This is a genomic window from Klebsiella sp. 28 (assembly GCF_018223905.1).
Lineage (GTDB): Bacteria > Pseudomonadota > Gammaproteobacteria > Enterobacterales > Enterobacteriaceae > Klebsiella > Klebsiella pneumoniae.
This window is the reverse complement of record NZ_JAGRQY010000105.1, coordinates 57,672-110,301: the sequence shown is the minus strand read 5'-3', so window position 1 is coordinate 110,301 and position 52,630 is coordinate 57,672. Positions and strand designations below refer to the sequence as shown.

General features: G+C 59.1%; 46 protein-coding genes and 2 pseudogenes (1 of these 48 running past the window's edge). 32 read left to right on the top strand and 16 right to left on the bottom strand.

The annotated features are described in order from the left end of the window. Window positions 1-165: 165 nt before the first annotated feature. Window positions 166-3,465, bottom strand: a complete 3,300-nt coding sequence (gene pulA, locus KHQ28_RS18495) for a pullulanase-type alpha-1,6-glucosidase (protein WP_032419385.1) — start codon at window positions 3,463-3,465, stop codon at window positions 166-168. 184 nt (window positions 3,466-3,649) lie between these two features. On the opposite strand from pulA, the gene KHQ28_RS18490 reads away from it, so the two are divergent. The 14 genes and pseudogenes from KHQ28_RS18490 to KHQ28_RS18425 all read left to right on the top strand — a co-directional run bounded on the left by KHQ28_RS18490 (window position 3,650) and on the right by KHQ28_RS18425 (window position 15,389). Next, on the top strand, window positions 3,650-3,787 hold the full coding sequence (locus KHQ28_RS18490) for a hypothetical protein (RefSeq protein WP_004219434.1): 138 nt from the start codon (window positions 3,650-3,652) through the stop codon (window positions 3,785-3,787). Next, entirely contained in the window at window positions 3,772-4,614 is an 843-nt protein-coding gene (gene gspC, locus KHQ28_RS18485) for a type II secretion system protein GspC (protein WP_004177377.1), read from the top strand. The genes KHQ28_RS18490 and gspC overlap by 16 nt, the downstream gene beginning before the upstream one ends. Window positions 4,615-4,623: 9 nt before the next feature. Beyond that, a complete protein-coding gene (pulD, locus tag KHQ28_RS18480) occupies window positions 4,624-6,597 on the top strand; it encodes a GspD family T2SS secretin variant PulD (RefSeq protein WP_032419386.1) in 1,974 nt (657 codons plus the stop codon). After that, window positions 6,594-8,087 carry a type II secretion system ATPase GspE gene (gene gspE, locus KHQ28_RS18475; RefSeq protein ID WP_004145888.1) on the top strand — a complete coding sequence of 498 codons (1,494 nt, stop codon included), beginning with the start codon at window positions 6,594-6,596 and terminating at the stop codon, window positions 8,085-8,087. The genes pulD and gspE overlap by 4 nt, the downstream gene beginning before the upstream one ends. Window position 8,088: 1 nt before the next feature. Further along, the gene (gspF, locus tag KHQ28_RS18470) at window positions 8,089-9,303 is read left to right on the top strand and encodes a type II secretion system inner membrane protein GspF (RefSeq protein ID WP_004177382.1); all 1,215 of its coding nucleotides are present in this window, start codon (window positions 8,089-8,091) and stop codon (window positions 9,301-9,303) included. 20 nt (window positions 9,304-9,323) lie between these two features. After that, window positions 9,324-9,746, top strand: coding sequence for a type II secretion system major pseudopilin GspG (gene gspG, locus KHQ28_RS18465; protein WP_002889054.1), 423 nt, complete (start codon window positions 9,324-9,326; stop codon window positions 9,744-9,746). Then, entirely contained in the window at window positions 9,746-10,261 is a 516-nt protein-coding gene (gene gspH / locus KHQ28_RS18460; RefSeq protein ID WP_211777645.1) for a type II secretion system minor pseudopilin GspH, read from the top strand. Before gspG ends, gspH begins: the two co-directional genes overlap by 1 nt. Further along, a complete protein-coding gene (gene gspI / locus KHQ28_RS18455; protein ID WP_002889025.1) occupies window positions 10,258-10,623 on the top strand; it encodes a type II secretion system minor pseudopilin GspI in 366 nt (121 codons plus the stop codon). Before gspH ends, gspI begins: the two co-directional genes overlap by 4 nt. After that, window positions 10,620-11,216, top strand: a complete 597-nt coding sequence (gene gspJ, locus KHQ28_RS18450; protein ID WP_032419387.1) for a type II secretion system minor pseudopilin GspJ — start codon at window positions 10,620-10,622, stop codon at window positions 11,214-11,216. Before gspI ends, gspJ begins: the two co-directional genes overlap by 4 nt. Next, window positions 11,213-12,199 carry a type II secretion system minor pseudopilin GspK gene (gspK, locus tag KHQ28_RS18445; RefSeq protein WP_077259564.1) on the top strand — a complete coding sequence of 329 codons (987 nt, stop codon included), beginning with the start codon at window positions 11,213-11,215 and terminating at the stop codon, window positions 12,197-12,199. The genes gspJ and gspK overlap by 4 nt, the downstream gene beginning before the upstream one ends. Continuing rightward, a pseudogene (gene gspL, locus KHQ28_RS18440) lies at window positions 12,186-13,374 on the top strand (type II secretion system protein GspL). Before gspK ends, gspL begins: the two are co-directional and overlap by 14 nt. Continuing rightward, window positions 13,367-13,852 (top strand): type II secretion system protein M, encoded by a 486-nt coding sequence (locus KHQ28_RS18435; RefSeq protein ID WP_004145896.1) that lies wholly within the window; start codon window positions 13,367-13,369, stop codon window positions 13,850-13,852. The pseudogene gspL and the gene KHQ28_RS18435 overlap by 8 nt, the downstream one beginning before the upstream one ends. Then, window positions 13,842-14,592, top strand: a pseudogene (locus KHQ28_RS18430) (type II secretion system protein N). The gene KHQ28_RS18435 and the pseudogene KHQ28_RS18430 overlap by 11 nt, the downstream one beginning before the upstream one ends. Further along, window positions 14,589-15,389, top strand: a complete 801-nt coding sequence (locus KHQ28_RS18425; protein WP_032419388.1) for an A24 family peptidase — start codon at window positions 14,589-14,591, stop codon at window positions 15,387-15,389. Before KHQ28_RS18430 ends, KHQ28_RS18425 begins: the two are co-directional and overlap by 4 nt. Before the next feature lie 47 nt (window positions 15,390-15,436). Here the strand turns inward: KHQ28_RS18425 and hrpB are convergent, their stop codons facing one another. Continuing rightward, entirely contained in the window at window positions 15,437-17,866 is a 2,430-nt protein-coding gene (hrpB, locus tag KHQ28_RS18420; RefSeq protein WP_032419389.1) for an ATP-dependent helicase HrpB, read from the bottom strand. A gap of 72 nt (window positions 17,867-17,938) precedes the next feature. On the opposite strand from hrpB, the gene thpR reads away from it, so the two are divergent. From thpR to panD, 9 genes are all read left to right on the top strand, one after another. Continuing rightward, window positions 17,939-18,475 (top strand): RNA 2',3'-cyclic phosphodiesterase, encoded by a 537-nt coding sequence (gene thpR / locus KHQ28_RS18415; protein ID WP_004177389.1) that lies wholly within the window; start codon window positions 17,939-17,941, stop codon window positions 18,473-18,475. Continuing rightward, window positions 18,475-19,191 carry a DNA/RNA nuclease SfsA gene (sfsA, locus tag KHQ28_RS18410; RefSeq protein ID WP_004177390.1) on the top strand — a complete coding sequence of 239 codons (717 nt, stop codon included), beginning with the start codon at window positions 18,475-18,477 and terminating at the stop codon, window positions 19,189-19,191. The genes thpR and sfsA overlap by 1 nt, the downstream gene beginning before the upstream one ends. Window positions 19,192-19,353: 162 nt before the next feature. Then, window positions 19,354-19,809, top strand: coding sequence for an RNA polymerase-binding protein DksA (gene dksA, locus KHQ28_RS18405; RefSeq protein ID WP_002888845.1), 456 nt, complete (start codon window positions 19,354-19,356; stop codon window positions 19,807-19,809). Window positions 19,810-19,868: 59 nt separating this feature from the next. Further along, entirely contained in the window at window positions 19,869-20,750 is an 882-nt protein-coding gene (gluQRS, locus tag KHQ28_RS18400; RefSeq protein WP_004145903.1) for a tRNA glutamyl-Q(34) synthetase GluQRS, read from the top strand. Window positions 20,751-20,812: 62 nt separating this feature from the next. Then, window positions 20,813-22,207, top strand: a complete 1,395-nt coding sequence (pcnB, locus tag KHQ28_RS18395; protein ID WP_074181955.1) for a polynucleotide adenylyltransferase PcnB — start codon at window positions 20,813-20,815, stop codon at window positions 22,205-22,207. Beyond that, on the top strand, window positions 22,204-22,683 hold the full coding sequence (folK, locus tag KHQ28_RS18390; RefSeq protein WP_012737407.1) for a 2-amino-4-hydroxy-6-hydroxymethyldihydropteridine diphosphokinase: 480 nt from the start codon (window positions 22,204-22,206) through the stop codon (window positions 22,681-22,683). The genes pcnB and folK overlap by 4 nt, the downstream gene beginning before the upstream one ends. Window positions 22,684-22,803: 120 nt before the next feature. Further along, a complete protein-coding gene (gene panB / locus KHQ28_RS18385) occupies window positions 22,804-23,595 on the top strand; it encodes a 3-methyl-2-oxobutanoate hydroxymethyltransferase (protein WP_002888841.1) in 792 nt (263 codons plus the stop codon). 11 nt (window positions 23,596-23,606) lie between these two features. After that, a complete protein-coding gene (panC, locus tag KHQ28_RS18380; RefSeq protein WP_002888835.1) occupies window positions 23,607-24,461 on the top strand; it encodes a pantoate--beta-alanine ligase in 855 nt (284 codons plus the stop codon). Between the two features lie 92 nt (window positions 24,462-24,553). Next, window positions 24,554-24,934 carry an aspartate 1-decarboxylase gene (gene panD, locus KHQ28_RS18375; RefSeq protein WP_002888834.1) on the top strand — a complete coding sequence of 127 codons (381 nt, stop codon included), beginning with the start codon at window positions 24,554-24,556 and terminating at the stop codon, window positions 24,932-24,934. Window positions 24,935-24,969: 35 nt separating this feature from the next. Here the strand turns inward: panD and KHQ28_RS18370 are convergent, their stop codons facing one another. The 4 genes from KHQ28_RS18370 to KHQ28_RS18355 all read right to left on the bottom strand — a co-directional run bounded on the left by KHQ28_RS18370 (window position 24,970) and on the right by KHQ28_RS18355 (window position 28,538). Then, window positions 24,970-26,223, bottom strand: a complete 1,254-nt coding sequence (locus KHQ28_RS18370; RefSeq protein WP_004145907.1) for a polysaccharide deacetylase family protein — start codon at window positions 26,221-26,223, stop codon at window positions 24,970-24,972. Window positions 26,224-26,281: 58 nt separating this feature from the next. Beyond that, a complete protein-coding gene (locus KHQ28_RS18365; RefSeq protein ID WP_004177394.1) occupies window positions 26,282-26,722 on the bottom strand; it encodes a PTS sugar transporter subunit IIA in 441 nt (146 codons plus the stop codon). 122 nt (window positions 26,723-26,844) lie between these two features. Then, on the bottom strand, window positions 26,845-27,615 hold the full coding sequence (locus tag KHQ28_RS18360; protein WP_002888827.1) for an ABC transporter permease: 771 nt from the start codon (window positions 27,613-27,615) through the stop codon (window positions 26,845-26,847). After that, window positions 27,612-28,538 (bottom strand): ABC transporter ATP-binding protein, encoded by a 927-nt coding sequence (locus KHQ28_RS18355; protein WP_002888823.1) that lies wholly within the window; start codon window positions 28,536-28,538, stop codon window positions 27,612-27,614. The genes KHQ28_RS18360 and KHQ28_RS18355 overlap by 4 nt, the downstream gene beginning before the upstream one ends. 184 nt (window positions 28,539-28,722) lie before the next feature. On the opposite strand from KHQ28_RS18355, the gene can reads away from it, so the two are divergent. Then, window positions 28,723-29,385, top strand: coding sequence for a carbonate dehydratase (gene can / locus KHQ28_RS18350; protein WP_002888821.1), 663 nt, complete (start codon window positions 28,723-28,725; stop codon window positions 29,383-29,385). 59 nt (window positions 29,386-29,444) lie between these two features. On the opposite strand, the gene hpt is transcribed toward can, so the two are convergent. Together hpt and KHQ28_RS18340 are read right to left on the bottom strand one after the other, a co-directional pair. Next, on the bottom strand, window positions 29,445-29,981 hold the full coding sequence (hpt, locus tag KHQ28_RS18345; protein WP_002888819.1) for a hypoxanthine phosphoribosyltransferase: 537 nt from the start codon (window positions 29,979-29,981) through the stop codon (window positions 29,445-29,447). A 4-nt stretch (window positions 29,982-29,985) separates the two neighbouring features. Beyond that, a complete protein-coding gene (locus tag KHQ28_RS18340; RefSeq protein ID WP_012542835.1) occupies window positions 29,986-30,105 on the bottom strand; it encodes a hypothetical protein in 120 nt (39 codons plus the stop codon). Between the two features lie 80 nt (window positions 30,106-30,185). On the opposite strand from KHQ28_RS18340, the gene KHQ28_RS18335 reads away from it, so the two are divergent. Further along, window positions 30,186-32,576: a glucose/quinate/shikimate family membrane-bound PQQ-dependent dehydrogenase gene (locus tag KHQ28_RS18335; RefSeq protein ID WP_032419390.1), complete on the top strand. Its 2,391-nt coding sequence runs from the start codon at window positions 30,186-30,188 to the stop codon at window positions 32,574-32,576. A gap of 83 nt (window positions 32,577-32,659) precedes the next feature. Here the strand turns inward: KHQ28_RS18335 and cueO are convergent, their stop codons facing one another. Continuing rightward, window positions 32,660-34,258: a multicopper oxidase CueO gene (cueO, locus tag KHQ28_RS18330; protein ID WP_032419391.1), complete on the bottom strand. Its 1,599-nt coding sequence runs from the start codon at window positions 34,256-34,258 to the stop codon at window positions 32,660-32,662. 145 nt (window positions 34,259-34,403) lie between these two features. Here cueO and KHQ28_RS18325 point away from each other — a divergent pair, with 145 nt between their 5' ends. The 5 genes from KHQ28_RS18325 (at window position 34,404) to speD (ending at window position 39,009) form a co-directional block, all read left to right on the top strand. Continuing rightward, the gene (locus KHQ28_RS18325; protein WP_002888808.1) at window positions 34,404-34,751 is read left to right on the top strand and encodes a YacC family pilotin-like protein; all 348 of its coding nucleotides are present in this window, start codon (window positions 34,404-34,406) and stop codon (window positions 34,749-34,751) included. A 246-nt stretch (window positions 34,752-34,997) separates the two neighbouring features. After that, complete coding sequence (locus KHQ28_RS18320; RefSeq protein WP_002888804.1) at window positions 34,998-35,408, top strand: hypothetical protein; 411 nt, start codon at window positions 34,998-35,000, stop codon at window positions 35,406-35,408. A gap of 581 nt (window positions 35,409-35,989) precedes the next feature. Continuing rightward, on the top strand, window positions 35,990-37,180 hold the full coding sequence (locus KHQ28_RS18315; RefSeq protein WP_154236284.1) for an FKBP-type peptidyl-prolyl cis-trans isomerase: 1,191 nt from the start codon (window positions 35,990-35,992) through the stop codon (window positions 37,178-37,180). A 149-nt stretch (window positions 37,181-37,329) separates the two neighbouring features. Next, the gene (gene speE, locus KHQ28_RS18310) at window positions 37,330-38,190 is read left to right on the top strand and encodes a polyamine aminopropyltransferase (protein WP_002888741.1); all 861 of its coding nucleotides are present in this window, start codon (window positions 37,330-37,332) and stop codon (window positions 38,188-38,190) included. A gap of 24 nt (window positions 38,191-38,214) precedes the next feature. Beyond that, on the top strand, window positions 38,215-39,009 hold the full coding sequence (gene speD, locus KHQ28_RS18305) for an adenosylmethionine decarboxylase (protein ID WP_002888739.1): 795 nt from the start codon (window positions 38,215-38,217) through the stop codon (window positions 39,007-39,009). Window positions 39,010-39,081: 72 nt separating this feature from the next. On the opposite strand, the gene yacL is transcribed toward speD, so the two are convergent. Together yacL and acnB are read right to left on the bottom strand one after the other, a co-directional pair. Next, on the bottom strand, window positions 39,082-39,444 hold the full coding sequence (gene yacL, locus KHQ28_RS18300; protein ID WP_002888737.1) for a protein YacL: 363 nt from the start codon (window positions 39,442-39,444) through the stop codon (window positions 39,082-39,084). Between the two features lie 186 nt (window positions 39,445-39,630). Continuing rightward, a complete protein-coding gene (gene acnB / locus KHQ28_RS18295; RefSeq protein WP_032419393.1) occupies window positions 39,631-42,228 on the bottom strand; it encodes a bifunctional aconitate hydratase 2/2-methylisocitrate dehydratase in 2,598 nt (865 codons plus the stop codon). A 431-nt stretch (window positions 42,229-42,659) separates the two neighbouring features. Between acnB and KHQ28_RS18290 the strand changes: the two genes are divergently transcribed. Both KHQ28_RS18290 and KHQ28_RS18285 read left to right on the top strand, forming a co-directional pair. After that, a complete protein-coding gene (locus KHQ28_RS18290; protein WP_032419394.1) occupies window positions 42,660-44,267 on the top strand; it encodes a DUF3300 domain-containing protein in 1,608 nt (535 codons plus the stop codon). 11 nt (window positions 44,268-44,278) lie between these two features. Then, window positions 44,279-45,085, top strand: a complete 807-nt coding sequence (locus KHQ28_RS18285; RefSeq protein WP_032419395.1) for a DUF2950 family protein — start codon at window positions 44,279-44,281, stop codon at window positions 45,083-45,085. A gap of 45 nt (window positions 45,086-45,130) precedes the next feature. Here KHQ28_RS18285 and KHQ28_RS18280 read toward each other — a convergent pair whose 3' ends face one another. From KHQ28_RS18280 to pdhR, 5 genes are all read right to left on the bottom strand, one after another. Further along, window positions 45,131-45,415 carry a hypothetical protein gene (locus KHQ28_RS18280; RefSeq protein WP_002888732.1) on the bottom strand — a complete coding sequence of 95 codons (285 nt, stop codon included), beginning with the start codon at window positions 45,413-45,415 and terminating at the stop codon, window positions 45,131-45,133. A 164-nt stretch (window positions 45,416-45,579) separates the two neighbouring features. Beyond that, entirely contained in the window at window positions 45,580-47,004 is a 1,425-nt protein-coding gene (gene lpdA, locus KHQ28_RS18275; RefSeq protein WP_002888731.1) for a dihydrolipoyl dehydrogenase, read from the bottom strand. A gap of 206 nt (window positions 47,005-47,210) precedes the next feature. Further along, window positions 47,211-49,109: a pyruvate dehydrogenase complex dihydrolipoyllysine-residue acetyltransferase gene (aceF, locus tag KHQ28_RS18270; RefSeq protein ID WP_004147092.1), complete on the bottom strand. Its 1,899-nt coding sequence runs from the start codon at window positions 49,107-49,109 to the stop codon at window positions 47,211-47,213. A gap of 14 nt (window positions 49,110-49,123) precedes the next feature. Beyond that, window positions 49,124-51,787, bottom strand: coding sequence for a pyruvate dehydrogenase (acetyl-transferring), homodimeric type (gene aceE / locus KHQ28_RS18265; RefSeq protein ID WP_002888700.1), 2,664 nt, complete (start codon window positions 51,785-51,787; stop codon window positions 49,124-49,126). A 136-nt stretch (window positions 51,788-51,923) separates the two neighbouring features. Further along, window positions 51,924-52,630 carry the 3' portion of a pyruvate dehydrogenase complex transcriptional repressor PdhR gene (pdhR, locus tag KHQ28_RS18260; RefSeq protein ID WP_002888699.1) on the bottom strand. The gene runs 73 nt beyond the window's last position, so 707 of the gene's 780 nt are visible here — the last part of the coding sequence; its start codon lies beyond the right edge, outside the window; the stop codon is at window positions 51,924-51,926.

Below are 52,630 nucleotides of genomic sequence, written 5' to 3'. Positions count from 1 at the left end.
GGCGCTACGCTTGCGCGGGCCTACAGATAACTGCATAACTGTTTGAAATTGCAATCTTTCGTAGGCCGGGTAAGGCGAAAGCCGCCACCCGACAGAAAGGCGAGCACAATAACGAAACAGGTTTGTCATCAGCCAGAGGCGCCCTTACGGGCGCCCTACGTTATGTTATTTACTGCTCACCGGCAGGCCAGCGCCCTGCGACTCGCCCTGCGGCAACTCGAGAACGGCAACCGACCAGGCCGGCAGCGTGACCGAACCGTCAGCGGCAACCTGCACGCCGCTCGCCAGCGACCGGTCGCCCGCCGCCTGCTGAATAGCGCTCAGCTGGAGCGATGTGCCGGCGAAGTCCTGCAGCGTCCGGCTTTCCGGCGCGGCGTTGATCGCCACCACGATGCCGTCGACACGGCTGTCCAGACTGGCGCCAGCCTGCATCCCGTCATCGATGGTCATCACCAGCAGACCCGTCTGCTGATCGGCGCCAGTATTGCGGAAGTCCACGCGCTTCATCACCGTCGCGCCGTCGCCGAGGGTAAACAGCGGAGACGATTTACGCAGCGCGGTCAGCTCCTGATAAAACGCGGTCATCTGCTTGAGCTCCGTTTCACCCGGAGTAGCCACCGCGTCTTTCACCCGGGCGATAATGTCATAATTGCTGCCATCATCGCTGCTGCGCGGCATACCGACGTTGTAGTTGTTGTCCTGCAGGGAGTAGTCCACGCGGTTAAACCAGTCGCCGGAATCATACGAATCGCGGGTAAAGGATTTAGAGCGCAGCAGCTCCGAGCCCTGCTGGTCAAAGGCGATCCCCTGGCCGAGCATCACCGTCGCCAGCGACACCGCCTGCATCCGGACGCGGGTATCGAGATCCGCCTCCTGAGCGGCTTTATAGCTGATCATGTCCCACAGCGTCTGGTTATCGTGTTTTGACACATAGTTCACGACTTCCGTCGGATCAGCCGCATAGCCGCCTGGCGCGCCGTTATAATCAATCTCGCTGCCTCTCTTCACCGCGCCGTCTTTGTCGATCAGCACAAAGTCCGCAAGGTTACCGGCCATGCCGAGACGGGTCAGATCGGCGAGGTGACGCGCCTGATCGTCGCTCAGGGTGGTCAGCTCATTCGGCAGAACGCCAGCCCCGCTGCCCACGCCCTGGTTCTGGCGTAATGCGTCACCGGAGTCGAACGGCCCGCCGCCGCGCACGGCGTCGCGCAGACGATCGGAGAACGTGCCGATCCCGGTGCCTTTGAGATTGATTTGCGAGGCAATTTCAAAGCGATCGCTCTGGTTGGAATCCCAGCCTTCGCCAAAGAAGTAGATATCCGGGTTCAGCGCTTTAATGCGTTCCCAGGCCGAGAGGATCTGCGCTTTCGGGTGGTAGCCCATCAGGTCGAAGCGGAAGCCATCGATCTTATAATCGGTGGTCCATACCGCCAGTGAATCGGCGATAAGCTTGGCGAACATCCGGTGCTCTGGCGCCGAGTCGGAGCAACAGGTAGCCGATTCCACGCTGCCGGTGGTTTCGTTCAGACGCTGGTAGTACCAGGGGACGATCTTATCCAGTACCGAGGTGCGATCGGTCGGGCCGGCGGCGTTGGTGTGGTTGTACACCACGTCCATAATGACGTTCATTCCCAGATCCTGCTTGATCGCCTGAATCATGGTGCGGAACTCTTTAATACGCGCTGTGCCTTCCGGATCGGTGGCGTAGGATCCTTCCGGTACCGTGTAGTGGAACGGATCGTAGCCCCAGTTATAGGAGTCGGTCTGCGCCACCAGCGTATTCAACGCCTGCACCTGCGGGTTATCCTTGCTGTCGTTCTGCTTCAGCTGAGTCAGCACCTCTTCAACCGTCGAACCGCTGTCGCAATAGCCCGCAAACTCGCTGCTCTTCACCGCGCTATTGACCTCGCACAGGCGGCTGAACGGCTGCTGAATATCGGCGACCTTGTCGCTGAACTCATTGACCGTCGCCAGATCGAAGACCGGCAGCAGCTCAATATGGGTCACGCCCGAGGCCGACAGCTGTTTCAGATGCTGGACCATATTGCTTTCCTGGGCGGTGAGCGCCAGATACTTACCGCGCAGCTCCGCAGGAACGGTTTGATCCCAGGCGGAGAGATCGCGAATATGCGATTCGTGAATCGTCATTTTCGCCAGATCGGCTTTGGTTTTCTGCGCGTGCGGCATCGTCAGCCCGTCCCAGCCTTCCGGCTTCAGCGCGCTGTCGTTGAGATCGACCACCTGGCTGTACTCCGAGTTGGTCGACAAACTGTGGGCGTAGGGATCGGTCACTTCGTACTGCTCGACTTTACGCGACTGCGGGTGGTAGACCGTCATCGCGTAGCGGTAGAAGGCGCCCTTCAGGTCGCTTCCCCCCTGCCAGGACCAGGCGCCGGAGGCGCTGTCGCGGGTCATCGGGTGACTGGCTATCACTTTCTTGTCCGCGCTATAGATCACCAGCTCAACCTGCTGCGCCGTGGGCGCCCAGACGCGGAAGGTCACGCCGCTATCGGTTAGCTGGGCGCCATAGCTCAGCGCCTCGGCGGCGGCGGCATAGGTATCGTCCAGCACGCCGGCGGTCTGCACCTGGGTGGCTGAGCTCAGGATCCCATCGCTTTCCGCGGCTATCGCCACCGTCTCGCCCTGCAGCAATTCATCGACGTTAACATCATCGGGCAGTTTAAAGGCTGGATAGCTGGCGAGATGCGGGAAGCGCATGCTTACCTGCTGGTTGACGGTGGTGGGGGTCAGCTTGACATATTTATCGCTAAATTCGCCGTTACTGTCGGCGGCCACCTTACTGCTGTGGCTGTAATAGAGGCGCACAATGGGTTTATTTTCCCCACCCGGCCACAGCAGAGTAGTCTTATCGACCCAGTGCGCATCGGCCAGCGCCACGCCAAAGGCGGCGCGGAAGGCGTCGGCGCGGGAGTCATAGACCGCGCTGTTGCCGGCGATGACCGATACCGTCCGATCGGTGAAATCACTGAAAGAGACGCGCAGGTCGCTGTCGATAAGCTTATTGGTGCCATCGCGGACGATAACGTTGATGCATCCGCTCTCTTTAGTCAGCGGGATCACCCAGTAAGGGCCATATTTGTCGCTGCCGGTCGGCGTGGTGCTGACATCATTCCAGTCCGCCACCGGCGCGCTCAGCGCGTCACAGGTTTCGTTGTTCCATAAATAGAGGTTTTTCGTCGCATAGTCGGCCGGCGTGCTGCTGGTGATGCCGGCGATATCGACGAGATGAATGACAGCCTGCCTGGCGGAAGCCTGCACCGCTTCGCCTGGGACGGCAACGTCCGGTAAGCGGACGACGACATCCTGCGGGTCGGGCGTGCCGGGAGTGCCAGGATTGCCTGGTGAACCCGGTGAGCCAGAGGTAGAAGAGGAAGAGCTGTTATCACAGCCACTCAATAATACTAACGATCCAAGAAATAGGGCATGACAGGTATATCTGAGCATTCGATAGTCCCTAATATGCTTATTAAATTATAAAAGGTAAGAAAGGATGAATATCTTTACAGCGCGCTAATTAGATATTTTTGCTTTCCCAGGCGCAATCATCCCCCACAAATGAGCGGGGGGCGTAGGAAGCCGGGGGAGTAAATCAATAAAGGGAATGACGACCCGAAACCGCAAACTGATTATGATTCGCCACGCTTATCGCCACTCTCCGGCAATAAATAATTCAAAAGCCAATAATCACCTACCTGTTTCGGTAGGGTATTACGCCAACGTGCAGAAAAATAAATTAGCAAAGGAATTAAAATGCCAGTTTCTGTGATGAGGTTAACAAATATAAATAAAGGGATAATTAAATTATTACCACAAATTGTGACGCTCATCATATTAATAACCGCTATCCCACAGCTGGCGAAATTAACCTGGCGCGTGGTATTCCCTGTGAGTCCTGAGGATATTTCCGCCCTACCGTTAACCATGCCTCCGGCGGCAGATCCGGAATTAAAAAATGTGCGGCCCGCATTTACCCTGTTTGGCCTGGCGGTGAAAAATAGCCCCACGCCAACGGATGCTGCCAGTCTCAATCAGGTGCCGGTTTCCAGCCTGAAGCTACGCCTGGCCGGGCTACTCGCCAGCAGCAACCCGGCGCGCTCCATCGCTATTATCGAAAAGGGAAATCAGCAGGTTAGCCTTAGCACGGGCGATCCCCTCCCAGGGTATGATGCGCGGATCGCCGCCATTCTGCCTGACCGGATCATCGTCAACTATCAGGGGCGCAAAGAGGCCATTTTATTATTTAACGACAGCCGCGCGCCGTCGCCGCCGCCCACCGCCGCGGGCAACCCGCCCCTCGTGAAGCGACTCCGCGAACAGCCGCAAAATATCCTCACTTATTTATCTATTTCGCCGGTACTCAGCGGCGACAAACTGCTGGGTTATCGACTAAACCCAGGCAAAGACGCCTCGCTGTTTCGCCAGTCCGGCCTGCAGGCAAATGATTTGGCGATTGCCTTAAATGGCATCGATTTACGCGACCAGGAGCAAGCGCAACAGGCGCTGCAGAATCTGGCCGACATGACCGAAATAACGCTAACCGTTGAGCGGGAAGGCCAACGACACGATATTGCTTTCGCGCTGGGGGATGAATAATTGCCAACCATGAAACGCCTGCGAAAAATGCTGCCTGCGCTGCTGATATTAACCCCGCTGCTATTTTCTCCGGCCGCCGCGGAGGAATTTTCCGCCAGTTTTAAAGGCACCGATATCCAGGAATTTATCAATACCGTCAGCAAAAACCTGAATAAAACGGTGATTATCGATCCCAGCGTACGCGGCACTATCACCGTGCGCAGTTACGATATGCTCAATGAAGAACAATATTATCAATTCTTCCTCAGCGTGCTGGATGTATATGGCTTCGCCGTGATCAATATGAATAACGGCGTGCTAAAAGTGGTCCGCGCCAAAGACGCCAAGACCTCGGCCGTGCCGGTCGCCAGCGCGGCCGCACCGGGCGAAGGCGATGAAGTGGTCACCCGGGTGGTGCCCCTGACCAACGTCGCCGCCCGCGATCTCGCCCCGCTGCTCCGCCAGCTGAACGATAACGCTGGCGCCGGCAGCGTGGTCCATTATGAGCCCTCCAACGTACTGCTGATGACCGGCCGCGCGGCGGTTATCAAACGCCTGCTGACCATTGTCGAGCGCGTCGACAACGCCGGGGATCGCAGCGTGGTGACCGTGCCCCTCTCCTGGGCCTCCGCCGCGGAAGTGGTCAAACTGGTTACCGAGCTTAATAAAGATACCAGCAAGTCGGCGCTGCCGGGCTCGATGGTGGCGAACGTGGTGGCCGATGAGCGCACCAACGCGGTACTGGTGAGCGGCGAACCAAACTCGCGCCAGCGCATCATCGCCATGATCAAACAGCTCGACCGCCAGCAGGCGGTACAGGGTAACACCAAAGTGATCTACCTGAAGTACGCCAAAGCCGCCGATCTGGTGGAGGTTCTGACCGGGATCAGCAGCTCGCTGCAGAGCGACAAGCAAAGCGCCAGGCCAGTGGCCGCGATCGACAAAAATATTATTATCAAAGCCCACGGCCAGACCAACGCCCTGATCGTCACCGCGGCGCCGGACGTGATGAACGATCTTGAGCGGGTGATCGCCCAGCTCGATATCCGCCGCCCGCAGGTGCTGGTGGAGGCGATTATTGCCGAAGTGCAGGATGCCGATGGCCTTAATCTCGGTATCCAGTGGGCAAACAAGAACGCCGGCATGACGCAGTTCACCAACAGCGGTTTGCCGATATCGACGGCTATCGCCGGCGCCAACCAGTACAACAAAGACGGTACCATCAGCAGCTCGCTGGCCAGCGCCCTCGGCTCGTTTAATGGTATCGCCGCCGGCTTCTATCAGGGGAACTGGGCGATGCTGCTCACCGCCCTCTCCAGCAGTACCAAGAACGATATTCTGGCCACCCCCAGCATCGTCACCCTCGATAACATGCAAGCCACCTTTAACGTCGGCCAGGAAGTTCCGGTATTAACCGGCTCGCAAACCACCTCCGGCGACAACATCTTCAATACCGTCGAGCGCAAAACCGTCGGCATTAAACTGAAGGTGAAACCGCAGATTAACGAAGGCGATGCGGTGCTGCTGGAGATTGAGCAGGAGGTATCGAGCGTTGCCGACTCGGCCTCCAGCACCAGCAGCGATCTCGGGGCGACCTTCAATACCCGGACGGTGAATAACGCCGTGCTGGTCGGCAGCGGCGAAACGGTAGTGGTTGGCGGGTTGCTGGATAAAAGCGTCACCGATACCGCCGACAAAGTGCCGCTGCTCGGCGACATCCCGCTGATCGGCGCCCTGTTCCGCTCCGACAGCAAGAAAGTGTCGAAACGCAACCTGATGCTGTTTATCCGCCCGACCATCATTCGCGATCGCGATGAGTACCGCCAGGCTTCTTCCGGCCAGTACACCGCCTTCAACAATGCGCAAACTAAACAGCGGGGTAAAGAAAGCAGCGAAGCGTCGCTCAGCAACGACCTGCTGCATATCTATCCGCAGCAGGAGACCCAGGCCTTCCGCCAGGTCAGCGCCGCCATTGACGCCTTCAATCTCGGAGGCCGCCCATGACGCCAGCCGCCGAACGCCGTCCGCTGTTGCCCTTCGCCTGGGCCCGCGCGCACCATCTTGTGCTGCTCAGCGACGGTGAACGCTGCGAAGCGCTGTGCCGCCCCGATACCGCCGCCCGGGCGCTGCTGGAAGCGCGCCGCCTGGCGGACGGGCCGATGCGCGTCAGCCGTCTGGCGCCGGACGCGTTCGAGAAAGTGCTGGTGCTCAGCTATCAGCGTGATTCGGCGGAGGCGCACCGCATGATGGCCGACATCGGCAATGAGCTCGACCTCTATACCCTCGCCGAAGAGCTGCCGGACACCGACGATCTGCTCGACAGCGAGGACGACGCGCCGATCATCCGCCTGATCAACGCCATGCTCACCGAGGCCATCAAAGAGAAAGCCTCGGATATTCATATCGAAACCTACGAGCGCCATCTGCAGATCCGCTTTCGCGTCGACGGCGTGCTGCGCGAAATTCTGCGCCCGCAGCGGCGGCTGGCCGCCCTGTTAATTTCGCGCATCAAGGTGATGGCCAGCCTGGACATTGCCGAAAAGCGGGTCCCTCAGGATGGCCGCATGGCGCTGCGCATCGGCGGGCGAGCAATCGACGTGCGCGTCTCCACCCTGCCCTCCAGCCACGGCGAACGCGTCGTCCTGCGTCTTCTGGACAAAAACAGCGTCAACCTGGATCTGCTGACGCTGGGCATGCCGCCCGCCCTGCTCGATCGGGTCGATGCGCTGATCGCCCGCCCGCACGGCATCATCCTGGTCACCGGTCCGACCGGCTCCGGGAAAAGCACGACGCTCTACGCCGCCCTCAGCCGCCTCGACGCCCGGGAGCGCAACATCATGACCATTGAAGATCCGGTGGAGTATGAGCTGGAGGGCATAGGCCAGACCCAGGTCAACGCCAAAGTCGAGATGACCTTCGCCCGCGGCCTGCGCGCCATCCTGCGCCAGGATCCGGACGTAGTGCTGGTGGGCGAAATCCGCGATGGCGAAACCGCCCAGATCGCCGTTCAGGCCTCGCTGACCGGGCACCTGGTGCTGTCGACCCTGCACACCAACAGCGCGCTGGGCGCCATTTCCCGTCTACAGGATATGGGCGTGGAGCCTTTTTTACTCTCTACCTCGCTGCTGGCGGTGATGTCGCAGCGGCTGGTGCGCCAACTGTGCCCGCACTGCCGTCAGCCCTGGCAGGCGGATGCCAACACCGCCCGGCAGATGGCGGTCCCGGTCGGCGCGCGGCTGTGGCAGCCCAAAGGCTGTCCGGAGTGTAATTTCATCGGCTATCGTGGGCGTACCGGGATCCATGAACTGCTGCTAATCGACGATCGCGTGCGCGCCGCCATCCACCGCGGCGAGAACGAGATCACCCTGATCCAGCAGCTGGGGCCAGCCTGGCAAACCCTGCGCCATGCCGGACGCGACAAAGCGCTGGCGGGGATCACCAGCTGGGAGGAGGTGATGCGGGTCACCGAACAGCAAACGACGGAAAGCGTCTAAGATGGCCCTGTTTCGCTATCAGGCGCTGGACGCGCAGGGCAAAACCCGCCGCGGCCTTCAGCAGGCCGACTCCGCCCGCCACGCCCGCCAGCTGCTGCGGGACAAGGGCTGGCTGGCGCTGGAAGTGACAACTGCCGACCCGGCGCGCCGACTGTGGGCCGGCGGATCCCTTACCCGGCGCACCAGCGCCGGTGATTTAGCCCTGCTCACCCGCCAGCTGGCGACTCTGGTTGCCGCCGGGATCCCGCTGGAAAAGGCGCTCGATGCCGTCGCCCAGCAGTGCGAAAAGCCGTCGCTAAGAACGTTAATGGCCGGGGTGCGCAGCAAAGTGCTCGAAGGCCACTCGCTGGCGGAGGCGATGCGCGGCTATCCCGCCTGCTTCGACGGGCTGTTCTGCGCCATGGTGGCGGCCGGCGAAACCTCCGGCCATCTCGACGGCGTACTGAACCGGCTGGCGGACTATACCGAGCAGCGCCAGCAGCTCCGCGCCCGCCTGCTGCAGGCGATGATCTACCCCATCGTACTGACGCTGGTCGCTATCAGCGTGATCGCCATTCTGCTCTCCACCGTGGTGCCGAAAGTCGTTGAGCAGTTTGTCCATCTTAAACAGGCCCTGCCCTTCTCTACCCGGCTGCTAATGAGCCTGAGCGACATCGTGCGCAGCGCGGGCCCCTGGCTGGCGCTGCTGTCGTTACTGGCGCTGCTGGCGCTGCGCTATCTGCTGCGCCAGCCCGCCCGGCGGCTCGCCTGGGACCGGGCGCTGCTGCGCCTGCCGGTCATCGGCCGCGTGGCCCGCAGCGTCAACAGCGCGCGCTACGCCCGCACCTTAAGCATTCTCAATGCCAGCGCGGTGCCGCTGCTGCTGTCGATGCGCATCAGCGCCGACGTCCTCAGCAACGCCTGGGCGCGCAGCCAGCTGGCGGCGGCCAGCGAATCGGTACGCGAAGGCGTCAGTCTGCATCGGGCGCTGGAATCCACCGCCCTGTTTCCGCCGATGATGCGCTACATGATCGCCAGCGGCGAACAGAGCGGAGAACTGACCGCCATGCTGGAGCGCGCGGCGGAGAACCAGGACCGGGAGCTGAGCGCGCAGATCCAGATGGCCCTCAGCCTGTTTGAGCCTCTGCTGGTGGTCACCATGGCCGGCATGGTGCTGTTTATCGTGCTGGCCATCCTGCAGCCGATCCTGCAACTGAACACACTTATGAGTATGTAACTGTATTAATGGAGAAAACTATGCAACGGCAACGCGGTTTCACGTTACTGGAAATTATGGTGGTGATCGTCATTCTCGGCATTCTCGCCAGCCTGGTGGTGCCTAACCTGATGGGCAACAAGGAGAAAGCGGACCGCCAGAAGGTGGTCAGCGATCTGGTGGCGCTCGAGGGAGCGCTGGACATGTATAAACTCGACAATAGCCGCTACCCCAACACCGAACAAGGACTGCAGGCGCTGGTGACCGCTCCGGCCGCCGAGCCGCATGCCCGCAACTACCCGGAAGGCGGCTATATCCGCCGTCTGCCGCAGGACCCGTGGGGGAATGAGTATCAGCTGTTAAGCCCGGGTCAGCATGGCGCCATCGACGTCTTCAGCGTCGGCCCGGACGGGATGCCCGACACCAATGACGATATCGGCAACTGGACCCTCGGGAAGAAATAGTGTCTCAGCGCGGTTTCACCCTCCTGGAGATGATGCTGGTCCTGCTGCTGATCGGCGTCAGCGCCAGCATGGTGCTGCTGGCGTTTCCCTCCGCCCGCACCCAGGAGGCCACACAGATCCTGGCGCGCTTTCAGGCGCAACTGGATTTTGTCCGCGAGCGCGGGCAGCAAACCGGTCAGCTCTTCGGCATTATCATCCACCCTGAGCGCTGGCAGTTTATGCGCCTGCAGCCTGCCGACGATAGCGCCCCGGCGGCGGCTGACGACCGGTGGGGCAACGCGCAGTGGCTGCCGCTGCAGGCCGGACGCGTCACCACGGCGGAAACCCTCCCGCGGGCCAGGCTGACGCTGCGCTTTCCCGACGGCCAGGCGTGGACGCCGGGCGAGCAGCCCGACGAGCTTATTTTTCCCGGCGGTGAAGTCACGCCGTTTCAGCTGCGGATTGACGCCGCGACGGGCATCAACGTCGACGCCCAGGGCGACAGCCAGCCGCTGGCTGCGCGGGAGCAGCCATGAAGCGTGAAGCCGGAATGACGCTTATCGAAGTGATGGTCGCGCTGGTGATTTTCGCCCTCGCTGGCCTGGCGGTGATGCAGTCCACCCTGCAGCAGACGCGCCAGCTCGGGCGTATGGAAGAGAAAATCCTCGCCAGCTGGCTGGCGGATAACCAGCTGGTGCAGCTGCGGCTGGAGAAACGCTGGCCTGCCCTCAGCTGGTCTGAAACCACCGTGGAGGCCGCCGGGACGCGCTGGTTCGTTCGCTGGCAGGGAGTGGAAACCGCGCTGCCGCAGCTGCGGGCGCTGGACGTGGAGGTCCGGCGGCAAAAAAGCGATCCCGCGCCGCTGGCCACCCTGCGCACCTGGGTGACGCCGCCATGATAACGAAAATGCGCGGTTTCACTCTGATCGAAACGCTGCTGGCGCTGGCTATCCTCGCCGTCCTCAGCGCCGCCGCCGTGATGGTGCTGCAGAACGTCATCCGCGCCGATGGCCTGACCCGCGAGAAAAGCCAGCAGATCGCGGCCCTCCAGCGCGCCTTTCGCCAGATAGCCGACGATGTCACCCACATCATTCCCCGTCGCGCCAGAAACAGCGACACGTTTTTCTTCGCCGGACGTTTCCAGTTGCAGAGCGACGACTGGGGACTGGCCTTCAGCCGCAGCGGCTGGCCAAACCCGCTGGGGATCCTCCCGCGCTCGGAGATCCAGAACGTCAGCTACCGTCTGCGCCAGCAGCAGCTTGAGCGTCTGAGCTTCGATCAGCAGGATCCGCTGACCGGCAGCCAGCCGACGGTCCGGGTGCTGCTGCGCGAGGTCACGGCGTTTCGCCTGCGGTTTTACGCCGACGGGCGCTGGCAGGAAACCTGGGACCGCCCGCAGACGCTGCCGCAGGGGCTGGAGATCACCCTGACGCTGGCGAACAGCGGGGAGATAACCCGCCTGTTTTTACTCACCCCGGGAGGCGGCCAGTGATAAATCGGCAACGCGGCGTCGCGCTCCTGATGGTGCTTTTCATCCTCGCCCTGATGATGATCCTCGCCAGCGCCATGACCGAGCGCACCGCGGTCATGTATCAGCATACCGCCGTGACCCTCGATAATTTGCAGGCCAGATGGTACGCCCTGGCGGCGGAAAACATGGCCGCCGCGCTGCTGCAACGCGATGCGCTGGACTCGCCCAGTCAAACGAACCTGGCGCAAACCTGGGCGCAGGAGGGGCGCCGCTTTACCCTCGACGATGGCGAAATCCGCGCCACGATCCGCGACGGGCACGCCTGCTTTAACCTCAATGCCATCAACCATCGCACGGATGAGGCTGGCGACGGAACGCCCTACCCGACCGACGTCTTCGTTCGGCTGCTGGCGCTGCTCGGCGAGCCGCCGCTGCGCGCCAGCCAGATCGCCGCCGCCCTTGGCGACTGGATGGACAGCGACGGCCAGCCGCGGCTGAACGGGGCGGAGGACGAGGTCTATATGGCGCAAACCCCGGGCTATCTCGCCGCCAACCAGCCGATGCAGGATGTCAGCGAGTTGCGCCTGCTGGTCGGGATGGACGCCGCGCTCTATCAGCGCCTGCTCCCCTTCGTCTGCGTCCAGCCGGATGACGCGCTGCAGGTCAATGTCAACACCCTGCGCCCCTCCCAGGCCGCCCTGCTGGTGGCCCTCTTTCCCGGCGATCTGACGCTGCAGGAGGCGCAACAGCTGCTGCACAACCGCCCGCGAACCGGGTGGAGCAGCGTCGCCGCCTTTCTCGCGCAGCCGACGCTGCAGAAAACCGATACCACGCTTGCCCGTCCCTGGCTGACGGTGCACAGCGCACGCTTTATCGCCGCTTTTACCGTGGTGACTGGCAATCTCCGCTTTCAGCTGCACAGCGTCCTGCAACAATCGGGGCGCACGTTTACCGTCGTCCAGCGGCGATATGGACTCTCTATGGTGGTCGATGAACAAGATTAATGCTTCTCCCCAGGCCATGCTGATCGTGCGCCTCGCCGCCGCGCAGGCGCCGCTGCACTGGCAACTCTTCGCCCCCGGCGAGCCGCACCACGAGGCCAGCGGCCGGTGGCCGACTGACGACGCCAGCCCTTTCCCGGCGCTGGCTGAGCAGTACCCGGCCTGGGTGCTGATCCCGGCCAGCGACTGCGCGTTTCACTCGCTCACCCTACCGGCNNCGTAAACCGCCGCTGCAGGTGGCCCCGTTTCTGCTGGAAGAGCAGCTGGCAGACGATGTGGAAGCCACCCATTTTGCTCTGCTCCACCGCCAGCAGGCCCAGTGCGAGATCGTCGCCGTACAGCGGCAAAAAATGCGCGACTGGCTGGCGCGCTGCGAATCGCTCTCCTTACAGCCCCTGGCGTTGACGCCCGACGTGCTGGCCCTGCCCTGGCAACCGCCGGCGTGGAGCGCGGTGCAGGTGGACGAGCAGTGGCTGATCCGCCACCAGCCGTGGGGCGGCATGGCGGCGGAAAACGTCTGGCTGACGGAGCTGCTGCAGAGCGAGGCGGAAGAGCACGTCATCGACAGCTATTCGCCGCCGCCCGCGGCGCCGGGCGTCTGGCGGGAGCAGCCTGCGCAGACATTGCTGACACTTGCCGCACGCCATCCGGCAGCGCAGAAACTCAGTCTGCTGCAGGGGGAGTTCGCCGTCCGGCGGCGGTCTGCGCAGGCGAGCTGGCGTCCGGCGCGGTATGCCGCGCTGGCTCTGGCGTTACTGGCAGGGGCAAACAGCGTGCTGGACCATCGCGATCTGGCGCGTCAGGCCGAGGCGGCGCAACAGGCCAGCCGGGCCTTCTATCACCGCTGGTTTCCGACGGAGAAAAAGGTGATTAACCCGCGACTGCAGATGCAGCAGCACCTGCAAACCCTCACCCGTCAGGCGCAGCATGCCCCCCTCGTCGACCGCCTCAGCGCCTTGCAAAACATCCTCAGCGAAACGCCGGGGATCCGTCTGCGAGCGCTGAGCTGGGATGCCGCGGGCAATCGTCTGCAGCTGGATATCGCCGCGGTCTCTTCCCGGGCGCTGGAGCAGTTTACCCAGCGGGCGCAGCCGCGGTTTCGCGTCCGGCCGGGCGACATGATCACGAAACCGGATGGCATTGAGGGACAACTGACGCTGGAGGAAAACGATGGCTAATCTGCTTATCTGGTGGCGGCAGCGCACGCCGTCGGAGCAGCGCCTGTTGCTTGGTCTGACAGGGCTGCTGGCGGCATGCGCCTTCTGGTATGGGCTGTGGCAGCCCTGGCGAGCCCGCGAGGCGCAGTGGCGGCAAACCCTGGTGAAAGAGCAGGCCAGCCTGCGCTGGATGACGGAGCAGGCTCCGCGCCTGCAGCAGCTCAGCCAGCAGCCCGCGCCGGCGGCAAAAGAGGCGCTCACCGCGCTGGTGATGCGCGAGGCGGCGAGCCACGGACTGACGGTCGTCCGCCTGCAGCCGCAGGGAAAACGTCTGCAGATCACCCTTCAGCCCTGCGCTTTCCAGGCGCTGATCGACTGGCTGGACGCTCCGGCGATGCGCGGCGTCAACGCGATCTCGCTGTCCGTGACCGGGCAGCCGTCGCGGCCCGGCTGGGTCACGGTCAACCATCTGCTGCTGGAGCGCGACGATGAAGGCTAACTGGATCGCGGGCGGACTGCTGCTGGTCCTCTATCTGTTGTGGCTCACCGCCACCGCTCCGGCGCGCCTGCTGGCCCCCATGCTGCCGCCCGGCGTACAGGTGGGGCAGTTTAGCGGCAGCGTCTGGCGCGGCGCGGCGCAACCGGTCTACTGGCATGGGGAACGGCTTGAACGACTGGCGTGGTCGCTGACCCTGGCGGGCTGGCAGGTCTCTCTCAGCGATCCCCGCGGCGTGATGGGTCAGGCCCGGCTGTGGGGCCTTCGCGATCTGCGCCTACAGGAGGGGCGGCTCACCGCCCCCCCCCGCCAGCCTGCTCAGCCGCTGGTTGATGTCGACTATGCCCGTCAAGGCCGCGGGGGAGGTCACCTTCAGCCTGACCGAAGGGCGGTTCAGCGACGGACGCTGCCGGCATATCATCGCCGGAGGCGCGCAGTGGCGGCAGGCCCGATTGCACTCCCCGGTCGGCAGCCTGGAGCTGGCCCAGGTTAATGGCACCTTCCGCTGTACGGTGGACGGCGCCGTGGCGCTGACTCTCCGTCAGGACTCTCATCAGCTGAGCCTCAGCGGCCAGGGGACTCTGTCGCCCGATGGCCGCTATCTGTTTCGCGGCACGCTACAGCCCCGGCAGGGGATGCCGCCGCTGCTGGCGCTGCTGGTCACGCGCCCGACAGCGAATAACGCCCCGGGCCCGACGCCGTGGCAGCTGCAGGGAAAATGGTTACCACAGGAGCAAAAATGACGACACTAGCCGCGTTATCGCTGCACTTTCCCTTTGTCTGGTATGGCTTTCTACTGCTGTTCGGCCTGGCGCTGGGCAGCTTTTACAATGTGGTGATCTATCGTCTGCCGCGCATGTTGACCCAGACCGAGGACGACGAGCGGATAACCCTCAGCACCCCGGGCTCTTCCTGCCCGCAGTGCCGCCAGCCGATCGCCTGGCGGGACAATATCCCGCTGCTCAGTTTCCTCTGGCTGGGCCGTCGCGCCCGCTGCTGTCAGGCGCCCATCGCGTGGAGCTATCCGCTGACCGAGCTGGCCACCGGCCTGCTGTTTATCCTCGCCGGAGCTTTGCTGACGCCGGGCCTGCCGCTGGCGGGCGGCCTGGTGCTGCTCTCGTTCCTGCTGATACTGGCGCGGATTGACGCCCGGACCCAGCTGCTGCCCGATCGCCTGACTCTGCCCCTGCTGTGGGCCGGGCTGCTGTTCAATCTTAACGAGGTGTACATTGCCCTGCCGGATGCGGTCGCCGGGGCGATGGCCGGTTATCTGGCGCTGTGGTCGGTCTACTGGCTGTTCCGCCTGCTGACCGGGAAAGAGGCGCTGGGCTATGGCGATTTTAAGCTGCTGGCGGCGCTGGGCGCCTGGTGCGGCTGGCAGGTTCTGCCGCAGGTGCTGTTGCTCGCTTCGGCCAGCGGGCTGGTGTGGACCCTACTGCAACGCCTGTGGACCCGGCAGTCGCTGCAGCAGCCGCTGGCCTTCGGCCCCTGGCTGGCGCTGGCCGGCGGGGGTATTTTTCTCTGGCAGCAGATGGTCTAGCGTTTGCGAACCGACTGGCCGGGCAGGATGCCGCCCGGCAGCGGCGGCTACGAGTATTTTTTGCTGCGGCGGGTCGGGGCGGCGTTGGCCGGATCGTCCGGCCAGACGTGCTTCGGATAGCGTCCCTTCATCTCTTTCTGCACCTCGCGGTAGCTCCCTTGCCAGAAGGCGCTCAGATCGCGGGTGATCTGCAGCGGACGCTGGGCAGGCGACAGCAGCTCCAGCACCAGCGGCACCCGCCCCTCGGCGATCACCGGCGTCGTGGCCTCGCCGAACATCTCCTGCATACGCACCGCCAGCGCTGGCGGGTTCTCCGCATGGTATCGGATCGCCAGGCGGCTGCCGGTCGGCACGGTATAGTGCGTCGGCAGCTCGCGATCCAGCTTCTGGCGCAGCGGCCATGGCAGCCAGTCCTGTAGCGCCTGACGCAGATCCAGCGCCTTCAGCGCCCGCAGGGAATGAACGCCGTTCATCTGCGGCAGCAGCCATGCCTCCAGCGAGGCCAGCAGCGAAGCGTCATCCACTGCGGGCCATGCCTCTTCCGGCAGCCACTGCGCCGCACAGTGCAGCCGCAGGCGCAGCTGCTCAGCCTCTGGCGTCCAGTTGAGCACCCCGAGGCCTTTCTCACGAATACCGTTGAGCATCGCCTGATGCAGCTCTGCCTCAGAGGGCTTCGCCAGCGGCTGGGTCTTGATCACCAACTGGCCGATCACCGTCCGCCGCCAGGCTTTCAGCGTCCCCTGCGCTTCATCCCACTCCACCGTGTCGGAACTTTTCGCCAGTTCAGGGCGGGCGGCGATCAGCTCGCCGATATCCACTGGCAGAGCCAACAGCATGCGGGCATCCGGCGAAGCGCTACCCTGCAGCAGCAGCGGAGCGATAAGCCATTCATGACGGCCCAGCGCGTCGTCGGCGTCCAGCATCGCGCCCATGCCGTTCGCCAGCTGGTAGCGCCCCTCCTGACCGCGGCGGCGGGCGATGCGATCGGCGAAGGCCGACGCCAGCAGCCCCGCCATTAGCCCGGCATCGGGCTGGCCGCCGCGGCGGGCCAGGCGCTTCATCAGCTGCTGCGCTCGCTGCTGCCAGTTGGCCTGCTGACGGGAAAAGACGGCCCCCAAATCCACCAGTCCGCCGCGCGGCGGCTCCTCGAGGAGCGCCGCCAGCTTTGCCGCTGTCGCCGCCTCGTCATCGGTCTGCGCGGCGGCCAGCATCGCCGCCAGCCGCGGCTCGTTGCCAAGCGCTGCCATTTTGCGGCCAAACGCCGACAGCCGCTCGCCGTCCAGCGCCGACAGCGCCTCCAGCAGGCGGCGCGCGGCGGCCAGATTGCCCGCGGGCGGCTGATCCAGCCAGGCCAGCGCGGCCGGATCGTGGCAGCCCCACTGCAGCAGCTCCAGCAACAGCGCCGACAGATCGCTGTGCAGGATCTCCGGCTCGCTCTGCGCCGCCGCCCGTTCCGCCTGTTCTTTGCCGAGCAAATGCAGGCAGATCCCCGGGGAGAGACGACCGGCGCGTCCGGCACGCTGCGTCATCGATGCCTGGCTGATGCGCTGCGTCACCAGCCGGGTCAGGCCGGTGCGCGGGTCAAAGCGGGCGACCCGCTCCTGGGCGCTGTCGACCACCAGGCGGATCCCCTCGATGGTCAAACTGGTCTCGGCAATATTGGTGGCCAGCACCACTTTGCGCTTCCCGGCCGGCGCCGGGAGGATCGCTTTGCGCTGTTCGCTTAAGGGCAACGCGCCATACAGCGGGCAGAGAATGACATCCTCCGCCACGCGCTCCGTCAGCTGTTCCAGAACGCGCTGGATCTCGCCGACGCCGGGCAGAAACAGCAGCATCGATCCCTGTTCATGCCGCAGGAGCTCCGCCGCCGCTACCGCCACCGCCTCATCAAAACGCTGGTGCGCGGAGAGCGGGCTGAAGCGACGCTCCACCGGATAAGCGCGCCCCTCCGAGACCACCACCGGCGCCTCCGGCAGCAGACGCTGCAGGCGATCGTTATCGAGGGTCGCCGACATGATCAGCAGCTTGAGATCGTCACGTAACCCCTGCTGGACGTCGAGCAGCAGGGCCAGGGCCAGATCCGCCTGCAGGCTGCGCTCGTGAAACTCATCGAGGATCACCAGCCCCACGCCCGTCAGCTCCGGATCGCGCTGGATCATGCGCGTCAGGATCCCCTCCGTAACCACCTCCAGGCGGGTCTGCGGTCCGACGCAGGTTTCGGCGCGCATGCGGAAACCCACGGTCTCCCCCGGCTTTTCGCCAAGCAGTTCAGCCAGCCGCTGCGCGACATTACGCGCCGCCAGGCGCCTCGGCTCGAGCAGGATAATGCGTCCCGCGATGTTGCCCTCGGCGAGGATCTGCAGCGGCAGCCAGGTCGACTTCCCGGCGCCGGTCGGCGCGTTGAGCAAAACCTGCGGCGCATGCTGCAGGGCGGATAACAGTTCTGGAAGGACAGCGGCAACCGGCAATGAGGACACAAAAGGCTCCGGGGGTTAACATTCAGGGGTTCGCATTGTAGCATCCCCCTAATTCATTACCGAGTCTCTATCATGTCTGAGCCGAAAAGGCTGTTTTTTGCGCTTGAACTGCCGTCTGCCGTCCAGAAGCAAATTGTCCAGTGGCGGGCAACGCACTTCCCCGAAGATGCCGGCAGGCCCGTCGCGGCGGATAATCTTCATCTGACGCTGGCGTTTCTCGGCGAGGTGAGCGCGGAAAAACAGCGGGCGCTGGCCGCTCTCGCTGGTCGCCTGCGCCAGCCGGGCTTTACCCTGACGCTGGACGATGCCGGACAGTGGCTACGTTCGCGAGTGGTGTGGCTCGGAACCCGCCAGCCGCCGCGCGGCCTGCTGCAGCTCGCCAGCATGTTGCGCGCTCAGGCGGCGCGCAGCGGCTGCTATCAGAGCCCGCAGCCGTTTCACCCGCATATTACCCTGTGGCGCGATGCTCGCCAGGCGGTGCCGATCCCGGCCCCCGGCTTTCGCTGGACGTTTCCGGTGAACGAGTTCGTGCTCTATGAGTCCAGCTTTAGCCGGGGGCGCACGCGCTACACGGCGCTGGAACGTTATCCGTTTGATAAGGAAAGTTGATGCAGTTTGATCCGCCGTTGCAGCCCGCCATTTTGCTTAAACGTTACAAACGATTTCTTGCTGACGTGGTCACCCCCGATGGCCGCGAGCTGACGCTCCACTGCCCGAATACCGGGGCGATGACCGGCTGCGCCGTCCCGGGCGACACCGTCTGGTATTCCACCTCGGACAATGCGAAGCGCAAATATGCCCACACTTGGGAATTAACTGAAACCCAGCAGGGCGCAGTTATTTGCGTCAATACGCTGCGCGCGAATTCTTTGGCGAAAGAGGCGATTTCCGCCGGAATAATTCCTGAACTTTCAGGCTATAACCAGCTGAAAAGCGAAGTGAAATATGGCGAAGAGAATAGCCGTATCGATATTATGTTACAGGCAGATGACCGACAAAACTGCTATATTGAAGTGAAATCGGTTACGTTGGCGGAGAAAGAATACGGTTATTTTCCCGATGCGGTGACCACGCGCGGTCAGAAGCATCTGCGGGAACTGATGGCCGTCGCGGCAAATGGCGACCGCGCGGTGATTTTATTTGCCGTCCTGCATTCGGCAATTGACCGTTTTTCTCCCGCGCATCATATTGATGCCAGATACGCACAGCTGTTAACAGAAGCCCAGGACAAGGGGGTGGAAATTCTCGCCTGGAAAGCGGAACTTTCTACGACGAGGATGACTCTGAATAAGCCGATCGCCGTGGTGTTAAACCCCGGTAAATAAGTGGCTAAATAGTGTTCGGGTCGCAAGCGCGAATACGCTTTTCTTCACAGGGTTGTCAAGTGTAACGTTTAGATAATTGCTATCCGGAAAAGCATCTGCTATTTATAGCGGCCTGATTTTCCCCCACATGGGGATCGATAGTGCGTGTTAAGGAGAAGCAACATGCAAGAAGGGCAAAACCGTAAAACATCGTCCCTGAGTATTCTCGCCATCGCTGGGGTGGAGCCGTACCAAGAGAAACCGGGCGAAGAGTATATGAACGAAGCCCAGCTGGCGCACTTCAAGCGTATTCTTGAAGCATGGCGTAATCAACTCAGGGATGAAGTGGATCGCACCGTATCGCACATGCAGGATGAAGCAGCTAACTTCCCGGACCCGGTAGACCGTGCCGCCCAGGAAGAAGAGTTCAGCCTGGAGCTGCGTAACCGCGACCGCGAACGTAAACTGATCAAAAAGATCGAGAAAACGCTGAAAAAAGTTGAAGACGAAGACTTCGGCTACTGCGAATCCTGCGGCGTGGAGATCGGCATTCGCCGTCTGGAAGCGCGTCCGACAGCGGATCTGTGCATTGACTGCAAAACCCTGGCGGAAATTCGCGAAAAACAGATGGCGGGCTAATCCCCTGCTGCCTCACTCTCTGGCGGGAGTCTCTCCCGCCTGGTTCTGTTGTCCGTACCATGACTGACTCACGCTATATAGGGCGCTTCGCCCCCTCCCCCTCCGGCGAACTCCACTTCGGCTCTCTGATCGCCGCGCTCGGCAGCTACCTGCAAGCCCGCGCGAACCAGGGTATCTGGCGTGTTCGTATTGAAGATATCGACCCGCCGCGCGAAGTCCCCGGTGCCGCCGATACCATCCTGCGCCAGCTTGACCACTACGGTCTGCACTGGGATGGCGACGTGCTGTGGCAGTCGCAACGGCACGAAGCCTACCGCGAGGCGCTGACGTGGCTGGGCGAGCAAGGGCTGAGCTATTACTGCACTTGCACCCGCGCGCGGATCCACGCCGTGGGCGGGATCTACGACGGCCACTGCCGCGATCTCGGGCTGGGGGCGGAAAACGCCGCGCTGCGCCTGCGCCAAACCCGTCCGGTGCTGCAGTTTAGCGACCGTCTGCGCGGCACGCTCATCGCCAATGAGCCGCTGGCGCGTGAGGATTTTATTATCCACCGTCGCGACGGGCTGTTCGCCTACAACCTGGCGGTGGTGGTCGACGACCACTTTCAGGGGATCACCGAGATTGTCCGCGGCGCAGACCTGATTGAGCCGACGGTGCGGCAGATTTCGCTGTATCAGCATTTTGGCTGGCAGGCGCCGGATTACCTCCATCTGCCGCTGGCTCTCAATGGCGACGGCAATAAACTCTCTAAACAAAACCACGCGCCGGCGCTGCCGGAAGGCGATCCGCGCCCCGAAATCGTCCGGGCGCTCCGCTTTCTGAATCAGGCGATCCCCGAGGAGTGGCAGGCCCTGAGCATCGATGATTTACTCGCCCAGGCCGTCGCCAACTGGCAGCCGGCGAAAATCGAGCATTCTCAAATGGCTCCCGCTGAGCTATGATTAGCCGCTATTTTTACACTGTACAGTTGATCTGAAGTCCGTCTGACACTACGAGGTGCACCATTTTTACCCGAGTCGCTAATTTTTGCCGTAAGGTGCTAAGCCGTGAGGAGCGCGAGGCAGAAGCCGCCGTCGAACCAACGCCTATGACGGTGATCCCGCGTGAGCAGCATGCTATTTCCCGCAAAGATATCAGTGAAAACGCCCTCAAGGTCATGTACCGCCTCAACAAGGCGGGCTACGAATCCTGGCTGGTCGGCGGCGGCGTCCGCGACCTGCTGCTTGGCAAAAAGCCAAAAGATTTTGACGTTACCACCAACGCCACGCCGGATCAGGTACGCAAGCTGTTCCGCAACTGCCGTCTGGTTGGGCGACGTTTCCGCCTGGCGCATGTGATGTTCGGGCCGGAAATCATTGAGGTCGCCACCTTCCGTGGCCATCACGAAGGGCATACCGCCGATCGCGTCACCTCCCAGCGGGGCCAGAACGGCATGCTGCTGCGCGATAACATCTTCGGCTCGATCGAGGAGGATGCCCAGCGTCGCGACTTCACTATCAACAGCCTCTATTACAGCGTGGCGGACTTTACCGTTCGCGACTACGTCGGCGGCATGAAGGATCTGCAGGACGGCGTGATCCGTCTGATCGGCAACCCGGAAACCCGCTATCGCGAGGATCCAGTGCGCATGCTGCGCGCGGTGCGCTTTGCCGCCAAGCTCAATATGACCATCAGCCCGGAAACGGCTGAACCGCTGCCGCGCCTGGCCGCCCTGCTCCACGATGTGCCGCCGGCGCGTCTGTTCGAAGAAGTGCTTAAGCTGCTGCAGGCCGGGTATGGCTACCAGACCTACATGCTGCTGCGGGAATACAGCCTGTTCCAGCCGCTGTTCCCGACCATCACCCGCTACTTTACCGAGCGCGGCGACAGCCCGATGGAGCGGATCATCAGCCAGGTGCTGAAGAATACCGATACCCGCATTCATAACGATATGCGCGTCAATCCGGCCTTCCTCTTCGCGGTGATGTTCTGGTATCCGCTGCTGGAGACGGCGCAAAAAATCGCTCAGGAGAGCGGCCTGGCGTACTACGACGCCTTCGCCCTGGCGATGAACGATGTGCTGGACGAAGCCTGCCGTACGCTGGCGATCCCTAAGCGCATCACCACCCTTATTCGTGATATCTGGCAGCTGCAGCTGCGCATGTCCCGTCGTCAGGGCAAACGCGCCTGGAAGCTGATGGAGCATCCGAAATTCCGCGCCGCCTATGACCTGCTGGAGCTACGCGCCGGCGCCGAGAACAACCACGAACTGCAGCGCCTGACCAAATGGTGGGGCGAATTCCAGGTCGCCGCGCCGCCGGCGCAAAAAGATATGCTCAACGACCTCGGGGACGATCCGGCGCCGCGCCGTCGTCACCGTCGTCCGCGCAAGCGCGCGCCGCGCCAGGGTAGCGCATGACTCTGGTCTATATCGCTCTTGGCAGCAACCTTGCTTCTCCACTGGAGCAGGCGCAGGCGGCTATCCGCGCCCTGGGCGAAATTCCGCACAGCCGCGTGGTCGCCGTCTCTTCGTTCTACCGCACGCCGCCGCTGGGCCCGCAGGATCAGCCGGACTATCTCAACGCCGCCGTTGCGCTGGAAACCGCCCTGCCCCCCGAGACGCTGCTCGATCATACTCAGCGCATCGAACTGCAGCAGGGGCGAGTGCGCAAAGCCGAACGCTGGGGGCCGCGCACGCTGGACCTCGATATCATGCTGTTTGGCGATGCTGTCATTAACAGCGAGCGCCTGACCGTTCCGCACTACGATATGAAAAACCGCGGCTTTATGCTCTGGCCGCTGTTCGAGATCGCCCCGGACCTTCACTTTCCTGACGGCCTGGCGCTGCGCGCCGTGCTGGATAATCTCGGCGCGGAAAAGCCCGCCAGCTGGTAATCCCCTCTCCCTTTTTTAGCATTTGCGGCGATCGTCGTAATCGGTTGCCCAAAATCATTGCCCCTCTGAATGCTGCTGTTAGAATGCCGGTTAATATGACTTTCATCATCAGGAAATGTTATGAAACCGACCACCATTGCCCTGCTGCAGAAATGCAAACAGGAAAAGAAGCGCTTTGCCACCATTACCGCCTACGATCACAGCTTCGCGAAGCTGTTCGCCGATGAAGGCATAAATGTGCTGCTGGTAGGCGACTCGCTGGGAATGACGGTGCAGGGTCACGACTCCACCCTGCCGGTTACCGTGGAAGATATCGCCTATCACACCCGCGCCGTCCGCCGCGGCGCGCCAAACAGCCTGCTGCTTGCCGACCTGCCGTTCATGGCCTATGCCACCCCCGAGCAGACCTTTGCAAATGCCGCCATCGTGATGCGCGCTGGCGCCAATATGGTCAAACTCGAGGGCGGCGCCTGGCTGGCCGACACCGTGAGGATGCTGGCGGAGCGCGCGGTGCCGGTTTGCGGCCATCTTGGCCTGACGCCGCAGTCGGTGAACGTATTCGGTGGGTATAAAGTGCAGGGTCGCGGCGATGCGGCGCAGACCCTGTTTGAAGACGCGTTAGCGCTGGAGGCGGCGGGTGCGCAGCTGTTGGTCCTGGAGTGCGTGCCGGTTGAACTGGCGAAGCGCATCACCGACGCTCTGACCATTCCAGTGATCGGCATCGGCGCGGGCAATGTCACCGACGGGCAAATCCTCGTGATGCATGACGCTTTCGGCATTACCGGCGGCCACATTCCTAAATTTGCCAAGAATTTCCTTGCCGAAGCGGGCGACATCCGCGCCGCGGTGCGGCAGTATATTGCCGAAGTCGAATCCGGAGTCTATCCGGGCGAAGAACACAGTTTCCATTAAGGAGTCTTGTTGTGCTGATTATTGAATCCGTACTGCTGCTGCGGCAGCATATCCGCCGTCTGCGTCAGGAAGGTAAGCGTATCGCGTTGGTCCCGACGATGGGCAACCTGCATGATGGTCATATGAAGCTGGTTGATGAAGCCAAAGCCAGTGCGGACGTGGTGGTGGTCAGTATTTTCGTCAATCCGATGCAGTTTGACCGCGTCGACGACCTGGCGCGCTACCCGCGCACCTTACAGGATGATTGCGAAAAGCTGAACAAACGTCATGTCGACTTTGTCTTCGCGCCGACGCCGGCGGAAGTGTACCCCCAGGGTACTGAAGGCCAGACCTACGTCGACGTTCCGGGATTATCCACCATGCTCGAAGGCGCCAGCCGCCCGGGCCATTTCCGCGGCGTGTCGACCATCGTCAGTAAGCTGTTCAACCTTGTTCAACCAGACGTCGCCTGCTTCGGCGAGAAAGACTTCCAGCAGTTGGCGCTGATCCGCAAGATGGTCGCCGATATGGGCTACGACATTGAGATCATCGGCGTGCCGATCGTCCGCGCGAAAGATGGCCTGGCGCTGAGTTCGCGTAACGGCTACCTGACCGCCGACCAGCGCAAAATCGCGCCTGGTCTGTATAAAGTGCTGAGCGCGGTGGCGGAAAAGCTGGCCGCCGGCGATCGGCAGCTCGATGAGATCATCGCTATCGCTGAACAGGAGCTGAATGAGAAAGGCTTCCGCGCCGACGACATTCAGATCCGCGATGCCGACACCCTGCTTGAGCTGACCGATGCCAGCCAGCGCGCGGTGATCCTGATGGCCGCCTGGCTGGGGCAGGCTCGCCTGATCGACAACCGGATCGTCACGCTCGCTCAGTAGACAGCGGGTAAAAATCGGGCAATACTGCCCGGGCTTTTCTCAGGGCGGGCGCCGTGTCCGCTCTGCTACATTAAGGTTGAAGGGTAGAAGTTATGATGCGTAATATGCTGCAGGGCAAGCTCCACCGCGTAAAAGTCACGCAGGCGGACCTGCACTATGAAGGTTCTTGCGCCATTGACCAGGACTTCCTGGATGCGGCCGGTATTCTGGAGAATGAAACTATTCACCTCTGGAACGTCACCAACGGCAACCGTTTCTCCACCTACGCCATTGCCGCCGAGCGGGGCTCCCGGATCATCTCCGTTAACGGCGCCGCCGCGCACTGCGCCAGCGTCGGCGATATTTTGATCATCGCCAGCTTCGTTACCATGTCGGACGAAGAGGCGCGCAGCTGGCAGCCTAACATCGCCTACTTCGAAGGCGACAACGAAATGAAGCGCCAGGCGAAAGCTATTCCGGTACAGGTCGCCTGATGGCCGCGACGCTGCGCTCAGGCGCAGCGTCGGTATTACCCCTGCGGCTGGTTACTGATCAGCCGCGACATCGTCTCCAGCGAATCCGTGCGTAAGATATATAACCGCTTTAACAGAAACGGATTGTCCCCCGGCTTCACCTTCCCACGCACCGTCGTTACCGCCATATGAAACCCGGCGTCATTCGCCGCCTGCACCGCCGTAGCGTTATAGCCGCCGAAGGGATAGGAAAGGTAGAGAACGTGCGGATTAAACTGGCTCAGCGCCCGGCGCGAGCGGGCGAAATCAAACAGAATATTATGGTAATTGCGACTGAATAAAATCGGCCGCCGGCCGGCGTCAACCCGATGCAGGAAGTGAGTATGCGACTGAATATCAAAGACGTCCTGGATCTGGCGTAGCTCGGAAATGCTCATAAACTGCAGGGATTTCGGATCCCACTTCTGCGGATGGCGCTTAATACGCGAGGAGATAATAAACGCGGTGGCATGGAAACCGTACTGTTTCAGCACCGGATAGGCGTAGCGGTTCACCGATTTCAAGCCATCATCGAAAGTGATCGCCACCGCCCGCGCCGGGAGATTGATTTTATTACGCACATAGCCTTCCAGCTGATACAGGGTCAGCGTGGTATAGCCCTGATCGCGCAGCCAGGTCATCTGATTCGTGAAGGCGCGAACCGAGGTGGTGGTCGACGTATGACGAAAACGGGTGTTCTCTTCATCGCGCAGAATATGGTGATAGGTCAGCACGGGAATACCGTGATCCTCCTGCGCGTCCAGACTACTGACCCACGCCAGCCGGTCGCCAATGCGGATCTGAAACCAGGTCTGATTGAGCCGGTCCTTCAGCTTGCTGAGGATCGGATAGCGCAGATTGTTGGCCAGCGTGCCGAACGGCGCGCTGCTTACCGAGGGAGCGTCATAGAGCGGTGTATCTTTCCAGGTGAGTAAATTTTGGTTACTCAGCGGTTTATTAAGATCCCCCAAACGGTCCTCCACCCGCTGCTTGCCCTGCACCGGCTCGAGATGCCCTTTATCAATAAACCCGGTGCCAAAGCCGAAACGAAACTCATAGTAGTCAGCCGCCGTCGGGACGACTGCGAGGATCTGCCCGGCACGAACATTGCCGACGCTGACCACATGATTTCCCACCTGCGCCCAGATGACCGCGTCTTCGGTGGTTTGCATATAGCGCACAGCCTTGCCCTGCTGGCTAAGCAGGCTGGCGGAGGCGCTGAGTGAGGTCAGGAAAAGAAGCAGGGTCAAAAATCGGGCAAGCATACGCATCAAACCGTTATACCATCAACGGCGGTTATTGTAACAAAAGCGGTATCTGTCCCGCTGCTTAATTTCCCCAGGCATCATGGCGCAACCGGAACGGGGGGTTCTTCTGCTGCTGATGCCACAGGCTGCTCACCATCGGCCCGCCCGCGCTGACGATCGCCTGGCGAAACGCCACGCTGCTTAACGTGCCTCGCAGGAGATACATTCGCTCAAGGAGTGGATAGCTGACGCCGGAGATCACTTCGCAGTGGGTATGTTTGTGACTCATCAGCGCCGCGGCCCGATAAGGCGCCGCACCGGTTTTGTCAGTGAGAAAAATGACCCCGTCCCCGGAGTCGGTGGCATGCAGCGCATCGCACATCATCCGGCTCAACATATTGCTGCTGAGATTGCGCCAGTAATTGACCGCCCGGCACTGGGCCAGCGGACCAAACTTTTGTTCAAGACGATCCAGCATCTCCTGCGCCAGCTCATCGTGACAGGTAATGACCCATCCGAGCATGCTTCCCTCCTTAGCCAGCGAATAATGTAGCAAGGTGAAGATGACGTATCGGTGATGGGAGTCAAAGATAAGCGGTTAGCGCTTCGCATATTTACTTCAGGAAGCGCTAACCATGATGAGTATCAGCTACGCAGGCCGCGACCGCGCTGAATTAACGACCAGCACAGCAGATAGAAGGCGACAATGAACACCACCAGCACGGCGAAGGTGGTCGCCAGCGGGACGTCGTTGATACCGAGGAAGCCGAAGCGAAAACCGCTGATCATGTAGACGATGGGGTTCAGATGCGACAGCCCCTGCCAGAACGGCGGCAGCAGGGTCAGCGAGTAGAACACCCCGCCGAGATAGGTCAGCGGCGTCAGCACAAAGGTCGGGATCAGGCTAATGTCATCGAAGGTCTTGGCAAACACCGCGTTCAGCAGCCCGGCCAGCGAGAACAGCACCGCGGTGAGGAGCAGCGTCAGGGCGACAAACAGCCAGGAGTGAACCTGGAACGGCACAAAGAATAGCGACACCGCGGTCACCAGGATACCTACGCACAGTCCTCGCGCTACCCCGCCGCCCACGTAGCCGGCGATAATCACATGCGTCGGCACTGGCGCCACCAGCAGCTCTTCAATATTGCGCTGAAACTTGGCGCTGAAGAAGGATGAGGCGACGTTGGCGTAAGCGTTAGTGATCACCGCCATCATGATCAGGCCCGGGACGATAAACTGCATATAGGTAAAACCATGCATCTCACCAATGCGCGAGCCGATCAGGTTGCCAAAGATCACGAAATACAGGGTCATGGTGATCACCGGCGGCACCAGCGTCTGTACCCAGATGCGCATAAAACGGTGGATCTCTTTGGTCCAGATGCTTTTCAGCGCGACCCAATAAAGCTGCATCATGCTGATTCTCCTTTTCGCTCATGCACCAGCGTGACAAACAGCTCTTCCAGACGGTTGGCTTTGTTACGCATACTCAGTACCTGCACCCCCTGGGCGCTCAGCTGCGCGAAGACGCTGTTAATTCCCTGCTCACGCAGAACCTCCACTTCCAGCGTCGAGGTATCGACCAGCTGGTACTGGTAGCCTTCGAGCTTCGGCACCGGGCTTTTTGGCGCGAGGTCAAGAATAAAGGTCTCTGACTTCAGCTTCGACAGCAGCGCTTTCATCGAGGTGTTTTCCACCAGCTCGCCGTGCTGGATGATGCCGATGTTGCGACATAGCATTTCGGCCTCTTCGAGATAGTGGGTGGTCAGGATAATGGTGGTTCCGCGATCGTTGAGATCCTTGAGAAAGCCCCACATAGAGCGACGCAGTTCAATATCGACGCCGGCGGTCGGTTCGTCGAGGATCAGCAGCTTCGGCTCATGCATCAACGCGCGGGCGATCATCAGGCGACGCTTCATCCCGCCGGAGAGCATCCTCGCGCGTTCGTTGCGTTTTTCCCACAGGTCGAGCTGTTTTAAATACTTTTCACTGCGGGAAAGGGCTTCTTTACGCTCAACTCCGTAGTAGCCCGCCTGGTTAACGACGATCTGCTGCACGGTTTCGAACGGGTTGAAGTTAAACTCCTGCGGCACCAGGCCAAGCTGGCGCTTGGCATTGACGACGTCTTTCTCCAGATCGTAGCCAAAGACATTGACCTGACCAGAGGTTTTGTTCACCAGCGAGCTGATGATGCCGATGGTCGTGGATTTTCCGGCCCCGTTCGGGCCCAGCAGGGCATAAAAATCCCCCGCTTCGACCTGCAGGTCGATCCCCCGCAGCGCCTGAACCCCGCCGGGATAGGTTTTTTTGAGCTGTTTTAATTCCAGAGCAATGGTCATTAAATATCTCTTCTCGTGTCGTGACACGTCATTAACCCGCCTGACTCACGTTTGCACTGGACCGGCGCTGACGCCGCCAACGCATCTGCAGCCTGAAGTATCACGGGTTAAGATGGTTTTAAAAAAGGTGAGCTTACCCTATATTAGCGCAACGCACTTACTTGGTTACAGGCCGATAACGTCCATGAATGATATAGATACACTCATCAGCAACAATGCACTATGGTCAAAAATGCTGGTGGAAGAGGACCCCGGCTTTTTTGAGAAACTGTCGCAGACGCAGAAACCGCGCTTCCTGTGGATTGGCTGTTCGGACAGCCGCGTTCCCGCTGAGCGACTCACCGGCCTGGAGCCTGGCGAACTGTTCGTGCATCGTAACGTAGCGAACCTGGTGATCCACACCGATCTCAATTGTCTGTCGGTGGTGCAGTATGCCGTCGATGTCCTGGAAGTCGAGCACATTATTATCTGCGGCCACTACGGCTGCGGCGGCGTGCAGGCGGCGGTGGAGAACCCGGAGCTGGGGCTTATCGACAACTGGCTGCTGCATATCCGCGATATCTGGTTTAAGCACAGCTCGCTGCTCGGTGAAATGCCAGAGGAGCGCCGTCTGGATACCCTTTGTGAACTGAACGTGATGGAACAGGTGTACAATCTGGGACATTCGACGATTATGCAATCCGCGTGGAAGCGCGGACAGAAGGTGACCATCCACGGCTGGGCTTACGGGATTCACGACGGACTGCTGCGCGATCTGGATGTCACCGCTGTGAGCAGGGAAACCCTCGAACAGCGCTATCGCCACGGGATCTCCAACCTCAAGATCAAGCACATCAACCACAGATAGCCTTCAGACTTCGCCACCCTGGAGAGCGCGGCGCGCGCTGTCCAGAGTGGGATATCCCCTTACTCGTCCAGCAGGGTGACTTTGCCGATATACGGCAGATGGCGGTAGCGCTGAGCATAGTCGATACCGTAACCCACCACGAACTCATCCGGAATCGCGAAACCGACGTATTCAACCGGGACGTTCACTTCGCGGCGGCTGGGTTTATCAAGTAGCGTACAAATGGCCAGCGATTTCGGCTCGCGCAGGCTGAGGATTTCGCGAACTTTAGACAGGGTATTGCCGGAGTCGATGATGTCTTCCACGATCAGAACGTCTTTACCACGGATGTCTTCATCCAGATCTTTAAGGATTTTCACATCACGAGTGGTGGACATGCCGCTGCCGTAGCTGGAGGCGGTCATAAAATCGACTTCATGCGGCACCTGCACTTCACGGCACAGGTCGGCCATGAACATAAACGAGCCGCGCAGCAGCCCCACCAGCACCATTTCGCTGCCGCTGTTCTGATAATGTTCGTTGATTTGACGACCCAGTTCCGCGATACGCGCTTTGATCTCGGATTCCGGGATCATCACTTCTACAGTATGTTTCATAATACTAACCATTTGATTCTAAATATAAATCATCAAAGCCGCTGCTTTCGCCCCGACGATGACCGGCAAGCCATCCAGTATACCAGCAAAAAGAAATCTTCGGTGCAGGGATTAATAAAGCCATATTTGTGATTCCGATCACACTTGTTAAATCCTATAATTAATTGCAGTTAAAAAATTTAACAAACACATGAGTAACTTTTTATGGCTGAAACAAAGTCTCAACAATCAAGGCTCCTGGTGACGCTGACTGCGCTATTTGCAGCGTTCTGCGGCCTCTATCTATTAATCGGCGGGGCATGGCTGGTCGTGCTTGGCGGCTCCTGGTACTACCCTATCGCCGGGCTGGTGATGCTGGGCGTGACCGTAATGCTGTTCCGCGGCAAGCGCGCTGCGCTGTGGCTGTACGCCGCGCTGCTGCTGGCGACCATGATCTGGGGCGTCTGGGAAGTTGGTTTCGACTTCTGGGCGTTGACGCCGCGTAGCGATATCCTCGTCTTCTTTGGCATCTGGCTGATCCTGCCCTTTGTCTGGCGTCGTCTGCCGGTGCCTTCCGCTGGCGCCGTTGGCGCGCTGGTCGTCGCCCTGCTGATCAGCGGCGGCATGCTGACCTGGGCTGGTTTTAACGACCCGCAGGAAGTCAACGGCACCCTGAGCGCCGACGCTACGCCGGCCGCACCGATTTCCACCGTCGCCGACGGCGACTGGCCGGCCTATGGCCGTAACCAGGAAGGCCAGCGCTTCTCCCCGCTGAAGCAGATTAACGCCGATAACGTGAAGAACCTGAAGGAAGCCTGGGTGTTCCGCACTGGCGACCTGAAACAGCCGAACGATCCGGGTGAAATCACTAACGAAGTGACGCCGATTAAAGTCGGCGATACGCTCTTCCTGTGTACCGCTCACCAGCGCCTGTTTGCGCTGGACGCCGCCACCGGTAAAGAGAAGTGGCATTTTGACCCGCAGCTGAACGCCGATCCGTCGTTCCAGCACGTCACCTGCCGCGGTGTTTCTTATCACGAAGCGAAAGAGGATAACGCCCCTGCCGACGTCGTCGCCGACTGTCCGCGCCGCATTATCCTGCCGGTGAACGATGGTCGCCTGTTCGCGGTAAACGCCGACAACGGTAAGCTGTGCGAAACCTTTGCTAATAAAGGTATTCTCAATCTGCAGACCAACATGCCGGTCACCACGCCGGGCATGTATGAACCCACTTCACCGCCGATCATCACCGATAAAACCATCGTGATTGCCGGCGCGGTCACCGATAACTTCTCTACCCGCGAGCCGTCAGGCGTGATCCGCGGCTTTGATGTGAATACCGGTAAACTGCTGTGGGCCTTCGATCCGGGTGCGAAAGATCCGAACGCCATCCCGAGCGATGAACATCACTTCACGCTCAACTCGCCGAACTCATGGGCGCCTGCCGCCTACGACGCTAAGCTGGATCTGGTCTATCTGCCGATGGGCGTGACCACTCCGGACATCTGGGGCGGCAACCGTACGCCGGAGCAAGAGCGTTATGCCAGCTCGATTGTGGCACTGAACGCCACCACCGGTAAGCTGGCCTGGAGCTATCAGACCGTCCATCACGATCTGTGGGATATGGACATGCCTTCCCAGCCGACGCTGGCTGATATTGAGGTCAACGGCAAAACCGTACCGGTCATCTATGCCCCGGCGAAAACCGGCAACATCTTCGTGCTGGATCGTCGTAACGGCGAGCTGGTGGTCCCGGCGCCGGAAAAACCAGTACCGCAGGGCGCTGCCAAAGGTGATTACGTTACCAAAACCCAGCCCTTCTCCGATCTGAGCTTCCGTCCGAAGAAAGATCTGACCGGCGCGGACATGTGGGGCGCCACTATGTTCGACCAGTTGGTGTGCCGCGTGATCTTCCACCAGCTGCGCTATGAAGGTATCTTCACCCCGCCGTCTGAGCAGGGCACGCTGGTGTTCCCGGGTAACCTGGGGATGTTTGAATGGGGCGGTATCTCCGTCGATCCGAACCGTCAGGTGGCTATCGCCAACCCGATGGCGCTGCCTTTCGTCTCAAAACTGATCCCGCGCGGGCCAGGCAATCCGATGGAGCCGCCGAAAGATGCGAAAGGCTCTGGTACCGAGTCCGGCGTGCAGCCGCAGTACGGCGTCCCGTACGGCGTAACGCTGAACCCGTTCCTGTCGCCGTTCGGCCTGCCGTGCAAACAGCCGGCCTGGGGGTATATCTCCGCCCTGGATCTGAAAACCAACGAAGTGGTATGGAAAAAACGTATCGGTACTCCGCAGGACAGCCTGCCGTTCCCGATGCCGGTTAAACTGCCGTTTACCATGGGGATGCCGATGCTGGGCGGTCCAATCTCCACGGCCGGTAACGTCCTGTTCATCGGCGCGACTGCAGATAACTACCTGCGCGCGTACAATATGAGCAACGGCGAGAAGCTGTGGGAAGCCCGTCTGCCAGCCGGCGGTCAGGCGACTCCGATGACCTACGAAGTGAATGGCAAACAGTATGTTGTCATCTCTGCCGGCGGTCACGGCTCGTTCGGTACCAAAATGGGCGATTATATTGTCGCCTATGCGCTCCCGGATGACGCCAAATAAAACGCAAAACGGCAACGAAAGTTGCCGTTTTTTTTGGTGTTCCGTCCTTCTTCCCGTTGGGGATCGCAGCAGGTCGCAGAGACTTAAACCGTGAACCCCAACATCATCCCGGTGTCTTCATGTTCCAGCAGGTGGCAGTGGGCCATATAGGCAAACTCCTTCGGCGCCGGATGATCAAACTTCACTAATACTTCACTCACGTCCCCTTCCACACGAACGGTGTCTTTCCAGCCGCGACGATGCGCCGCTGGCGGCTTGCCGTTTTCGCTGAGGATACGGAACTGGGTGCCGTGGATATGGAACGGATGCAACATCATGTCGCCCTTACCAGAAATCACCCAGCGCTCATACTGGCCTCTGGCGGCGGCAAACATCGGCTCATTCATGTCGAAGGCTTTGCCGTTGATGCGGTTGGCGTTATGGAAATCAAAGCCCTTGCCTGACGACATGCCATGCTCCATGCCGGATCCGTGGTTCATGCTCATGTCGCCGTGATGCATATTCCCCATGTCGCTCATGTCGCCATGCCCCATCATGCCGTGATCCATTCCGGCCATCGCCTGGTCGCCATACTTCTCCATCAGCGCCTGCATGCCCATCCGGTCGAGCATCGGATCCATAGACAGCTGGAGCTGACGCTGCGTCAGCCCCGTCAGGGACGGTAACGCCGGGAGAGCGGCCAGAGTATCCAGCAGCTTGCCGGAGGCGGGAATGACCAGCGGCTGGACGCGCAGTACCGGCTGTGGTTTATCAAAAGGCGCAATCGCCATGCCCATCTGGCTCACCGGCAGAGTCACCAGATCGAAAGGTTTACCGTCGCTGGTGTCCACCAGCACCTCAAAGCGTTCCCCCATCAAGACCGGCAATTCATCGACCTTGACCGGCTCGGCCAACAGACCGCCATCGCTGGCCACTACGTACAGCGGGCGCTTATCGCTGGTGGCAAAATTGAGGGAACGGGCATTACAGCCGTTCAGCAAGCGCAGGCGCAGCCAGCCGCGCGGCGCGGCATGTTCGGGATAGAGGGCCCCATTGGTCAGTAGCGTATCGCCAAACCAGCCGACGGCGGCGCTCATCACATCCAGCTGATAGTCGATCTCGCCGGCGGCGGTGAACTTCTTATCCTGGACGATCACCGGCACATCATCGATTCCCCACTGCTTAGGCAGCAGCAGGCGCCCGTTCTCTTCATCCTCGATCAGCACCAGGCCGGCCAGCCCCATCGCCACCTGCCGGCCGGTGCTCCCATGCTGATGCGGATGAAACCAGCAGGTCGCCGCCCGCTGCGTTGGCGTGAAGCTTACCGTGCGGGTGGCGCCCGGCGCGATAACCCCCTGTGGCCCCCCGTCGACCTCGCCCGGTACCTCCAGACCATGCCAGTGCAGCGTGGTCTCTTCCGCCAGCTGGTTAGTAATATCCACCGTGACGGTCTTCCCCTGCGTCAACTGCAGCGCAGGGCCCAGCAGCGACCCGTTGTAGCCCCAGGTAGTGGCATTCAGGGCGCCAAACCGCGTTTTGCCCGCCTGGATCCTGAGCGCGATGCGGTTGCGCGCATCGGCGGCTAACAGCGACGGTATCGGCAGAGCCGGGCGACTGGCGGCAAAGACCGCCCGGCTCCATAACGGCAATGCGCTGGCCATGCCGACCGCGGCGGTCAGTTTGAGGAAGTCTCGACGTTGCATATTCACATCCTTTTATTCTGCGGGCGAATATTTGAGCTTAAACCCTACCGTAACGGGAAGGTCAAGCAGAAGAGTAAGAATAAAGATCGGCGCTGTGTAAAGAAGTATGCTAATTTGAAGCGTCGGTGATCTAATGGTAGAAAAAATGAAGACGCTTTTCAGAACAATGGTACTCGGCAGCCTGCTTGCTCTCTCCGCCAACAGCTACGCGCTCAGCGAATCCGAAGCGGAAGATATGGCTGATTTAACCGCGGTTTTTGTGTTTCTGAAAAACGACTGTGGCTACCAGAACCTGCCCAACACGCAGATCCGTCGCGCGCTGGTGTTCTTTGCCCAACAGAACCAGTGGGACCTGAGCAACTATGACAGCTACAACATGAAAGCGCTTGGCGAAGACAGCTATCGCGATCTTAGCGGCATTAACATTCCGACGGCGAAAAAATGTAAAGCGCTGGCCCGCGATTCGCTCAGCCTGCTGGCTTACGTTAAATAATTCCCTGCGCGGGCGGCAACGCTCCGCGCCTTTAGCATTTCAATTCCCCCTTTAAATATTTATATTTATTATTGTATATAAACAAACCTTATTTAATTACGAACCTATCAATTTGCCAAATAAAGTAAACCCATAATAATGAAGAATGACTAAAAAACTAATAAAATATCATTATTCATATATTGCAAAATAAAAAGCACCCTTCTAGAATCCGGTAAAAATATACCTACTTCATGGACTGAAATTGTGAATATCTCGCTGACTCTTCGTGTTATCCCTCTCGCCGCGCTGTTAGTAGCCGGCTGTAGCAATACCTCTTCCCGCCAGCCGGTTAAACCGATCGCCACGCCGCTGACGACACAGCAGCAGGCAGAGCAGGAGCGGGCGGCCAGCGAACAAGCGCGCATTGAATCCTGTCGCCAGGCGCTGGATTCGCTAAAAGAGGTTAACCCACAGCAAGCCACTAAACTCAGCAATGACTTTAACGCTTTAGTGCGCGCGGCGTCACAATACAATAGCGTGCGCGAGAAAGTGGCGGATCCTACCCGGCTTGGCATTGACTCCATGTATCAGTTTAAATCCATCAAACTGTGCGCCGATATCCAGAAAACGCTGATCGATAGCCTGGTACAGCGTGGTGAAAGCAAACAGCCATGAACAGAGCCGCCACGCTGACCCTCAACGCGCCCCTGCTGATGCTCGTCGCTGCGCTGGCGCTTTCAACCCCCTTCACCGCCGGCGCCGCGCCGGCCTTTCTTGATTACGCCCAACAGCAAACCCAGCAATCTCAGGCGCAAGAAAAAAACGATGCCGCAAGCGCAAAACAAACACAAGAAAGCCGCCAGAGCGCAGATAATAAAAAAACCGATACCAACACCTCACAATTACAAAAAAGAATCACCAGCCAGCAGGCGGCGATTGCACAAAAAGATAAGCTTATACAGCAATTAAAAAAACAGCTTGCCGCTACGCCGCAAACGGATACTGCCGGAGCGAATGAGCAAGCGGCGTTGAATAAGAGAATTAATGAATTACAGGTCGCCTTAAGCGCCGCTACTGCAGAAAAAGAGGCATTAATAAAAAAAGCAGGCGTTGTGCAGAATAATAATCTACAGCAAAGCAAGGCCGCGGCGCGTCAGCAGATCCAGCAATTAACGACGCAGATTCAGCAAGCCGAAGCTGAAAATAAACGCCTCAGCGCCAGCTTTACCACGCTTAATAAAGATAAACACGCGCTAATGACCCAACTGGCCGCAACGGAAAAAGAGAAACAGGCCGTCCTCGAGCAGGTTAAGGCCCTTAACGCCGATAAGCAGTCGCTGACTATTCGCCTCGCCGCTGCGGAGAAGGCGCAGCAGGCCGCTCTTGACCAGGCTAAAGCGCTTAACGCTGACAAACAGCCGCTGGCGACCCGGCTGGCCGCCGCGGAAAAAGAGAAACAGGCCGTCCTCGAGCAGGTTAAAGCCCTTAACGCCGATAAGCAGTCGCTGACTATTCGCCTCGCCGCTGCGGAAAAGACGCAGCAGGCTGCCCTCGATCAGGTCAAAGCCCTTAACGCCGATAAACAATCTCTGTCCACCCGGCTGGCCGCCGCGGATAAAGCGCCGCATGGCCCCGCTAACGACGCCGCTGCGCCAAAAAATGAGCCACCAGAGATGGCGGCCATAGTGGCAGCCTATCGCCTGCAGGCGGATAAAGACAACGCCCAGCTACGGATGAAAGAAGATGAAATCGAACTGCTGAGAACGCAGCTTTCTGTACAGTCCAAAACGCGCAGCGGCGAGAGCGCCGCCGCCAAACTCAGCGCATCGGGAGAACAGCAGGCTTATGCGATCGGCGCCTCGATGGGAAGCGAGGCGCTCAACGTCCTTACCACCCGTCGCACTCAGGGAGTTACCGTCGACGCAGGCCTGGTGCTGCAGGGCATCGAAGATGCCTTTCGCGGCCAGCTTCGTCTCGGAGAGCAGGAACGTAACAAGGCGCTGTTTGATGTGTCGCAGCAGGTTTTTCAGAACCTGAATAAAATAGAGCAGAAAAACATCAGTGCCGGCAAGAAATATCAGCAGGCGTTTGCGCGCAAAAAAGATGTGGTCTTTAAAGAGGGCGTCTACAGCCGCGTCGATTACCCGGGTAAAGGAAAAATAAGCGGTAACGACCTGGTTACCGTGGTGATCAAAGAGATGCTGACGGACGGGACGGTGATCAACGATATGGAAGCGAAAGATCAGGCGCTTACGCAAAAGCTGGATGCCTATCCCCCGGTGTTTCGCGAACCGCTGAAGCGTCTACAGAACCACGGCTCCGTGACGCTCGTCGTCCCGCCTGAAAAGGCCTATGGCAGTAAAGGATTACCGCCAAAAATTCCGCCAGGCGCCACCATGGTTTATTCCGTGCGGATAGTAGATAGCCAACCCGAGCCGGCAAAATAGCCTCATCCTCTCCACCGCCCTTCCGGGGCGGTGGCTGTTATTCCTGCCTCATTGCTGCAATAACCGCCGTGCATCCTCATCTATAGTTGTCTATGATGTTGCACTCGTTTTACGGGTGTAACAGATGTTAACGAAGGAGGAGCCTTATCGTGGCCGATAATCCACTGTGGCATGAAACGCTGCATGACCATTTTGGTCAGTATTTTAGCGTTGATAACGTGCTGTACCACGAAAAAACCGATCATCAGGATCTGATCATCTTTGATAACCGCGCCTTTGGCCGGGTGATGGCGCTGGATGGCGTCGTACAAACCACCGAACGCGACGAGTTCATCTATCACGAAATGATGACCCATGTGCCGCTGCTGGCTCACGGCAACGCGAAGCATGTGTTGATCATTGGCGGCGGCGATGGCGCGATGCTGCGCGAAGTCTCTCGTCACCGTAGCATCGAAACCATCACCATGGTGGAAATCGACGCCGGGGTAGTTTCATTCTGCCGCCAGTACCTGCCGAACCATAACGCCGGCGCCTATGACGATCCGCGCTTTACGCTGGTGATTGATGATGGCGTCAATTTTGTTAATCAGACGACGCAAACGTTTGACGTGATCATTTCGGACTGTACCGATCCTATCGGCCCGGGAGAAAGCCTGTTCACCTCGGCTTTTTATGAAGGCTGCAAACGCTGCCTGAACCCGGGTGGGATCTTTGTTGCCCAGAATGGCGTCTGCTTCCTGCAACAGGATGAAGCGGTAGGCAGCCATCGCAAGCTAAGCCACTATTTTCGCGACGTCAGCTTCTACCAGGCGGCAATTCCAACCTATTACGGCGGGATCATGACCTTTGCCTGGGCGAGCGACAATGAGGCGCTGCGCCATCTCTCCAGCGAAATCATTCAGGCGCGCTTTCACAAAGCCAACCTGACCTGCCGTTACTACAATCCGGCAATCCATACGGCGGCCTTCGCCTTACCACAATATCTGCATGATGCTCTGTCCGCACCGTGACGCGAAATAAGGGGGTGAACTAAATTGAAAAAATTGAAGCTGCACGGCTTTAACAACCTGACCAAAAGCCTGAGTTTTTGTATCTACGATATCTGTTACGCCAAAACGGCAGAAGAGCGCGACGGCTACATCGCCTATATCGACGAACTCTATAATGCCAATCGCCTGACGGAGATCCTGACAGAAACCTGTTCTATTATTGGCGCCAATATCCTGAATATCGCCCGTCAGGATTATGAACCCCAGGGCGCCAGCGTGACCATTCTGGTCAGCGAAGAGCCTGTCGATCCCAAGCTGATTGACCAGACCGAACATCCTGGCCCGCTACCGGAAACCGTGGTCGCCCATCTCGATAAGAGCCATATCTGCGTGCATACCTACCCGGAGAGCCATCCGGAGGGCGGCCTGTGCACCTTCCGCGCCGATATCGAAGTTTCAACGTGCGGCGTCATTTCCCCGCTTAAAGCGCTGAACTATCTGATTCACCAGCTGGAATCGGACATTGTGACCATTGACTACCGTGTGCGCGGCTTTACCCGCGATATCAATGGGATGAAGCATTTTATCGATCATGAAATCAATTCGATTCAGAACTTTATGTCCGACGATATGAAGTCGTTGTATGACATGGTCGACGTCAACGTTTATCAGGAAAATATCTTCCATACCAAAATGTTGCTCAAGGAGTTCGACCTTAAGCACTACATGTTCCATACCCGACCGGAAGAGTTGACTGCCGAAGAGCGCAAGGTCATTACCGACCTGCTATGGAAAGAGATGCGCGAGATTTACTACGGCCGCAATATTCCTGCCGTGTAATCTATGAAATGCCCGGCGGCGCTTTTGCTTGCCGGGCCTGTAGTTCTGCGCCACCCGACATAAAAGGCGTCATTAACGCTGCTGCATAAACTCACGATAGGCGGCGACCACCTGCAGGAAATCCTCAACACCGCACAGAGAGAGACTTTCTTCGTCGTAGTAGCTCATCCCCTCCTCGATTTCGTCGCCGGAAAACTCCAGCTGATTGGCGCGGATCATCACCTCTTCGCCATCCAGCCACAGCGTATATTCATGCCCGGCACGCTGCCAGGAACGCTCGCTGCCCTTCACGGTGCGCGCAGCCTGCTCCACTTCGTCCAGCAGAGCAAGATTGCCTTTCACCTCCTCGTTGAACCAGTGGCCGATCGCCTCGTGATCCATCGACATTCGCACCTTTACCACTCCGGTAATATCGCGCAGAAATTCGTAATCCATAGTCTTTTCCTCTGCAAGGGCAATGCGTCACCGCTGCACTGTACCCATGCAGTAATTATCGCAGCAGACAGAAAGAAAAAAAGCGTAGCAGGCAGGAGGTTTGGAAATAAAAATGCCCGATGATGCAATGTTCACCGGGCATTGGAGAGTTTATCGCCAAACGGTCAGCCGGGCTGACCGAATGGTTTACACCGCGGTCTGGAAGATCACGCCGTCAGCTTTTTCAGTGTACTGATCCAGCTGGTTGAAGTTCAGATAACGGTAGGTATCTTCCGCCGTCTTATCCACCTGCGCCACGAAGGTCTGGTACTCTTCCGGCGTCGGCAGTTTGCCGAGCAGCGAAGCCACCGCTGCCAGTTCGGCAGAGGCGAGATAGACGTTAGCGCCGGTACCTAAACGGTTCGGGAAGTTACGGGTAGAGGTGGAAACCACCGTCGCGCCGTCGGCCACGCGCGCCTGGTTACCCATACACAGGGAACAGCCAGGGATTTCGATACGCGCCCCGCTCTTACCAAACACGCTATAGTAGCCTTCTTCGGTCAGCTGCGCGGCATCCATACGGGTTGGCGGCGCCACCCACAGGCGAGTCGGCAGTTGGCCTTTGTGGCTATCCAGCAGCTTACCGGCGGCACGGAAGTGGCCGATGTTGGTCATGCAGGAGCCGATGAACACTTCGTCGATCTTCTCGCCCTGCACATCAGACAGCAGGCGGGCATCGTCCGGATCGTTCGGCGCGCACAGAATCGGCTCTTTAATATCCGCCAGATCGATGTCGATCACTGCCGCGTATTCCGCGTCAGCATCGGCTTCCAGCAGCTGCGGATCCGCCAGCCATTTTTCCATGCCCTGGATACGACGCTCCAGGGTACGGCGGTCGCCGTAGCCTTCGGCGATCATCCACTTCAGCAGAACGATGTTGGAGTTCAGATACTCAACGATCGGCTCTTTATTCAGCTTGATGGTGCAGCCGGCGGCAGAACGCTCCGCCGAGGCATCGGTCAACTCGAACGCCTGCTCGACTTTCAGATCCGGCAGACCTTCGATCTCGAGGATGCGACCAGAGAAGATGTTTTTCTTACCTTTCTTCTCCACGGTCAGCAGGCCCTGCTTGATGGCGTACAGCGGGATGGCGTGGACCAGGTCACGCAGGGTGATCCCCGGCTGCATTTTACCTTTGAAACGCACCAGCACCGATTCCGGCATATCCAGCGGCATCACGCCGGTCGCGGCGGCGAAGGCCACCAGACCAGAGCCTGCCGGGAAGGAGATGCCGATTGGGAAACGGGTGTGGGAGTCACCGCCGGTACCCACGGTATCCGGCAGCAGCATGCGGTTCAGCCAGGAGTGAATCACGCCATCGCCCGGACGCAGAGAAACACCGCCGCGGTTCATGATGAAGTCCGGCAGAGTGTGGTGCGTGGTAACGTCAACCGGCTTCGGGTAGGCCGCGGTGTGGCAGAAGGACTGCATCACCAGGTCTGCAGAGAAGCCCAGGCACGCCAGGTCTTTCAGCTCATCACGGGTCATTGGACCGGTGGTGTCCTGAGAACCGACGGAGGTCATTTTCGGTTCGCAATAAGCGCCCGGACGGATACCGGCAACGCCGCAGGCGCGGCCAACCATTTTCTGCGCCAGCGAGAAGCCGCGGGTGCTTTCCGCCACGTCTTTCGCCTGACGGAAGACATCGCTGTGCGGCAGGCCCATCGCTTCACGCGCTTTGGTGGTCAGACCGCGACCGATGATCAGCGGAATACGGCCGCCGGCGCGCACTTCGTCGATCAGCACATCGGTTTTCAGCTCGAAGCTGGCCAGCAGTTCGTTGGTCTCGTGGTTACGCACTTCGCCTTTGAACGGGTAAACGTCGATTACGTCGCCCATGTTCAGGTTAGACACATCAACTTCGATAGGCAGCGCGCCCGCATCTTCCATGGTGTTAAAGAAAATTGGCGCGATTTTACCGCCCAGACACAGGCCGCCGCCGCGCTTGTTCGGCACGTTCGGGATATCGTCGCCCATAAACCACAGCACCGAGTTGGTGGCGGATTTACGTGAAGAACCGGTCCCGACCACGTCGCCGACGTAGGCCAGCGGGTAGCCTTTCTGCTGCAGGGCTTCGATCTGTTTGATTGGGCCAACCACGCCCGGCTGATCCGGCTCAATGCCTTCGCGGGGGTTTTTGAGCATTGCCAGCGCATGCAGCGGGATATCCGGGCGCGACCACGCATCCGGCGCCGGAGAGAGATCATCGGTGTTCGTTTCGCCGGTGACCTTGAAGACGGTAACAGTGATTTTCTCTGCCAGCTGCGGACGGTTCAGGAACCACTCGGCGTCAGCCCAGGATTGCATAACCTGTTTAGCATGCTCGTTACCCGCTTTGGCTTTCTCTTCCACGTCGTAGAAGTTATCGAACATCAGCAGGGTATGGGAGAGCGCTTTCGCGGCAATCGGCGCCAGTTTCGCGTCGTCCAGCGCATCGATCAGCGGATGGATATTGTAACCGCCCTGCATGGTGCCCAGCAGTTCAACGGCTTTTTCAGGGGTAACCAGGGGGGAGGTCGCTTCGCCTTTGGCGATCGCGGCAAGGAATCCAGCTTTAACATAGGCGGCTTCGTCGACGCCCGGCGGTACACGGTTAATCAGCAGGTCTAACAGGAATTCTTCTTCGCCCGCAGGCGGGTTTTTCAGCAGTTCTACCAGCGCGGCCATTTGGGTTGCATCTAAGGGTTTGGCAACAATCCCCATGGCGGCACGCTCAGCTACGTGCTTACGGTATTCTTCTAGCACGACGGTTCTCCTCGCTCTCATTGTCATAATGCGGCCTACACGTCTTCAATCAATCTGCCTCTGTCCTGGCTTAGCTTGCCGCGTGACGCATCTTGAAGGATTTAGTGGCTGGGCGATTTTCTTCACGCTCCTGTGAGACAGCAGTTTGTAGGGTAAATGCCCGATACCGCGTCGGCAGCATAGCAGGATTTTTGAAAGGTGTTAATCTGTTTACAAAAAAGCAACATTAAAATTTAGCTGAATCGTTAAGGGCAGGATATTGCAGGCTTTCTGTTCAAATCCCACGACAAAAATTCCTTTCCGCGTACAACGCCACGGGCCGATCCCAACAATAATCAATAAAAAGCCATACCGCTTACTTATACTCAGCAAACGCGCCGTTTTCGCAGATACTTTAGCGAGATGGGTTACTTTTTGGGTCAGGAGTTTCCATGTCACTGCCGTTCAAACCCCATATTATCGCCCTGCTCTGTAGCGCTGGCTTACTCGCGGCGGCAGGAACACTCTATGTGCAAAGCCGAACCCCAGCGACGATCGCTGAACCGCCTGCGCAGCAAGCGCCAGCGCCCGCAGCGTCGACGACACAGCCGGTGGCCGCCACTTACACCCAGGCGCAAATTGATCAGTGGGTCGCCCCTATCGCGCTCTACCCGGACAGCCTGCTGTCGCAGGTGTTGATGGCCTCCACTTATCCCGACAACGTCCTGCAGGCGGTCCAGTGGTCCCAGGATAACCCCGCGATGAAAGGGGATGCGGCCGTGCAGGCGGTTGCCAGCCAGCCGTGGGACCCTAGCGTCAAATCTCTTGTCGCTTTCCCTGCCCTGCTGGCGATGATGGGCGAGAATCCGCCCTGGGTGGAAAATCTTGGCAATGCGTTTTTGGCCCAGCCGCATGATGTGATGGATTCAGTGCAGCGCCTGCGCGCCATTGCCCAACAGACCGGGACGCTGAAATCCACACCGCAGCAGAAAGTGATTGTCACCCCTGCCGCACCGGTTTCAGCCAGCAGCAGCACGGCAGCAACCGCAACCGCCCACACAGCGGCGCCTGCGCCCACGCAGGTCATTAAAATAGAGCCGACCAATCCACAGGTGGTCTATGTTCCCAGCTATAACCCCTCCACCGTCTATGGTACCTGGCCGAACAGCGCCTATCCGCCGGTCTATCTGCCGCCCCCTCCCGGGGAGCAGTTTACCGATAGCTTCGTCAAAGGCTTCGGGTACAGCCTCGGCGTGGCCACCACCTGGGCGCTGTTCAGCAGTATCGACTGGGATGATGATGACCATCACCATCACGATGACGACTACCACCACGGCGATTACTCGCATAATGGCGATAACATCAATATTAATGTAAATAATTTCAATCATATAACAGGAGAAAACCTGCCGGGAAACCACGTTAACTGGCAGCACAATCCTGCCTATCGCGGACACACACCGTATCCCAATAATACGGTAGCTCAGCGCTTCCATCAGACCAACGTTTCCGGCGGACTGAGCGCGACCCAACATGCGCCAGTCGATCGCGAAGCGCAGCGCCAGGCAGCGATGACCCAGCTGCAGCATAACGTACCGACGGCCACAGCGGGCAATCTGGCGGCAAACAACGCCTCACGCGACGCCCAGCGTCAGGCGGCCTCGGCGCAGCTGAAGCAAGCCACCCAACGCAGTAATTACCGCGGTTACGACAGCACGCCGACCCAACAGCAGCGTCGCGAGGCGGCAAAAACGCAGCTGAAAACCCCCACGCCGCAGCAACAGCAGCGTCGAGAAGCCGCCAGGAGCCACGAGCAGAACCGCACACCTCAGCAGCAGCAGCGCCGGCAGCAGTTCCAGTCCGCCACGCCAGCCCAGCGTCAGCAGACGCTCAGCCATCTGCGCGCCAACGCCCTTAGCGGCAACGAAAGCCGCGCCCCCTCCTGGCAAGCGCAGCAGGAACGAGGACTGCAGAGCCGCCAGTTTTCCGGCGTAAACCGCGAGTTACGCGAGGGCGCCAGAGAACGTCTTTCCGAACACCATGAACTGCGTCGCCGCTAAGGATGAGCAGAATGAGAAACTCATTATCCGTTGCCCTGTTTACGTTAATGCTGTCGCCGCTTGCCGCCTTCGCCCAACAGCAGTTTGCCACGCCGGAACAGGCCGCAACTGCGCTGGCCGAAGCGATCAGCCAGCCTAATGAAGCCGCGCTGAGCGAAGTACTCGGCGATAACTGGCAGCAGTTTTTACCCACGGACGGGATCGACCCTGCCGCCGTCGATCGCTTTCAACGCGACTGGCAGGTGAAACATGTCATCATCCAGCAGGGTGGCAAAGCCTGGCTCGATGTCGGTAGCGAGGCATGGCGTCTGCCCGTGCCTATCGTAAAAACGTCTGAGGGATGGCGCTTTGATATGGCCGCTGGCGAAGAGGAGATCCTCACCCGCGCCATCGGCCGCAATGAGCTGTCGGCGATCGCCGCCATGCATGCCTATGTTGATGCCCAGCAGGATTATTATCATCTGAACCACCGCTGGGCGCAGAAAATCATCAGTAGCGAAGGCAAAAAAGATGGCTTGTACTGGCCAACTTCGCCGGGCGAAGCGCCAAGCCCGCTCGGTCCGGCCTTTAGCCCGACGGTGCCCGGTAGCGGCTACCATGGCTATCGCTTTCGAATTATCACCGGGCGCGATGACCAGAGCGTCGCCTTGCTGGCCTGGCCGATAGCCTGGGGTGAAACCGGCGTGATGAGCTTTATGATCGATCAGCAGGATAGGGTCTATCAGGCCAATCTCGGTGAAGAGAGCGCCGCAAAGGCACAGGAGATAACGCGCTTTACCCCCGACGCTGACGCCGGCTGGCAGGTGGCAGAACCTTAAAAAAAACGCCCGGTTGCACTCACGCAACCGGGCGTTTTCATTCACTTAGCCCTGGTGAGGCATCAGAGAAGGATCGCCGGCAAAGGCTGGTTTTGTGCTGGATAATGCCGCTTCGTCAGCGCTGATGCTACCGGAATTCGCCGCCCATACCCCTTCATTGGTCTTCGTCACCTGCTGATGCTGGGCATTCAGATCCTGGCCCATCGCCGCAATGTGGGTCGTTTCCGTACCGCCGCTGTTGTCCGCCCAGGGAATGTTGGCGTCAGCGGCGCAAGCCACACCGGTAAAAAACGTTGCAGCGACCAGCGCTGTGGTTAAAAAGCGTTTCATCTCACACCTCATCGATATCATTAACTACCTATAAGTTTACTGAGTGACTATTTTCAAAGTATGTATGAGGTGTAGCGGTTTATGAACAGTGACATAGTTCTAAACATCAGGCATAAAAAAAGCGGCTCCCGGAGCCGCTTATGCTTTTTTCCTGAAAGAAAAAGTTACTTTTTCTTCGCTTTGGCGTTTGGCAGGTCGGTGATGCTGCCTTCGAACACTTCCGCCGCCAGGCCAACGGACTCGTGCAGAGTCGGGTGAGCGTGGATGGTCAGGGCGATGTCTTCAGCGTCACAGCCCATCTCGATAGCCAGGCCGATCTCACCCAGCAGCTCGCCGCCGTTGGTGCCGACAATCGCGCCGCCGATAACACGGTGGGTCTCTTTGTCGAAGATCAGTTTGGTCATACCATCTGCGCAGTCAGAAGCGATAGCACGGCCGGAAGCAGCCCACGGGAAGGTGGCGGTTTCGTAGCTGATGCCTTTCTCTTTCGCTTCTTTCTCGGTCAGACCGACCCATGCCACTTCTGGTTCAGTGTAGGCGATGGATGGGATCACTTTCGGATCGAAGTAGTGTTTCAGACCGGAGATAACTTCTGCGGCAACGTGGCCTTCATGGACACCTTTGTGCGCCAGCATCGGCTGACCGACGATATCGCCGATAGCAAAGATGTGCGGCACGTTGGTGCGCATTTGTTTGTCAACGCGGATGAAGCCGCGATCGTCAACTTCCACGCCAGCTTTACCTGCATCGAGGTTTTTACCGTTCGGTACGCGGCCGATAGCGACCAGCACTGCGTCGTAACGCTGCGCTTCCGCCGGTGCTTTTTTACCTTCCATGGAAACGTAAATACCGTCTTCTTTCGCTTCAACGGCAGTCACTTTGGTTTCCAGCATCAGGTTAAATTTCTTGCTGATGCGTTTGGTGAAGACTTTCACCACGTCTTTGTCGGCAGCCGGGATAACCTGGTCGAACATTTCTACCACGTCAATCTCTGAACCCAGCGCATGGTATACGGTACCCATTTCCAGACCGATGATACCGCCGCCCATCACCAGCATGCGTTTCGGTACAGATTTCAGTTCCAGCGCGTCGGTGGAGTCCCATACGCGCGGATCTTCATGCGGGATAAACGGCAGCTGAATCGGACGGGAACCCGCCGCGATGATGGCGTTGTCGAAGTTGATCACGGTTTTGCCGTTTTCGCCTTCCACTTCTAGGGTGTTAGCGCCGGTAAATTTACCCAGACCGTTAACCACCTTCACTTTACGACCTTTGGCCATGCCAGCCAGACCACCGGTCAGCTGAGTGATGACTTTTTCTTTCCAGGTGCGGATCTTGTCAATGTCAGTTTTCGGTTCGCCGAAAACGATGCCGTGTTCGGCCAGCGCTTTCGCTTCTTCGATAACTTTTGCCACGTGCAGCAGCGCTTTAGAAGGGATACAACCCACGTTCAGACAAACACCACCGAGGGTGCTGTAACGTTCTACGATGACGGTTTCCAGACCTAAATCAGCGCAACGGAAGGCTGCAGAGTAACCTGCGGGGCCTGCCCCAAGTACCACGACCTGAGTTTTGATTTCAGTACTCATCATGACCTCTGTAATTTATATCCGGCGGGTCTGACGCTATTATTCTTACGCCCAAGTCCACCGGGACGTTCTATCCGCGTGTATTTTACAAAATTGTTAACAATTTTTAAACAACAAACGGCAAACGATTTTGTCCTTTGTTGCTGATAATCCCCAACAGCCTGAGGTTATCAGAAAAAAGCCGGCCGTCAGGCCGGCTTTTTCGATTACATCACCAGGCGGCGAATGTCGCTCAGGGTGTTGTTAATGATGGTAATGAAGCGGGCACCATCAGCACCGTCGATGACGCGGTGGTCGAAGGACAGAGAGATCGGCAGCATCAGGCGCGGCACAAACTCTTTACCATTCCATACCGGCTCCATCGCGGACTTAGACACGCCGAGGATGGCCACTTCCGGCGCGTTAACAATCGGCGCGAAGTGGGTGGTACCCAGGCCGCCGATGCTGGAGATGGTGAAGCAACCGCCCTGCATTTCGCCAGCCGTCAGTTTGCCATCGCGCGCTTTCTTCGAGATGGTGGTCAGTTCACGAGACAGCTCGGTGATGCTCTTCTTGTTCACGTCTTTGAAGACCGGAACCACCAGACCGTTCGGGGTATCCACCGCCACACCGATGTTGATGTATTTCTTCAACGTCAGGCGCTGACCATCTTCGGAGAGCGAGCTGTTGAAGCGCGGCATCTGCTCAAGCGCAGCGGCAACCGCTTTCATGATGAAGACCACTGGAGTGAATTTCACGTCCAGTTTACGCTTCTCAGCTTCGGCATTCTGCTGCTTGCGGAACGCTTCCAGATCGGTGATATCGGTTTTGTCGAAGTGGGTAACGTGCGGGATCATCACCCAGTTACGGCTCAGGTTGGCACCAGAGATTTTCTGGATACGACCCAGCTCCACTTCTTCGACTTCGCCAAACTTGCTGAAGTCAACCTTCGGCCACGGCAGCATGCCCGGGATACCGCCGCCAGCGGCAGCCGCCGGTGCGGATTCAGCGCGTTTAACCGCGTCTTTCACGTAGGCCTGAACGTCTTCGCGCAGGATACGACCTTTACGGCCGGTGCCTTTCACTTTCGCCAGGTTAACACCGAACTCGCGCGCCAGGCGGCGAATCAGCGGGGTCGCGTGAACGTAGGCATCGTTTTCAGCGAATTCGCTTTTACCTTCTGCTTTCGCAGCCGGCGCAGCGGCAGGCTTAGCGGCCTGAGCCGGGGCAGCAGCTGGTGCCGGTGCAGCAGCCTGAGCCGGAGCGGCGGCAGGCGCAGCGCCTTCCACTTCGAAGACCATGATCAGGGAACCGGTTTTGACTTTATCGCCGGTGCTGATTTTGATCTCTTTAACGGTACCCGCGAACGGCGCCGGAACTTCCATAGAGGCTTTGTCGCCCTCTACGGTGATCAGGGACTGTTCTGCCGCGACTTTATCGCCGACTTTAACCATCACTTCGGTGACTTCAACTTCGTCGCCGCCGATGTCCGGGACGTTAACATCTTTCACGCCTGCTGCGGCAGCCGGAGCCGCAGCAGCCGGCGCGGCAGCCTGTGCCGGAGCGGCTGCAGGCGCAGCGCCCGCCACTTCGAAGATCATAATCAGGGAGCCGGTGGAAACTTTATCGCCGGTATTGATTTTGATCTCTTTGACGGTACCGGCGAACGGCGCCGGAACTTCCATAGAGGCTTTATCGCCTTCTACGGTGATCAGGGATTGCTCAGCGGCGATGGTGTCGCCCACTTTAACCATGATCTCAGTGACTTCGACTTCATCGCCGCCGATATCCGGGACGTGAACTTCTTTCGCTGCCGCGGCAGCCGCTGGAGCAGCGGCGGCCGGAGCGGCTTCTTTCTTCTCTTCCTGCGCAGGTGCAGCGGCGGCTGCACCTTCGGCGGAATCGAAAATCATAATCAGTTTGCCAGTCTCGGTTTTGTCGCCGACGGAGACTTTAATCTCTTTCACGACGCCAGCCTGCGGAGACGGGACTTCCATAGAGGCTTTGTCGCCTTCTACGGTGATCAGCGACTGTTCAGCTTCTACTTTGTCGCCAACTTTGACCAGGATCTCGGTGATTTCAACTTCATCAGCCCCGATGTCCGGTACTTTGATTTCGATAGCCATTATTCTTTTACCTCTTACGCCAGACGCGGGTTAACTTTTTCTGCATCGATGTCGAATTTCGCGATAGCGTCAGCCACCACTTTCTTATCGATTTCACCACGTTTAGCCAGTTCGCCCAGCGCTGCTACGACCACATAGGAAGCATCGACTTCGAAGTGGTGACGCAGGTTTTCACGGCTGTCGGAACGACCGAAGCCATCGGTACCCAGTACGCGGTAATCATCAGCCGGTACGTAAGTACGAACCTGCTCAGCGAACAGTTTCATATAGTCAGTGGATGCCACTGCCGGAGCGTCGTTCATTACCTGAGCGATATACGGCACGCGCGGGGTTTCCAGCGGGTGCAGCATGTTCCAGCGTTCGCAATCCTGGCCATCACGCGCCAGTTCGGTGAAGGAGGTAACGCTATACACGTCGGAACCCACGCCGTAGTCTTTCGCCAGGATCTGCGCTGCTTCACGCACGTGACGCAGGATAGAACCGGAGCCCAGCAGCTGAACTTTACCTTTGCTACCTTCGATGGTTTCGAGTTTGTAGATACCTTTACGGATACCTTCCTCGGCGCCTTCCGGCATGGCCGGCATGTGGTAGTTTTCGTTCAGCGTAGTGATGTAGTAGTAAACGTTCTCTTGCGCTTCGCCGTACATACGGACCAGACCATCATGCATGATGACAGCCACTTCATAGGCGTACGCCGGGTCGTAAGAGATACAGTTCGGGATAGTCAGCGACTGAATGTGGCTGTGACCATCTTCGTGCTGCAGACCTTCGCCGTTCAGGGTAGTACGACCGGAAGTCCCGCCAATCAGGAAGCCGCGAGCCTGCTGATCGCCAGCCGCCCAGCACAGATCGCCGATACGCTGGAAGCCGAACATCGAGTAGTAGATGTAGAACGGGATCATCGGCAGGTTGTTGGTGCTGTAAGAGGTCGCAGCAGCCAGCCAGGATGCGCCTGCGCCCAGCTCGTTGATCCCTTCCTGCAGAATCTGGCCTTTCTCGTCTTCTTTGTAGTAAGCAACCTGCTCACGGTCCTGCGGGGTATACTGCTGGCCGTTCGGGCTGTAAATACCGATCTGACGGAACAGACCTTCCATACCGAAGGTACGCGCTTCGTCGGCGATGATCGGCACCAGACGATCTTTGATCGACTTGTTCTTCAGCATCACGTTCAGGGCGCGAACGAAAGCGATAGTGGTAGAGATTTCTTTGTTTTGCTCTTCCAGCAGCGCGCTGAAGTCGGCCAGGGTCGGCAGCTCGAGTTTCTCAGTGAACTTCGGCTGACGAGTCGGCAGATAGCCGTTCAGCTTCTGACGCTGAGCGTGCAGGTAAGTGTGCTCTTCGGAACCTTCCGGGAAGGTTACGTACGGCAGTTTTTCGAGATCGGCATCCGCCACCGGCACATTGAAACGATCGCGGACGTAGCGAACACCGTCCATGTTCATTTTCTTAACCTGGTGCGCGATGTTCTTACCTTCAGCGGTATCGCCCATACCATAACCTTTAATGGTATGCGCCAGGATCACGGTCGGCTGACCTTTGGTCTCCTGCGCTTTCTTCAATGCAGCGTAGACTTTCTTCGGATCGTGACCACCGCGGTTCAGAGCCCAGATCTGCTCGTCAGTCCAGTCAGCGACCAGGGCAGCGGTTTCCGGATATTTGCCGAAGAAGTGCTCACGAACGTAAGCGCCGTCTTTGGATTTGAAGGTCTGGTAGTCGCCGTCAACGGTTTCGTTCATCAGCTGAATCAGCTTACCGCTGGTGTCTTTACGCAGCAGCTCATCCCAACGGCCGCCCCAGATAACCTTGATAACGTTCCAGCCAGCACCACCGAAGATGCCTTCCAGTTCGTTAATGATTTTGCCGTTACCGGTGACCGGGCCGTCCAGACGCTGCAGGTTGCAGTTGATGACGAAGACCAGGTTGTCCAGTTTTTCACGGGTGGCGATGGTGATAGCGCCTTTTGATTCCGGCTCATCCATCTCGCCGTCGCCCAGGAAGGCGTAAACGGTTTGTTCGGAGGTGTCTTTCAGACCGCGGTGTTCCAGATATTTCAGGAATTTGGCCTGATAGATAGCGCCCAACGGCCCCAGACCCATGGATACGGTCGGGAACTGCCAGAATTCCGGCATCAGTTTCGGGTGCGGATAAGAGGACAGACCCTTGCCGTGAACTTCCTGGCGGAAGTTGTCCATCTGCTCTTCGGTCAGACGGCCTTCCAGGAACGCACGTGCATATACGCCCGGAGAGATGTGACCCTGGAAGTACACCAGATCGCCGCCATCTTTCTCAGTGCGCGCACGGAAGAAGTGGTTGAAGCAGACTTCGTAGAAGGTCGCGGAAGACTGATAGGACGCCATGTGGCCGCCCAGTTCGAGATCTTTTTTCGACGCGCGCAGAACGGTCATGATGGCGTTCCAGCGAATCGCAGAACGAATGCGACGTTCCAGATCCAGATTGCCCGGGTATTCCGGCTCATCTTCAACGGCAATAGTGTTGACGTAGTTGCCGGCGGAAGCGCCTGCAGCAACCTTCACTCCGCCTTTACGGGCTTCAGAAAGGAGTTGGTCAATCAGATACTGAGCGCGCTCAACACCTTCTTCACGGATGACCGATTCGATCGCCTGTAGCCAGTCGCGAGTTTCGATCGGATCCACGTCATTGTGTAAACGTTCTGACATGGGGGTATTCCTTATCTATCTAATCGTTGATTAATCTGGAACCTGTCCCATTGAACTCTTCGTTCTTCACGCTGGAACAACCAAAAATTCAATAAGACAGGTTCTGCGTTTAGTTGCCGCGCTCTAAAAATGGCGCTTAAGAACCGGAGTTCTCGTCCTTTCGTTGCTGTAAACGACGCAGTGAGCGCTCTCGACGGCTCTGCTCACGACTACGATCCAGCAAAATTTCCTCAATGAACGCCAGGTGACGGTGCGACGCTTCACGCGCCTGCTCCGGCTCCCCGGCCATTATCGCCTCGAAAATGCGAGTGCGATGGTTGCTGACCAACGGGAGCATTTCCCGCCGGGCATACAGCAATTCAAAGTTCTGACGCACGTTTTGCGCCAACATCGGCTCCATACACCTTAGCAGATGAAGCAACACCACATTGTGTGCCGCCTCGGTGACGGCGATTTGATACTGGACGACGGCGCCGGACTCAGCGTCCAAATCGCCCGACTGCTGAGCGCGTTCAATAGCCTGATGCAGCTCACGGATACGGTCGCGATCCTCATCATTGCTGCGCAGCGCCGCGTAATAGGCCGCGATGCCTTCCAGCGCGTGACGGGTCTCAAGCAGATCGAATTGGGATTCAGGGTGATCGGACAGCAGCTCAACCAGCGGATCGCTGAAGCTCTGCCACAGGCGGCTCTGAACAAACGTTCCACCTCCCTGACGACGAAGCAACAAGCCCTTGGCTTCGAGGCGTTGAATCGCCTCACGCAGCGAGGGGCGGGAAACGTCGAACTGTTTAGCCAGTTCGCGTTCTGGCGGGAGTTTTTCACCGGGGCGCAAGGTCCCCT

Coding starts and splice junctions, on each gene's coding strand:
- gspJ (WP_032419387.1), top strand. CDS start 10,620: ATGATAACGAAAATGCGCGGTTTCACTCTGATCGAAACGCTGCTGGCG.
- KHQ28_RS18335 (WP_032419390.1), top strand. CDS start 30,186: ATGGCTGAAACAAAGTCTCAACAATCAAGGCTCCTGGTGACGCTGACT.
- panB (WP_002888841.1), top strand. CDS start 22,804: ATGAAACCGACCACCATTGCCCTGCTGCAGAAATGCAAACAGGAAAAG.
- KHQ28_RS18370 (WP_004145907.1), bottom strand. CDS start 26,223: ATGCGTATGCTTGCCCGATTTTTGACCCTGCTTCTTTTCCTGACCTCA.
- can (WP_002888821.1), top strand. CDS start 28,723: ATGAATGATATAGATACACTCATCAGCAACAATGCACTATGGTCAAAA.
- KHQ28_RS18365 (WP_004177394.1), bottom strand. CDS start 26,722: ATGCTCGGATGGGTCATTACCTGTCACGATGAGCTGGCGCAGGAGATG.
- gspC (WP_004177377.1), top strand. CDS start 3,772: ATGCCAGTTTCTGTGATGAGGTTAACAAATATAAATAAAGGGATAATT.
- cueO (WP_032419391.1), bottom strand. CDS start 34,258: ATGCAACGTCGAGACTTCCTCAAACTGACCGCCGCGGTCGGCATGGCC.
- KHQ28_RS18290 (WP_032419394.1), top strand. CDS start 42,660: ATGTCACTGCCGTTCAAACCCCATATTATCGCCCTGCTCTGTAGCGCT.
- aceE (WP_002888700.1), bottom strand. CDS start 51,787: ATGTCAGAACGTTTACACAATGACGTGGATCCGATCGAAACTCGCGAC.
- pulA (WP_032419385.1), bottom strand. CDS start 3,465: ATGCTCAGATATACCTGTCATGCCCTATTTCTTGGATCGTTAGTATTA.
- KHQ28_RS18490 (WP_004219434.1), top strand. CDS start 3,650: ATGATTCGCCACGCTTATCGCCACTCTCCGGCAATAAATAATTCAAAA.
- aceF (WP_004147092.1), bottom strand. CDS start 49,109: ATGGCTATCGAAATCAAAGTACCGGACATCGGGGCTGATGAAGTTGAA.
- gspG (WP_002889054.1), top strand. CDS start 9,324: ATGCAACGGCAACGCGGTTTCACGTTACTGGAAATTATGGTGGTGATC.
- hpt (WP_002888819.1), bottom strand. CDS start 29,981: ATGAAACATACTGTAGAAGTGATGATCCCGGAATCCGAGATCAAAGCG.
- dksA (WP_002888845.1), top strand. CDS start 19,354: ATGCAAGAAGGGCAAAACCGTAAAACATCGTCCCTGAGTATTCTCGCC.
- gspE (WP_004145888.1), top strand. CDS start 6,594: ATGACGCCAGCCGCCGAACGCCGTCCGCTGTTGCCCTTCGCCTGGGCC.
- KHQ28_RS18340 (WP_012542835.1), bottom strand. CDS start 30,105: ATGGCTTTATTAATCCCTGCACCGAAGATTTCTTTTTGCTGGTATACT.
- KHQ28_RS18435 (WP_004145896.1), top strand. CDS start 13,367: ATGGCTAATCTGCTTATCTGGTGGCGGCAGCGCACGCCGTCGGAGCAG.
- KHQ28_RS18360 (WP_002888827.1), bottom strand. CDS start 27,615: ATGATGCAGCTTTATTGGGTCGCGCTGAAAAGCATCTGGACCAAAGAG.
- KHQ28_RS18315 (WP_154236284.1), top strand. CDS start 35,990: ATGACCCAACTGGCCGCAACGGAAAAAGAGAAACAGGCCGTCCTCGAG.
- KHQ28_RS18425 (WP_032419388.1), top strand. CDS start 14,589: ATGACGACACTAGCCGCGTTATCGCTGCACTTTCCCTTTGTCTGGTAT.
- pulD (WP_032419386.1), top strand. CDS start 4,624: ATGAAACGCCTGCGAAAAATGCTGCCTGCGCTGCTGATATTAACCCCG.
- panD (WP_002888834.1), top strand. CDS start 24,554: ATGATGCGTAATATGCTGCAGGGCAAGCTCCACCGCGTAAAAGTCACG.
- gluQRS (WP_004145903.1), top strand. CDS start 19,869: ATGACTGACTCACGCTATATAGGGCGCTTCGCCCCCTCCCCCTCCGGC.
- folK (WP_012737407.1), top strand. CDS start 22,204: ATGACTCTGGTCTATATCGCTCTTGGCAGCAACCTTGCTTCTCCACTG.
- KHQ28_RS18325 (WP_002888808.1), top strand. CDS start 34,404: ATGAAGACGCTTTTCAGAACAATGGTACTCGGCAGCCTGCTTGCTCTC.
- thpR (WP_004177389.1), top strand. CDS start 17,939: ATGTCTGAGCCGAAAAGGCTGTTTTTTGCGCTTGAACTGCCGTCTGCC.
- sfsA (WP_004177390.1), top strand. CDS start 18,475: ATGCAGTTTGATCCGCCGTTGCAGCCCGCCATTTTGCTTAAACGTTAC.
- KHQ28_RS18280 (WP_002888732.1), bottom strand. CDS start 45,415: ATGAAACGCTTTTTAACCACAGCGCTGGTCGCTGCAACGTTTTTTACC.
- gspF (WP_004177382.1), top strand. CDS start 8,089: ATGGCCCTGTTTCGCTATCAGGCGCTGGACGCGCAGGGCAAAACCCGC.
- KHQ28_RS18285 (WP_032419395.1), top strand. CDS start 44,279: ATGAGAAACTCATTATCCGTTGCCCTGTTTACGTTAATGCTGTCGCCG.
- KHQ28_RS18355 (WP_002888823.1), bottom strand. CDS start 28,538: ATGACCATTGCTCTGGAATTAAAACAGCTCAAAAAAACCTATCCCGGC.
- yacL (WP_002888737.1), bottom strand. CDS start 39,444: ATGGATTACGAATTTCTGCGCGATATTACCGGAGTGGTAAAGGTGCGA.
- lpdA (WP_002888731.1), bottom strand. CDS start 47,004: ATGAGTACTGAAATCAAAACTCAGGTCGTGGTACTTGGGGCAGGCCCC.
- gspI (WP_002889025.1), top strand. CDS start 10,258: ATGAAGCGTGAAGCCGGAATGACGCTTATCGAAGTGATGGTCGCGCTG.